Source organism: Magnetococcus sp. PR-3 (assembly GCF_036689865.1).
Classification (GTDB): Bacteria; Pseudomonadota; Magnetococcia; order Magnetococcales; family Magnetococcaceae; genus Magnetococcus.
The window spans coordinates 173,015-221,111 of sequence record NZ_JBAHUQ010000004.1 but is presented as its reverse complement, the minus strand read 5'-3'; the positions used below and the strand labels follow the sequence as shown (position 1 = coordinate 221,111).

The following is a 48,097-nucleotide window of genomic DNA, read 5'->3' as shown; positions in this document are numbered from 1 at the left end:
CGTCTAAATTTGGTTTTGACTAACTATAAATGGTGAGGCAAGTGCAACACAAAACAAACTCTTCTCTGTCTTACCAAACCTAATTTAATTTTTGATGTGGAGTATTCACGCCTGCGCAATTCAAAAAAGAAAACAACGGGCAAGCGAAGAACTGAGCAGTAGAAGATTTACTTCCCAAACTTTCTTTTATTCAGAATCTAGCAACTCTTCTGACTCAACTGATACTTTTTTAATTTGGTAACGCTTCACAGCTTTCCCAATGGCTTTCTCTGGGTCAAATAGGGCTAGGTTTACTCCATCACTTACAGAACTGCGATAAAGCACCCCATCATAACCCTCCTTTTTTATAAATTCACAAAGGTATTGACTAGGCAGATAATCAATAGCTGCACCTTGCGGTAAAACAGGACGTGTAAGCTCATCACCGAGCCTCTCTAAAAAAGGTAAGTCCGATCGCAACTGATCAATAGCACTGGACTCTGAAAGATAAAATGGAGAAACCAATTTTCGAGGCTTTTGTAGATCAACCACCTTGATTTTTGGAATTTCAAAACTAGCTATACAGATATTATCTCCGGTATGAGGACGTATCTCTGAAGTAGCTGTTTCAGTAGTTGATCCAAGGTAAAGGTAAGGTATTCCTGCTGGGTTAGCCCTCCCATTCGTAGCCTTCCGTTGAGGAGGAGGGCCCATTTTGTCCAAAGAAAAACACTGTTCGTGTTCTGCTAAAACTCTAGCTCTATGCCAGCTTCCTGGTGAAACTTCCTGAACAACATGCACAATAAGCTGCGCTAATCGATCAGTATCAATTTTACTCTTATCGTCGAGAAACCAACGATTTCCATGCATCAATTCATCACGTAACGTTTCCCATTGGACCAATGTTTGACTGTCATATTTTGAAGATGGAGAAAACCTCTTCCGAACGATATCATCATCATCAAGAATTTCTGCAAGCAACATTTGAGCATTAGCCATATCCATTTTTGGATGTGTAAACAATCCCCAGTCACTCTTCATCCACTCAGCAAGTAATATCCCATTTTGATCTTTTTCATAAGCACCCAGAAAAATTTCAAATTCTGGGCAAAGTTCGCTTGGCTCAATCAGATCAACATTATCTGAGCCACAAAAATCACACTTGCCTTTTCTATTGCTACGGGATGGTATTATCTCTGATTGAAGACCATGATCACCAATACACTTAGGACAGCAATAACGTTGAAGCATTTCAGGCTCCATGAAGATATTGAGCCAATGTTTCGATATGATGCTTCATGGATAGTTTTTTCACATACCCAAGACCTGGGAAGTGTTCTCTACTATGTAGCTTTCTAAATTCTTTAATGGTTTCGGTTTCGTATAAATGAGAATCTCCTGAGTCAAGCTTTTCAATCAGCTTGTTCAGTGCTTGCACGAATTTTCCTGCTGGGTCTGTTGGAGTGTCTTTTGTTGTTGAAACAAAATGATAAACAAACATTTCATTGTCCCTATTTGGATCAATGAAAGTTAAGTGTATTGCAATAGCGTAAGCCGGGCCTCCACCTTCAGCAAAATGATCACCAACAATCAAAAAATCCCCGAAGCCGTCCATTCCCATTTCAGTGTATGTGACATGCAAATCTGAGAACGTTTCACTCGGAGGGTAGTCAGCATTTCGCTGCCTCTCAAAGCCATCATGCAAAAGTACTCGAGTACCTTTGCTAAAATGCTTGCGGTATAGCATTTTAGCGTGATTATCAAAAAAAATGTGTTCTGACTCTGCCATATCATCACTGATATACTCTGCCAACTCACGAGGAGCTGGAAAGCCAGCATGTATAAATATTGGCTTAAGTTTTTTGCATCTATCTAACAGGTCAATAGCCTTAGATAAAACTGTTGTAGCTGAAAGCAAAATCCCCGCTGAGATTGAACCCTTCTCTGCATAAGGCTCTAGCAGAGTGATAATACTATTTCCACTACCTTGATGATCACCACAGCCTGGGTTCACGATTACAATAGCCTTGCCTTGTGCTTCACAAATTGCATCAAGCGCTTTTTCGAGCCCTTTGAATGACTCTTTAACAGGTTCAATTATTGGGGTAAAACCACAGCCAGCGAGGAGTTTCGCTTTTTCTCTAATTGTTATCAACTCGTACTGTTTACCGCGAAAGTAAGGGTAATACATTCAGGGTCAACTCCAGGTCAGCGCTGTTTTCAAGGGTGTGTCAACTGACTTAATCAATCTGCTATGATTCTTTCGACTCATACGTTTTGACAATGCAGCTGCATGCAATGATTCAGGCAGGTCTTTAATGAGTTCGCAAAGTGATGTTAAGGCTCTGTTCTTTTTCAGAACGGTGACCATTTGTCTATGCAACTCATTGCGGTCTAAGTCTACAAATAACTCTCTCAACTTTTCGTAGCGCTGGGTATTAGGGACATCAGGAACGTCAACACCCAAGCCCCTTAAAATATTGATAGCCTCAACTGCCCGAAGAGAAAGCAGAACTGTAGCTGGACATATTTTCTCAGTTTGCTCAATTGCATCTCTATATACTGAAATCTGATAACGTCGTGAAAGGCTAAGGACACCTACTCCGTCAGGAATACGCTCGACCACGTCATCCACATGACTTTCAGCTGTAATCACATTTACCGATGCAAAAACCTTCTGATAGTCTTCTATTTGCTTATTCAATCGAGACAGAGAATCCCTCTCAGATTTGATTTCATAAACAGTTGCAGTTCCATTTAAGATGACAAGATCTGCCCTGCTGGAACCCACGCGAAACTCAGTCAACATGGAAGCTGTATTCAAGCTATGCTTCCCAAGCAAAACTTTTTTTGTTACTGCGGACCTGTAAATATACTCATCACGACAACCAAACTTCTTTAGCTCAGAAAAGGCTAACTCAAAAAGATCGCCAACACTTATTTCTTGATTACTATAATCCAAAAAATCCAGCTGGTCCAGCAAACGCACAAACATAGGAGATCGACCCTTTTCCGCTAATTCACGGAAAACGGCTGATGAAAATAAGCGCGTCAATGCAGATAGTTCTGATTGCTCTCTTTGCACGTCCCAACTTCCTTTTTTGAGCGAACTAACCCAGCCTAATTCTCTTCATATAGAGACAAAATGGCAAGCTTAATCCATACTTTCTGCGAGATAGGAGAGACAATTCATCAATGACATCAGGAAATGACAGAGCACAAATCACGTTGATTAGGAAGTACACAGCATTGTATTTTTCCATCTCATTGAAAATGCGCATGGTACACAGCTTTTGAGGCTCTGGTAAGTACAGAGCTTTTAGAGAATTTGAGGGGAAAGAGAGAAAAAAAGCCCTGAAAACTTTCCGAACAGAGCAATAACAGGAACATCTAAAAAAACGTCAAAGTCATGATTTATTTACAGGAAAAACACAACAAAAAAAGCCCGAGTCCATTGGACTCGGGCTTTGATTGGTGAAGCGTTCCACACCAAAATCAAAAATTCTCTACTGACGAAACTTCATTTACGATTACGATGCGTGGTCCACTCGCAAGTGAAAGAATGCGTGTTTCAGCATAAGCATGGGTGATTGAGCAAAACGCATCCCATTGAAATCAAAAATTCTTTGGAGTTTGAGAGGTACCATATCTAGACATTTCTCATATCCATGGCTTCTACCCCCATACTTTAACCTGATTGAATTTCATTGGCCTATATAGCCAACATCCTGTAGAATTTCGTCAGATAAGGTACTGATTAGAAAGCTTGGGTAAAATGCACAAGTTCTATGAATTTTTCGCTGGTGGTGGCATGGCCCTTGCCGGGCTTGGTCCAAAATGGGAGTGCCTGTTCGCCAACGATATTGATGCAAAAAAAGCCGCCTCCTACGCCCAGAATTGGGGTGTAGAACATTTGTACGTTGGCGACATCAAACAACTTAGATCAGACAGGCTCCCCGATCAGGCTGACTTAGCTTGGGCGTCATTCCCCTGCCAGGATCTCTCCTTGGCGGGTAATGGAGGCGGCTTGAACGCGGAGCGATCCGGTACTTTTTGGCCTTTCTGGTCCCTGATAAATGATCTTGCCCAGGAACAACGCCCACCAACGCTAATTGTCCTGGAAAACGTCTGTGGAGCCATTACCTCGCATGGCGGTAAAGACTTCCAGGCTATTGGCGAAGCATTAACACGTGTAGGTTATCGATATGGTGCTCTTGTTATGGACGCCTCTAAATTTCTCCCCCAGTCGCGGCCTCGCCTATTTATCATAGCAATTCGCAATGAGTCAGATACTTTACAGCTCTTCACTCGACAGGAACCCGACCCAATCTGGCATACCTCCTCTTTGATAAAAAGTGTGGAGGCGCTACCTACATCTCTTAAGTCGTCTTGGGTCTGGTGGAGCCTACCAAAACCGTCGAAGGTTACACATACTCTATCTAGTATTCTTGAATTGGAGCCCAAAGGGGTCTCGTGGCATACACCGCAAGAGACCAAACGACTATTGGAACTTATGGCTCCCACCCATCGCGATAAAGTTGCTCAAATGGCAGCGGCAGGCCAACCCATGGTACGCACAGTTTACAAGCGGACCCGGCGCAATGAACAAGGCGAACGTCAACAGCGCGCCGAAGTGCGCTCTGATGAGATAGCAGGTTGCCTCAGAACCCCCACGGGTGGCTCCAGTCGCCAGACGGTTCTCATCGTAGATGGGAATAATTTCCGCTCCCGATTATTATCTCCCCGAGAAACAGCCCGTTTGATGGGATTGCCGGACTCCTATATACTTCCCGAACGATATAATGATGCTTATCATCTTACCGGAGACGGCGTAGCCGTTCCCGTGGTACGTCATCTGGCTAAGAATCTGCTTGAGCCCATTCTTGATCACGTCAAGTCCGCCTCACTGGAAGCGGCCTAATGTCATTAAACAAAGCGCTCACCACTTTCTATAAGACAAAGAAATTTCAAAACAAAGGTCCGTTAAGTGTTGCCTTGGTCATCACACAACATGCCAAAAAAATGGGGCTTCCTCTTGATCCAAACAGTTTAATCACAGATGGAGGCGGCCAAGTGCTAGGTTTGGGGAAAGGAGCAGTTCAAGCTGTCCTCAAGCGTCATGGAATTGATCGTGTTCTTGCTAAAGAAGGGGGACGGACCAGTCGCGGCAGTTTGAATAAAATGCGCGACTATACTGCATTTCTTAACCAGCTTCATCAAGAAGCCGCGCCAGTTGATCTGGATACTATTGAGGCCTTTTGGGTCGAGCGAGTACGAGAGTTTTTTGCCGGTAAACCTTTCAAAATAAAACTCGACTCATCACGCAGCCTTAGATCCGTGGTGAGAGACGTCATTAGCCAAGCCATTGCACGCCAGAAAGATGCTAATGGCACCTACTACGCAGGTGCCGTCATGCAACACTTAGTGGGAGCCAAGCTTGATTGTTTCTTGGGTATCGGCTGTTTTGACCACAACGGGTTTTCGACATCAGACGAGCAATCGGGCCGAGCTGGCGACTTTCTCATTGAGGATGTTGCAATCCATGTGACCACATCTCCCGGAGAAGCCGTCATAGCCCGATGTAAGGATAATCTGGATGAAGGACTCCGCCCCATCCTGGTAACGCTTCAAAAAGGGGTCCAGGTGGCAGAAGGACTTGCTGAGAACGCATCTCTTCATGATCGAATCGATATCTTCGAGATGGAGCAGTTCATCGCGCTTAATCTTTACGAATTAGGCAGATTCAAATCTGATCACCAGAAAATAGCCGTCACAGATGTGGTTAATCGTTATAACGCCATTGTGAGTGAATGGGAAACAGATCCCAGTCTTCAGATAGAATTCGCAACCGGAAGACAAAAAACCTAAAGCCGGTAGCTGAATCATCTATGCCATCAAAAAAACGTAATTCCAAACCCGAGATCACCGTTTGCCGTCTGGTTCATTGAATAGGCTATCAGTATCACCTTAATGAGATAGACCTTATGGGAATCCATAAAGTCAAAAGCTGTTTACCTTCATGGCCTTATTAAAAGTACACAGCCATTGTACTTTTACATCCCATTGAAAACACACATGGTACACAGCTTTTGAGGCCCTGCGAAGTACAGAGCTTTTAGAGAATTTGAGGGGAAAGAGAGAAAAATAGCCCTGAAAACTTTCCGAGCAGTATGATTTCAGAATCGCCTCAATAAGCGGTAAAATCATGATTTCTTTACATGAAAAACCCAACAAAAAAGCCCGAGTCCAATGGACTCGGGCTTTAAATGGTGAGGTGTGCAGGAGTCGAACCTGCGACCCAGTGATTAAAAGTCACTTGCTCTACCAACTGAGCTAACACCCCTCATTTGCTCAGAAGCTGAACAACCATGCTTCCGAGGCCCTGAAATTTAACAAAACCGAGAGCGCTTTCCAAGCAAAAAATTCACACAATGTACTTTTTTCTGCCTAACACCTGCCATAATCCATGTAAAGGACTGTATATAAAAAGAAAACAGGGCAGAAAAAGAGGACTCTTTCTACCCTGTCAGCACGCTTATCCTGAAGTTTTAATCCCGCTCGTCGATCCACATCATCTGAATCGTCTCCAGAATCTTTTCATTACAGTGATCTTTTTCATCATCAAAACCTGGAAGCGCCATAACCCACTCCTGCAGATCCGTAAAGCGCACTGTCAGCGGATCAATGTCTGGCTTACCATCGGCCAGCTCAATGGCAATATCATTGACGTCTGTCCACTTCATCTCCGCCTCCTACTTTTTTTTGTCCACGTTGATGTTGCGGTTATATTCTGGAATGGTAACAACCAACCCATCGAGATCTTCACTCATGATAATTTGACACCCCAACCGGCTATAAGGGGTTAGACCAAAAGCCTTATCCAGCATGTCATCTTCATCATCCGTTGCTTCTTCAATTTTATCAAACCACGCTTCATCCACAATCACATGACATGTGGAGCAGGCCAAGGACCCCTCACAGGCACACTCCAAGGGAATATGATTATCATGTGCGACATCCATCAAGGATTGCCCCGACGCAACATCCAGCGTCTCGTTGATGGGTAAAAAAGTAACCTTGGGCATCGCCCTCTCCTTACATATCTTAACGCCCAACTGGGCGGCAGTATTCATTTTCCAAGGGGTTTTATACCTCACCCACTCAGCTTGACTCAAAGGTCTCCAGGCTTTGCCCAGCCATGACCGCACGCACCCCACGGTCCATACGACGTTGCGCAAAAAAGGTGGTGGCCTTATCCAACGCCTCAATACCTTTATTGATCGCTGTGGCATCCGCTCCCTCAGCAATGCCTGCCAGGGTTTGCACAGCCTCTTTGATCTGCGCCAGCTCGGCTTCGTTCAACAGATCACCATCTTTTTCCAGAGCGGCATCCAGTGCATTAAAGACACGATCCACCTCCACCCGCGCCTCACCCAGACGGCGGGCTTCCATATCAGCCTCGCCATGGCTTAACGCATCACGCAGCATGCCTTCAATCTCATTATCGGACAAACCATAGGCCGGTTTAACCTCGACGGTCTGCTTGGTTCCCGTAGTCTCCTCTTCAGCAGATACCGTCAGTAGCCCATCAGCATCGACCTGGTAGGTTACGCGAATACGGGCTGCACCTGCCACCATGGGAGGAATACCCCGCAGTTCAAACTTGGCCAGAGAACGGTTTTGCTCCGCCATCTCACGCTCACCTTGAAGAACCTGAATAACCATGGCGGTCTGGTTGTCCTTAAAGGTGGTAAATTCTTGGGCTCTTGCCGTAGGTGTGGGGCTGTTTCTGGGAATAATTTTTTCCATCAACCCACCCATCGTCTCAACCCCTAAGGATAAGGGGGTGACATCCAACAAGAGCAGATCATCACCACGGCGGTTACCCGCCAGCAGGTCTGCCTGTAACGCTGCACCCAATGCCACAACCTTATCAGGATCCAAATCACTCAATGGCTGCCGCTTAAACAGGCTTTCAACATAAGCACGCACTTTGGGTACACGGGTCGAGCCACCCACCAGCACCACCCCTTCCAACTCACCTGGCTTGATACCAGCATCTTTAAGGGCTCGGCGACACGGCAGACCGGTGCGTTTAACCAGCGCTTCAATGCTGGCTTCAAACTCATCTTTACTTAAGGTACGGGTATAGTCCCCAATAACAACCTCAACATGTGAGGCATTGGTTAATGATTCCTTAGCCAGACGGGCAGAGTGCATAACCTGCTGCTGCTGTTCCGATGTCGGATCATCAATGCCCATCTCTTGCAAGAACAGCTCACCCAAGGCATGGTCAAAATCATCGCCACCCAGGGCTGAATCTCCCCCTGTGGCCATGACCTGAAAGACCCCTTTGGTCAGCTTAAGAATAGAGACATCAAAGGTCCCACCGCCTAAGTCATAGACCGCATACATCCCCTCTTTACCCGCTTCTAGCCCATAAGCCAGCGCGGCTGCGGTTGGTTCATTAACCAACCGCATCACTTCCAGGCCGGCCAGCTTACCGGCATCTTTGGTGGCTTGGCGCTGGGCATCATCAAAATAGGCTGGAACGGTAATAACCGCACCGTAGAGATCGCCCCCCAACGCGGTTTCTGCCTGCCCTTTAAGATGCCTTAAGACCTCTGCCGAGACCTCAACCGGGGAGACCTTGCCCAGGCCGGTATCAATCCGCACCATCCCCCCTTCGCCAGATTCTAAGCGATAAGGAGTACGCTTACCTTCCCCTTGCACATCTTCCAACCCACGCCCCATAAAACGCTTGGCGGAGATAATGGTGGCGTGCGGGGAGGTAATGGCTTTTTCGCGGGCCTGCTGCCCCACCAAAGGGGCCTGATCTTCACGATAATGCACCACAGATGGGATGGAAAATTTGCCATCGGGCATAGGGATGCAACCAGGTTTATTATCTTGATCAATGGCAGCTACCAGAGAGTAGGTCGTGCCTAGATCAATGCCCACCACCCGACGCATATCTTCAGGCCGAGCTTCATGAGGCTTGGCCGATTGTCCCGGCTCTGCAATATCCAGTAGAACTACCATGATGATCCTTACATAACTGCATTGTCTAAAGAGTAAAAAGAGACTGGATATTCTCCAGCACCTGCCCTGCTCTACCTATTTTTAAAGTGGCCCCTGCCCCAGGCGCCTCCCCTTTTGAACGGTGGGGAGATTTTTCTATCAGCCGTGGGTTTAACCAACCTTTGAAGAAAACACCGGTTTGAATGATCGCCTGTTAAAAAAGCCGCTCTTCAAAGCGATCGACCTCTTCCAAAAACTTGGTGTGGTAGCGCAACCGGTCAATGTGGCGGGCAATGACAACCATCCAGTCAGCATCACCATCCTGTTTGGCAAAGGCGCTGGTTAGATCTGAGATTTCATCACCCGCCAAACGGCCGACCTCATCCTTTAACGCTTCTAGCCGATCCCAGACGTCATCCGCTTCATCATCTAAATCTTCCAACTGCTCACGAAGCTCCATCACCTCCATAAGAAACATGGGGTCTTGGCTGCCCCCACTCTCGGTGGTTGCTTCACCACCCAGTACATCCAACAGATAGATGGCCCGCTGCAGAGGGCTTTTTAAGATCTGCTGAGCTTCATTTAAACGGGTCGCATACTCCATGGCAAAGCGCCGAGCTGTATCCGCCTGTACCGCAAACTTATCGGGGTGAAATTGCTGCTGAAGCCGCAGACATGCAGCTTCCAACGCCTGCAAATCGACCTCATAACCTTGCGGAAGCCCCAGAAACTCAAATAGATTCTCATTCGGCTTTGGCGGCTGAATGGCCGCACACGTTGGACAAAAAGCAGTTCCATCAACAGGCCCTTTGCAAGACCAACAGGCATGCGCAGACATAAGCTAACCTTTTACCAAAAACCACGGAAAAGGGGTGTGAAGAGAGACCTCACACCCCCTTGATCCCATACAAACCGAAATCAGACCTTAAAGGACTCACCACACCCACAACGACTGGTCTCTTTGGGGTTGGTAAAGGTAAAACCGGACTTAAAGTTCTCGGTCACATAGTCCATTTGGGTCCCACCCATATAGAGCAAGGATTTGCTGTCTACCACCACCCGTACACCGTGGGCTTCGTAAACACTATCCCCCTCTTCCACATCATCCGCATACTCCAGCTTATAGCTAAAACCGGAACAGCCAGATGTACCGACACCAATTCGAACGGCGGCCTCAGGAGTACCACGGCCATCCAACATTTTTTGAACTTGGGCCGCGGCTTTTTCAGTAATGGATACGCCTTGGGGTTGCTCACTCATGATCAGCCCTCCTTATTGTCCTGCTTGTCACGATAATCCTTAACCGCTGCTTTAATGGCATCTTCTGCCAAAACAGAGCAGTGTACCTTAACGGGAGGAAGAGCCAACTCTTCTGCCACATCTTTGTTCTTGATGGTTAGAGCCTCATCAATGGTTTTACCCTTGATCCACTCTGTGACCAGAGAGGAGGAAGCGATCGCAGAGCCGCAGCCAAAGGTTTTAAACTTGGCATCCTCAATCACCCCTTCATCATCCACCTTAATCTGCAGCTTCATGACGTCGCCGCAGGAGGGTGCACCCACCATACCGGTCCCCACATCTTCCGCATTTTTATCCATGCTGCCCACATTGCGGGGTTTTTCGTAATGGTCCAGCACCTTCTCGTTATATGCCATGATGTTCTCTCCAGTATGTTCAAAGCCTATACAAGGCTGTTCTATTAAGTGTGATCCCGCAAACGTGCCTAGGTTCGCCCTATCCCAGGGCCTATGTACCCAGACCTAACCGATCTGCGGATCAGTGATCGGCCCACTTGATGGTGGAAAGGTCCACACCATCCTGTACCATCTCCCACAAGGGAGACATCTCACGCAGTTTATCCACCGCACCACTCACAATGTCGATAACAGCATCGACCTCTTGCTCCGTGGTAAAGCGGCCAAGACCAAAACGGATAGAGGTGTGGGCCATTTCATCATTCAAGCCAAGAGCACGCAGAACATAGCTAGGCTCTAAAGAGGCTGAGGTACAGGCAGAACCCGACGAGACCGCCACATCTTTAATGGCCATCATCATAGACTCCCCCTCAACATACTCAAAAGAGATGTTCAGGTTACCTGCGACCCGATGATCCAATGATCCATTGGTTTTTACATGGGTCATTTTGGCTTCCAGGGTGGTACGCAGTTTTTCACGCAGCTTCAAAACCCGAGCCTCTTCTACCGCCATCTCTTCGGTGGCCAGACGACACGCCTCACCCAAACCCACAATCAGAGGGGTCGAGAGCGTCCCGGAGCGCATACCCCGCTCATGCCCACCACCATGGATGATGGCATTGACCCGAACACGTGGACGGCGACGAACATACAGTGCCCCAATGCCCTTAGGCCCATAAATTTTGTGGCCAGAGATCGAGAGCAGGTCAATGTTCATCTCATTCACATCCAGGGGCATTTTGCCTACACCCTGGGCAGCATCGCAGTGAAAGAAGATCTTTTTAGCCCGACACATGGCACCAATTTGAGCCAGAGGCTGGATGACACCAATCTCATTATTGACCGCCATAATAGAGACAATAATGGTCTTATCGGTCATGGCCGCTTCCAGCTCCGCCATATCGACCAAACCATCCTCTTTAACCGGCAGGTAGGTGATCTCAAAGCCTTCTTGCTCCAGGTACCGACAGGTATCCAGTACAGCTTTGTGCTCCGTCACCGGCGTGATGATGTGGTTACCCTTATCTTTATAAAACTTCGCCACACCAGCGATGGCCAAATTGTCAGACTCCGTCGCCCCAGAGGTGAAAATAATCTCACGGGGGTCGGCGCCAATACTGGTGGCAACCTGTTTGCGGGCATTTTCTACCGCGTCATCGGCTTCCCAACCATAGGGGTGGGAGCGAGAGGCCGGGTTACCAAATTTTTCGACAAACCACGGGGTCATAGCCTCAAACACACGAGGATCCATGGGGGTTGTGGCTTGATAATCCATATAGATGGGCTTGCTCATCGGTACATCCTTACAATCCAAAACCGCAGCTTTTATGCACATACGGTTGGTTATGATTTTGCGTTGATGGCGTTGATACGCCCCACACAGGGGTCCATCCCCTGCTCCCACCGGGAGACTCCCCGGCTGATTAAACCAACATACCCGCCATACTCTTGAGTTGACTGACGCTGCGAACCAGCATCTGGGTAAAGCGGTTGATCTCATCTTGCTGACTACCGGCACCTAACGTAACCCGTATGGCACCTTTGGCTGCATCTTCATCCACCCCCATAGCCTTGAGCACATGGGAAGGTTCGGTACGGCCAGAACTACAAGCACTACCACTGCTCACAGCAAAACCAGCCAGATCCAGCTGCATCACCAAGGTCTCCCCATCAATACCAGGAAACCCCATCAAGCTGGTGTTGGCCAAACGTTCAGCCTGAGCACCATAAACCACCATCTCGGGTAGCTGCTCTATGAGCATGTGCTCCATATTGTCCCGCAGAGATTGCAAGCGCTCAGCCTGGGGTACCATCTCACGCATCGCCAGTTCCGCCGCATGCCCTAAGCCAACAATACCTGTCAGGTTCTCTGTCCCTGAGCGGCGTCCCCGCTCCTGTCCACCACCAAGCAGTTGTGGCTGAGGGGCGAGCGCCGCATCCATCACTAAGGCACCGACTCCTTTGGGTCCACCGAACTTATGTGCGGACAGGCTTACCAAATCCATAGGGGTCGTGGCCATATCCAGGGCATATTTACCAACCCACTGCACAGCATCGGTATGAAACAACACACCTTGGGCCTTACAAAGCGCGGCCATATCAACCACCGGCAGCATGACCCCTGTCTCATTATTGGCCGCCATAACTGAGACCAACCGAGTGTCGCGCCTTAACGCGGCTTGCAATTGGGCGGTATGGATAGAGCCCTGTTCATCCGGTTGCAGTCTTGTCACCTGCATACCACGTGCTTCAAGTACATCCACCACCCGACCAACAGCCGGATGTTCCATGGCTGTGGTGATCACATGGCCGGAAAAATCAAACTTAGCCGCCATACCCAGCAGCGCTAGATTACTGGCCTCTGTACCACCACTGGTAAAATGTACCTGACTAAAATGTACGTTCAGTAGTTGAGCAACCTGCCTGCGGGCACGGTCCAAACCTTCTCGCGCAGCCCGTCCGGGCCCATGTACGGAGGAAGGGTTACCAGCCTTTTCAGTAAAGTACGGGAGCATTGCTTCCAGCACTTCAGGGCGGGTTGGTGTTGTGGCGTTGTAATCCAAATAAACGCTCAACGTGAACCCCGCATCACCATTTCGGAGGATTCCACTTCATCTTGAGCCAACAAGGCCAAGGCTGATCCATCCTGAACCAGCTGGGCCAGAGAGACTGACTCCAAATAGTGGTAGATATGCTCACCCAGTCGCGCCCAAAGGTCGTGGGTAATACAGCGGGTATCTCGCCGACACCCTTCCTTGCCTTTATCTTTGCATGAGGTCGCCTGTATCGGTTCATCCACCGCCCGAATAATGGCGGCCACAGATATCTTTTCCGGGGTCATCTCCAAACGATACCCCCCACCAGGACCTCGGATACTTCCAACCAACCCACCACGCCGCAACTTGGCAAACAGCTGCTCCAGGTAGGAAAGAGAGATCTCCTGCCGGTTTGAAATTTCTGCCAGCGCTACTGGCCCCTCTTCGGTGTGTTGGGCCAAATCTAACATGGCCGTCACCGCATATCGTCCCCGCGTAGTTAAACGCATACCCCCCCCCTCAAGCCCGCTTTTTTGCTGGCTGCTGATCAACATCCTGAGCTTCCATCGCCTTCTTTTCATCTTCTAAGACATGAAGACGGCGCTCCATTTGATGCATCTGCTCCAGAACACAGGTTACGGCTTTAGCAACAGGATCTGGCATTTGCCCATCCACACCGTAGGAGGGAAAAGCGTGTGTTTGATCGGCCGAAGCCTCTTTTTTTGCCCGCACTTCCCGACCTGGAATACCCACCACCGTGGTATTGACCGGCACATCCTTAACCACCACAGCATTGGAACCAACACGGGCACCTTCATGCAACGTAATAGGCCCCAATACTTTGGCCCCGGCGCCAACCACCACCCCCTCTTTCAAGGTTGGATGGCGTTTGCCCTTATTCCAGGTTGTTCCACCCAATGTGACACCATGGTAGAGGGTGCAGTTATCATGGATCTCACATGTTTCACCAATGACAACACCCATGCCATGATCGATAAAAAAGCCTTTTCCAATTCTAGCCCCGGGATGAATTTCAATCCCTGTCAGGACCCGTCCCACGTGGGAGACAAAGCGCGCAGCCAGCTTAAAGTTCCACTGCCACAGCTTGTGGGAGAAACGATAAGCGATCATGGCATGCACGCCCGGATAGCATAGAATAATCTCCAGCACATTACGGGCAGCCGGGTCTCGATCAAAAATAACGGCTATATCATCACGTATGGTTTTGAACATGGACCACCCGGTTTATGCAGTAGTTGATAAAAACAGTCAACTTTACAATCGTAGCAACACCTAATCCAGCACAGTTGCGGTACCCATTCTAAATACCCTACTAGCTTTGTCAACTATTTTATTAAGGGACGCTAATATTGATATTGAATGGGCAGGATTCTTCTAAAACATGGTGTTGCACCCTACTCAATTGAGATCCACAAAGATAGTGCGCAACCTTTTACCCCCACCTTCACACCGATTTTATGAACAGCTTTGCACAAATTAAGCAGTTGCAATCCCACCTCTGGCCGTTCTAAGGTGGTTAACAAGATGTCTGAAGGTGCTCTTAATATGTTTGACCTCAGACAACACTGGCCGGTTTCAATCCGGCATGACAATCTTGATCGCGACGTCAGGATTGGGCCGACACCCAAGCCACCCCACACGGCGAAGGCAACGGCTAATGATGAAGTTGAGAGGAGAAGCGCCATGGCCAGCAAAGGCCCCATTGACCAGATCCTCAACGGAACCTCCACCTCCAACCCTTTTAACATGGAGCCTAAAGCCCCTGTTATGGAGCGTGAAGAACCCTCACCGGATGCTATGGCAGGCGGAGCCATGCATAACGGACGTGTTAGTGAGTATCCCTGGATTGGTCCCTTTGGCTTACTCGGCTTTCCCAAGTCTGAGCAGGAAGAAGGCTCTACCCATAAGCAGATCATAACCAAGGCCAAGAGTGCGCGGAAACGCAGCTCTGAGAGCATGGAACCCATGACCCTGGTACGTAACCACGAGGTAGATCAAATTCTTTGATCCTACTTTTGTCACCATAAAAAAAGGGGAAGGCGTAACAGCCCTCCCCTTTTTTTATCGCCAACCCCCACCAGACCCACCCCCCCACAAACACGCCTACCCACCACCTAACCAAACCCCTAACAGAAACACCACCACAAGGCCCCTCAACCGCACCGCAACGCACCACCAAGAGAGAAACCCTAAATCCTCCAGAAAACAAGCCCACCCACGGCACACGCCCCTTAAAACGGAAGCACAACAACCGGCCAAAGTAAAAAATAGATGTCGTAAAGCTAAAAAGATTGAAATCAGGATTAAGGCAGCGACGAACCAGCAAGCCAACATCCGCAGACCCGCACACAGCACAACAGGCTGCATGAAGCCAAACACCCAGAGAAAGAGCGCGGAATAGACGAATATAAAGAGGAAGAGACAACAAACCGCTAAACAGAGTGTAAGCAGACCACCTACTACAGCGAACACCCACTGCAGCGCCAGACTAAAAAGGAGGGGATGCCAACACTCTAGCAAAGCGCCAGGTGAGAGACGCTCTTTGCAGCACACCAAAATTGAGACATAAAAAAACCGCCCCAGAAGGGCGGTCTTTTTGTCAAACTATCTTGCGGCGTTGCTTAGAGAGCAACAACGTTCTCGCAAGCAGCCCCTTTTTGGCCGGCCACGACGGTGAATTCCACCTTCTGACCTTCGCTCAGGGACTTGAAGCCTGTGGCGTTGATGGCTGAATGGTGAACAAAGGCGTCGCCTTTACCATTTTCGCGCTCTACAAAGCCAAAGCCTTTAGTGTCGTTGAACCATTTTACGGTACCGGTTTCGCGTTCTGACATGATGATACTCCTTCACAAACTTTCCATAGGGTCTTGGCGCAATGATGAAGCGTTTACCGCCAGTGATCCAAAGCTGCGACGGACGTTACATCTGAGAACTTAATGATCCAAAAGATCCTAAGCTAACAGCGAAACCCGTGTGCAGTTAATCGCGTGGGTAATGTGCTAACAAAACAGCATCCAAACTAATTGGGACCTAATAATAGAGAGCTTACCGAAAAAGACAACCCAAAACTTTTCGATATCGAAAAAAGCAAGTTTCATCACCACCCTTAGCAACACAACCTACTGTAATAGCAGACTATTGAACAACATATAAATTAGCATATATTACACAAAAATCACCGTATTATCTCACCAGATCACCTAACTACCCACAAAATTCTACCCCCTTTGGTTAGAGATAAAATCATTAAAAAAGGCTGCCCTTGTGTAAAAAAGGACAGCCTCTTCATTTTTTGCGTTAAAAATGGTGTGGGTTTAGATCACCACCACATTTTCACACGCTACCCCTTTTTGACCATCTACCACGGAAAATTCAACTTTTTGACCTTCTTGCAGAGAACGGAAGCCCGTTGCACTGATGGCAGAGTGATGAACAAATGCATCACCTTTACCGCCATCACGTTCAATAAAGCCAAAACCCTTGGTGTCGTTAAACCATTTCACCGTACCGGTTTCACGTTCAGCCATCAATCATACCCCTACATTAACCGTTAGCAAATCATCTGGTGCTATCGATGAGGCCATGCCAGCGGAGATCCTACACTGCAAGCTCAAGTCATCCATCCCCCCACTCAAATGAAGTGAAGGTACTAAAGAACAAACGCCAAAAACAGGCAGTCAATCAGCGTGGAACAAGATCTTCAAAACAGCATCCAAATATCCTTAAAACCAGTTAGACACAGCCTTTCATGGATTTCAACAAAAAAAACACCCCGCCCTACGGATCCCAGCCAAGAAGAAACCAGCAGACAAAAAGAGAGGGGACTGGCCAAAGCCAACCCCCTCTCTATTCATCCCATGTAGCACCCACCCTCTAGTGCGGACCACTTCACCTGTACAGAGGCGTTACAACGCTTTAGAAGCGCTGATAGTCCGCATCATCATCCCCACGGTCATCCAAGCGGATTTCCACCCCTTCAGATGGCACTGCGGCCACAGGCTCTGCTTTAGGTGCTGCCGCTTTTGGTCTTGGTGCCGCACTAATTTGCTTGGGGGCTGCCCGGCCCACCGCACGGCTAGCCACCTGCTGGCCTGGCGAAACCTGCCCGCCGGGCATTCTGAAAAAGCCTACGGTATCTAACAATTGATTAGCCTGGCCCGTTAACTCAACAGCGTTGGCAGACATCTCTTCTGCGGTACCGGCATTTTGCTGAATAACCACATCCAACTGTTGGATCGCCCGGTTGATCTGATCCACACCCTGGTTTTGCTCCATAGAAGCAGAGGTGATCTCAGAAACAAGCTCTGCGGTTCTTTGAATATCCGGAACAAGCTTATTGATAATGGTGCCTGCCCGCTCAGAGACCTCGACAGAAGAAGAGGATAGTTGAGAAATTTCACTGGCAGCCGTCTGGGAGCGTTCCGCCAGTTTACGTACCTCTGCAGCCACCACAGCAAAACCTTTACCATGCTCACCAGCCCGTGCGGCCTCAATGGCGGCATTAAGGGCCAGAAGGTTGGTTTGGCGGGCGATCTCTTCAATGATCGAGATTTTATCCGCAATCTCTTTCATAGCGGTAACAGCTTGCTCAACCGCGGCACCCCCCTCTCGGGCATCTTGTGAAGCTTGCTCAGCAATGGCTTGGGTCTGCTGCGCATTTTCTGAGTTCTGTGCAATATTACTGGCCATCTGCTCCATGGCGGAGGAGGTCTCTTCCACGCTGGCTGCGGCCTCAGAAGCACCTTGGGAGAGAGTATCTGAGGAGGCGGACATCTCCTGGCTACCATTGCCAACATTATCCGATGCACCCTGAACCTGCCCAACAATATGGCGAAGCCGCTCGACCATATTCTTAACAGCCAGGAAGATACCCGCGGCCTCACCGGCTTGATCCAGACGAATGGTTAGATCACCCTCGGCAACCCGGCGGGTCAGCTCGGCAATCTCAGGTGGCTCACCGCCCACTTGACGCAGGACGTTGCGGCTAATGTACCAAGCGATGGCAATACTAACTAAAACCGCAATAAGAATAGCCAAATAGATGGTATTAAACGTATTGGAGACCGTGGCCTCATTCGTCGCTTTACGTTTACCCATCAAAGCGGCTTCTTCTGACTGAAACTCCCCCATAATGCCACGGAATTTATCAAAATAGACCTTACCCCGTGCCTCAGCCACCAGATCTGCCATGTCATCCATGGTTTTGGCACTACCTATGCGGCGGCGTAGTGCAATGGTCGGTTCAGTCACCTCTTTTTTCCAGGTGGTAATGGTCTGTTGCATCTCTGTAAGCAAACCAACCTGGGCCGGGTTATCACTGACGGTTTGCTTCATGGAAGCCACCAGGGTCATAAACTGATCGCCACCCTTTGTGTAAGGGGCCAGAAAATCCTCTTTACCTGCCAGCAAGTAACCACGCATACCTGTCTCCATATCCACAGCGGAGGCCAGGATATGATTGGCTTGCGAGATTACTTTATAGGTATGGGTTACCCATGCTTCATTCTCTTGCATGGTCTTAAGCTTTTCAGCAATCTGCGTACGGATCGCCACCGCCTCATTTTGCCGCTTTTCCATCAAGCCACGTTCAATCTCTCTAAACTCGGCCATGGTGCCACGGAAGGCATCAAAAAAAGCTTTACCCTTTTTCTTTGAAACATAGGCATCAACTTGTGCCAGCGTTGCCCCACCTGAACGAACCTGCTTGCGCAGCTCCAAAACCGGCTTGACCACCTGATTGTTCCAATCTGTGATCAACTGTTGCGCTTTTCTTAACCGGGCAACTTGAGGCGGGTTGTCACTCACAGTCTGCTGTAAGGACTGTATATCTTTATCAAATCCCGTTTGGCCAGCATGGTACGGCTCCAGAAAATCCTCTTCACCCGCGACCAGAAAACCACGCATACCGGTTTCCATATCCACCGCATGGGCCACAATGGTAGCCGACTGAGCTAAAACCGCATGGGTATGGGAAACCCACTTGGAGGTTTGATTAACCTTTTCAATATTGGCGTTAACTGCACTTTGTGCCTTGGCAAAATCAGCACGCCTTTTCTCCAACAAGGTCATCTCCCGTTGAATAAAGGTCCCAATCTGCCCACGGAACTTATCAAAGAAGACCTTGCCACGGGCCTCTCCCACCAGCTTGGCCATATCATTCATGGTCTCAGCATCACCAATTTGGCGTCGCAGGCCAATGGTGGGCTCAGTCACATCTTTTTGCCAAGCTTTCAGGGTACTCTCTACCTCACGTAAACGTCCAACTTGAGTGGGGTTATCATTCACCACCTGCTGCAGCTTACGGATCTCTGCATAGGTACTTGTTTCACCTGTTTTATAAGGATCTAAAAAGACTTCTTTACCGGCCAGCAAGTAGCCACGCATACCGGTCTCCATATCCACAGCTGAGGAGACGATTGTCGAAGACTCAGAGAGCACATTATAGGTATGTTCCACCCACTTGTTGGTTTGTGAAATCTTATTGATACTGGTAATGGCCACAAGCCCCAGTACCAGCAATAAAAGAACCGGCACCGCCATACCTACCAGAATTTTCCCACGCAACCCGAGATTCATGATTTCACCCTTCTAAACCGTTGATGCCACACCACCAAACCCCATCCCTCATCCCAAATCTAATGGGAGCCCCTTTTTAACAAAGGGTAACCAATCTACAATCTAGAATACTCATTCCTGCAAAAGCTGCAATCAAAAGACTACATATTAGGTATAAAAGCACATAAAACAGCGATTGATATACCACAATCACATCATACTGATATTCTAATAATTAGATTCATCCCATGTAATGCTTAATTTTGGCCAAAGTAAAACCAACCTTCAATATTATCAAGCCATCCGATCCTCTAACAACACGCCGCCATTCATACAGAGTCTACTGACCATGAAGGGATCTTACTTAACACACGTTAACAAGATGTTTTTACTCAAGCTTATTTTATAAAAAGGGCATGACCAACCTACACGACAAACCACTTATATCAAAAGAACAAAACAGCGTGCACTGAGTTTCAATCTATTTCTCTTAAAATACGAGAACAATCACCCACAGCTTCAAAGCGAGTATGACCTTAACAAGATCACCAATCATACGACTCTAACGCTCAAGTCTCTTCCCCCGCCCAACAACAACAGTCTGTTATTTGTAATGTAAATCTAAAAAGGCTGTGGATATTATTTATTAACTGAACATTATATAAACTCTAGTTATTCATGAATTCATCGACTTTAGATCTTATAAAATTACATAAGACGAGCACTCATAATGTCCATTGTTCATCGCCAGCCCACCAGCCAAGACGTGCTCACAGCGAAGAGCCCCCTTGAACGATCAGAGCACACAAAAGCCCCATTGCTTAACACCCTGTAGATTGATGGGGGTCCAACGCGGGGATAGGCGTTGGTTTACCATCATCATCCAAAGCCACAAACTTAAAATGCGCTTGTGTTACTTTAACGCGTTCACCAATACGATCCCGACGTGCCCAGGCCTCCACCAAAATGGTCATAGAAGTACGCCCCACAGAGACAACCTGGGTATAGACACACAACACATCCCCAACTTGAACAGGCTGGATAAAGCTCATGGCATCCACCGCCACCGTTACAACCCGTCGCATGGCACGTTGCCCCGCACAAATACCTGCGGCCAGATCCATTTGGGACATGACCCACCCCCCAAAAATATCACCAGAAGGGTTGGTATCTGAAGGCATGGCCAAGGTGCGAATGGTAACTTCACTGGGTTTTTCAGCTGACATGATACAATCTCCGCTGGTCAATCTGATCCTTAGAACACATTAAAAAATACGACATGCTTTTTTCAGTATGACATTCAGACCCCAAACAAAAAAGCCGCTCCTATGCAAGGAACGGCTTTTGGATACAAACTGACGGTTTTTTACTTTTGCGAGAGCAAGCGTGAAGCTTGATCTAAGGTTTCTTCCGCCGTACGACGGTTGGCCTTACGGGTTTCACGGCGGATACGGTCGTAAATTTCTTCACGATGCACCTCCACATCCCGGGGCGCATCGATACCGATACGAACCTGGTTCCCCTTAATGCCCAGCAGGGTGATCTTAATATCATCCCCGATGTGCAGACTCTCTCCGACTCTCCGTGTCAAAATCAGCATAACCTACGTTCCTCTAGGTCTTGTATGTGTTGGGACCTGTGGCAGCAGGGCCCAAACGTACCGCATGGTGCGGTCTCGTTCCCCTTGGGGTTGACCCCCCAGGGATCGAAACGGGGGGGCTCTTCCTGAACCACCCCAAAAAGATGCTCAAAGCATCAAAAACTTATAACTGCTTAGACAAAAAGCTTGTTGCACCCGTAGAGGCCTGTTGGCGGGTACCACTACGATCATAGCTACCATTACCACCATGCAGAATATTCAAAATACTATCCGTGGCAGCTTGCACACCACGGAACGCAGCTTGATTCATGCGGTTGGCATGTTCCACGGCAAACAGTGTTGCACGCAGTCGGTTACGGGCTTTACGTAAGGGGCGCGCATCATCGGTATCCAGACGGCTGGTCAGCTGATCCCATTTGGCACCCCGAGCTGGCATACCCAGGTTTTGGGCCAAATTACCGGTGAAGTGTTGACGGCGAACTTCAATCACCCGCGCATCTTCCAATGCCTGGCCGATGGTGGCAGAAGTGTTCTCCATCTCTTCAATATCCCGACGGCTCAGGGCATCACGCTCCCGCTCAAACAGGCCCAGCACCTTCTGGAAATGTTCATTCAGTTCATCCATCACCCCAATAAGAGCACTGGTATGTTCTTGCATGGTCGCTTGCATGGCTAAAACTCCTGGTCAATGACGCAACAGAGGGTAAAAACCCTGCTGTCAAAGGTGTGCATCCATTGCACCCCTCTGGTGATTTTTCAAACGGTATGGCTGGCAGGCCTATACCGATCTTATAAAGACTGCTTACGCTCCATCAGCACCTGACGCAGCATTTTATCGGCTACATCCAAGCTGGAGACGTTATAGGTACCGGAAGCCAGTGCTTCTTTAATGGGCTGCACAAGCTCCATCCGTAGTTCAGGGGAACTTTGTACCGCTTCCCCAGCTTGACCGGCAATTCGCGCCCCTTCTGAAAGCGCAACATCATCACGGCCACGGCTGGAACCAGCTTTGGATGAGCGACCCTTGCCCACACTGCTCTCCGCACCAACCCGGTTATTACCGGTGATACGCTCCAGCTTACCTGAACCCAACCCTTTGATTCTCATGGGTGTCCACTCCATTGACGTTCCCCGTGCCCGCTCTGGGCGCTGGCACGATGCTGGCGCAAGGTGCCTTTATGAACAGATCTGGGATTTGATACCATCACAGATCCCATTCTCTTTAATATCGACTCACCGAAGGGAGTACCGTTTTATTTTGCATAACCCGCGCCAACTTATCGTTGACGGTTCTCCTGGGCTTGCATGGCAGCCTGTTGGGCTTTTAGCGCCTCTAAAGATGGATTGATCGCACCACCTGGGCGCCCACCTGGACGACGGGTTAGCTGCTCATAAATGGCCTCTTTTAGACCCAAGCCCCCGTTGCCTTTACTGGCCACGTCTGCATATTCCTGATCCAACATATCTCGGAAAATCTTTTCGCCATTACTTTTGCGCATTAAACCGCCATCACCAAAATCAGGCACCGTCTTGCGCATTGATCCCAGCAGCTGTTTGATAAACATCGCTTCAAAGTTGGCTGCTGCTTTACGCAGTGTTTTCTCTTCACGCGGTGAAAGCTGAACTTGGTTTTTGTTGCGATTGGCACCTGCAATAGCGGGGTTGTTGCTCCGGCCAGAGGTACTATGCCGTACCTGACCACCCGCCATTTGCTGCATCATGACACCTTGGGCATTGGTGGGAAGAAAACCGGTCATCACATGGTCTCCAGGTCAGCTTGCAAGGCACCTGATGCTTTGATCGCCTGTAGAATGGCAATCAAATCACGCGGGGTGACCCCCAGGTTATTCAGCCCTTTGACCAGATCGCCCAGGGTAACCCCCTCTTCCATCTCAATGAGACGGGCATCTTGCTCCGTGGCTTCAACATTCCGCTGGTTGACCACCGCTGTTTCACCACCTGCCAGCGCATTAGGCTGGCTCACCTGGGGTTCGTCGGTAATACGAATACTTAAAGAACCATGAGAGAGCGCAACGGTTGAAACCCGCACATTCTCCCCCATAACAATGGTTCCAGTACGCTCGTTCACCACCACACGGGCCCGGGTGTCTACTTCCACCTCAGCCGCTTCCAGGCGAGAGATAAACTCCACCACACGACCGCGATAAGAGGCCGGTACCTGAACTTTGACTGTACCGGAGTCCGTTGCGCGGGCCAAAGGCTCACCAAACAGACTATTGATGGCACGCACAACCCGATTGGCTGTGGTGAAATCATGATTATTTAAGGATAGTTGCAGATTATTTTCGCGGGCCAGATTAAACCGAACTTCCCGTTCAACCGTTGCCCCACCAGAGATACGTGCAACCGTGGGGTGGTTTTTCTGCACATTGCCCCCCCCACCACCGGCGGAGAAGCCCCCAACCGACACAGGCCCTTGGGCCACCGCATAAATACGGCCATCGGCTGCACGCAGAGGTGTCATCACCAACGTGCCGCCTTCCAGGCTTTTCGCATCCCCCAAAGAAGAGAGCGTTACATCCAACTTATTACCCTGACGGGCAAAAGGTGGAAGCGTTGCCGTAACCACGACAGCCGCCACGTTTTTGACTTTGGGCAGCGTATTCATACTAATACCCATACGCTGCAACATCTGTTGCATAGATTGCTGGGTAAAAGCAGCACTGGAGTCGCCGGTGCCATTTAAACCAACCAGCAAACCGTAGCCGTTCAAGGGGTTATCACGCACCCCTTCAATCGCCACGATATCTTTTAGCCGGGCCGCTTCGGCAGGCGCAGTGCTTAACATTGCCCCCATACCCATGGCCACCGACAGTGCCAGAACGGTAAATCGACCCAGTCGACCGGCCCCTCTGCGTTCAGCGCGCATCTTCATGATCTAGTCGCCTTCGCTACAAGTTACTCAAGACATTGACGCCCAATCCATGAGCGTGTATGGAACGATGCAATCAGAAGGCCAATTGGATAAAAGAAGAGAAGAAAGGCGTAGAAGAAAAAAAATCCCGGATCTCAGGGGAGAGACCCGGGTCAGACTGGACACTGACGAATCAACGCTAGCTTCACCATAAGCCAGCAACAACGGGAACTTGCTCGGCATCATCCAATGGGTCTGGGGCGGCCTATTGACCTTTCCCCAATCACCATTCTTTTGTTTAGATGATGCGGAAATTGGTAAAGAATCGGTTCAACCAACTGGGCTTTTGCTGATCATCCAGCGCACCGTCACCGGAGTAGTCGATGCGGGCGTCGGCAATTTGTGCCGAACTCACCGAGTTATTGTTGGCGATATCCTCAGGGCGAATAATCCCCGAGAGGATAATGAACTGGTTCTCATGGTTAACGGTAATATCCCGACGCCCCTCAATACGCAGATTGCCATTGGCCATAACTTCCGTCACTTGGCAGGTAATGGTCGCCGTAAATGTACTGTTACGAGAAGTGGTACCTTCACCGGTATGGTCATGATTACCGGTCATGGTGTTGCTATCCACAAACTTGGACAACCCACCGGATTGAAGGGCCGAGGTCAAACCAAACAGACCACCTAACGCCACTTCACTTTCTGCTTCACGCTTAAGCTCTGTTTTGGCACTCTTTTGCGCAGATGAGGTTTCTGCCACATTCACCGTGATCAAATCCCCCACAAAACGGGCTTTGGAGTCGGTAAATAAGGTATTGCGGCCGCCACTGTTCCAGAGGGATCCCTTATTGGGGTTCATCAACTCCGGGGGTTGAGCCTTAATGATCGCTTGCGGTGTTGCGGGGCGCTGGGTTGCACGGGTCATACCGCAACCTGAGAGAAGCGCCAGGGCCACAGCCCCCAAGATCATCGTTTGCACATTCTTACGCATGGAAACCACTCCTGTTTCATCTGGGCTTGTCGCAAGCCCCATCCAACTCCGTGGATTATAAACCTTCCGCTTGGACATGCCCCGGTGCCATCACACGGGCCAAGAAGCGTTTATTACTACTAAGATTACGTACGGTTATGGCATCCCCTACCCGGCCATCTTTTACTGCAACGCCGGTGGTTCGAATGGTCAACCCACCTGTTTTAAACAGCACCCGCACCCGCTCACCACGCTCAACCGCAATGGGTTCGGCAAACCAAGCAGCTTTTAAGGGAATGTCTGCACGCAGCGGACGAACCGCAGCCTTATTAACCACTTCCCGCACATCAGCCACATAGTTAAAGCCTTCACGGCTTACCAGCTTGGTCTTCCAGGCGATATCCCGCATGGAGACAACATCACCACGCTTCACGGGGCGCTTGAGCACAGCCACGGTCACGTTTTTACGAATCACCACGACAGCATCGACAACCGCCTGAGGGTTGCCGTCAACCAGTACCGTTACCGGTAGGGATTGACGACCAGGCCGGTCATCCAGGCTCAACGCATCCAACTGCAAATCCACATCGCCATCAGGCAGACGCAGGTTGCGCGGAAAGTAGAGGTTACGGCTTTCCAAAGAGGGGTGGTGCAGACGCAAAAGCTCCTGCAACTTCAACCCAGCCTCACGAGCCATCTCATAACGAGAGAGCACTTGGGCAGCTGCCACCTGGGACCATAACAGGCCCATGAGTAGTAGCATCAGGGTGATGGTGCGTTGGCTTTTCATCTGTCGCCTCCTCCTTCCTGGATTGGCTTTTACAACCACGGTCCCTGATACCGGGACCGTGGGTTACTCAGTTACCGTACTTATCGCTTCATGCTGGCAACTTTGCCCAGCATATCGTCTGCGGTCTGGACGGTTTTGGAGTTAATCTCGTAGGCCCGCTGGGAGGCGATCATATTGACCATTTCCTCAACCATATTGACGTTGGAGAGCTCCAAGTACTGCTGCTGTACTGTGCCTAAACCATCTTCACCCGCAGTACCCACAACCGGTGCACCGGATGCACCAGATTCGGTGTAGAGGTTACGGCCAATGGCATTCAAACCGGCTGGGTTAATAAACTGAGCCAACTGGATCTGACCAACCTCGGTCAGGTCAGCTTGATCAGGTGTCTTAACGGCCACGGTGCCATCTGGCCCCACCGCAACGTTGGTGGCGTTCTGGGGCAGTGTCAAACCTGGGTCCAACACATAACCGTCAGCTGTGACGATCTGGCCACTGTTATCGAGTTTAAAGGTTCCGTCCCGTGAGTAAGCGGTAGAACCATCGGGCATTTGGATCTGGAAAAAGCCCTTACCTTCAATAGCCATATCCAGTTCATTACCGGTCTGAACATAGTCACCTTGGGTGAACATTTTGCTCACAGAGACGGTTCGTACACCATGGCCCAGCTGAATACCCACTGGAACCTGATTACCGGATTGGGAGGTCGCGGCACCCGCTGCTCGCATGTTCTGATAGAGCAGATCCTGAAAATCAGCCCGTGAACGTTTAAAACCCGCGGTATTGGTGTTGGCCAAGTTGTTTGCAATCACATCAATATTGGTCTGCTGTGCTTGCATACCTGTGGCGGAGGTCCAGAGTGCGCGAATCATGGTGTCGACTCCTGTGAATCGTATCTTTTATGCTCGGCCTACAAGGCCAAACCCGTTGTCTTTATGAAACCTGGGGCTTAACCCTGTAGGCGACCGATGCGGTTAACCGCTTGATCATCCAGGTTATCCAGGTTTTGAATCATTTTAATATGCATCTCATAGGCCCGTTGTGCTTCGATCATCTGCGTCATGGCGCGGATGGGGTTGCTATTGGAGCCCTCTAAAAAACCCTGATGCAGCTGAGCTTGATTACCCTCAACCGGTATTTCCAACTCCTGGGGCGCCTTATACTGGTTCTGCCCCACTTTATCCAACTGGTTAGGTGGCAACATCACACGGGCAATGGATCCGACCTCTTCCCCATTACTGGTCACAAAACCATCGGCTGCGATCACCACCGGGCCGTCACCCACTACAACGGGTTCACCGCCAGGCCCCACCACTTGATATCCATCCTTACTAACCAGCTCACCCACACTGTTCACTTCAAAGGAACCATCACGGGTGTAGCGGCGTCCATCCGGGCCATTCAAGACAAAAAAGCCTTCACCCTCAATGGCTGCATGCAGAGGATTACCAGTTGCTTGCAAAGAGCCTTGTTCCAAATTTACCTCTGTTTCAAACGCAACCGGATAGGTCATGCGGTAAGCGTTAGAAGCAGGGTTGCTAAAAGGAAATGGCACATCACCAGGACCACGCAAACCCATAAAATCATCCGTGGGTAACGGATGCAGCTCAGGACCTGGAGAGGTCATAAAGGATTCAAAGGTGAGTTTCTCCCCTTTAAAGCCGGTGGTATTAACGTTTGCCAGATTATTGGCCAGTGTGGAAAGACGTAACTCTGTACGCCTTGCCCCGTTAACCGCTGCATAAACACCACTATCCATGTTCTGAAGCCCTCTTCCTTGGGTTTGCACCGTCAATGGTGCCGGTTGTCCCATTCAAAGCAACCGCTGTGCCACTATCGACACACACCTTTTATTGCTTTTATTTTCATCATCTTACAAAACAACAACCTGCCAAAACAGTGTTGCGTGCCCGGGGTATTTTTTTCCGCTCACCCACCCTAAATCTCTTGGCAGGTAAAAAGTGCCCAACCAGCAACCATTGCTCATGCCCCCTAAACGGGCTACAACTGCCGCAATGCTTGCGCACATACCTCATAGACCTGTGCACCCTATCCTCTGCCGCAAAAAATGGACCGAAATCATGTCCTCCAAAATTCCTGACCCCAAGCAACCTGCCTCACCAGCTGCCCAAGCCTTTAGCGCCTTGGAAAAACTGATGCAACAACTGCGTGCCCCGGATGGCTGTCCATGGGATCGGGATCAAAGCTTTAAAACCCTTCTACCCTATACAGTCGAAGAGGTTTATGAAGTACTACATGCTGTAGAGACCAACGATGATCAGGAGCTTAAAAAAGAGCTGGGCGACCTGCTTTTTCATATTGTCTTCTACAGCCAGATTGCCGCTGAAGAAAACCGCTTTACACTGGAGCAGGTGGTCAGTTCCGTCTTTGAAAAGATGGTCCACCGTCATCCTCATGTCTTTGGTGATGAGCATTTGGCCAGTGCGGATGATGTTGCCGCCAACTGGGAAGATCTAAAAAAGCGTGAACGTGAAGCCCGAGGGGAAGAGAGTACCGACCACTCTGTCTTTGCCGGTCTATCCAACAAACTGCCAGCTTTGCTATGGGCTAAGAAGGTACAGGACAAAATGGCCAAAGTCGGATTTGACTGGCCTGATACCGATGGCATTTTGGATAAAATCCGTGAAGAGATTGATGAGTTGGCTGAAGCTCGGGCAGAGGGTGACCGCGACGGTCAAAAGGAAGAGCTGGGTGATCTGTTATTTGCATTGGTTAATTTGGCGCGGCGCTTGGATATTGAACCAGAAACCGCACTAAGAGCAAGCACCCATAAGGTAGAGGGGCGGTTCCGGTACATTGAAGATCAACTACAGCACAAACAGCAATCTGTAGAACAGGCCGATCTTGACACTATGGAAGCCCTATGGCAGGAAGCCAAAAAATTAGGTCAATAACGCCCTTAAAAAGAGTCGCATTTTACATAAAAAATCACGCTCTATCACATGGTATTCTGGTTATATTTCACCTAGGATGAGCCTGCATCTAGAGATAAAAAGGTCGTTATTTAATATTTTGAACCACCCTAATTATGGAATTTTACCATGCACGCTTTAACTTCAACACAAGACTATGAGCTTGTTGTCACTGAGCAAGAGATCGCCATAACCCCTAAGGCACCACCCAATTTCAACACCAGCACCAACTATTTAGGTTTAGCCCACCAGATACCAGAACACCTTAAGGTGACCGTGGACTGCTCAAATTTTGGTTATATTGACAGTACAGGCATCGGCACTTTAATCATGTTCCGTCAGGAGCTTAAACAGAAGGCGTGTCCCATTACACTTCGCAACCTAGCCCCTGCCGTTAAACAAGTGTTCAAAGTCGCCAATATGCATATGCTGTTTCATATCGTGGATGAATCATCTTTAGAGCAGGAATGATGACAGAAGAACCAATAAGCAACCGCAAACGCGGTCATCTATGGTATGCCATAGCCATGGGGGTGGTACTCGCAAGTGGTGTAGGAGTGCTCCTGAACCAGCTTACTGTGATGCAACTCCTGCCCTTATGGGGGGTCGCTGCCATGATGTGGCTTGCAGGTTATAGCAAAGAGAAAAACAGCTGAAATCGATTGTAACTGTAGAATACCCACCCTCTGCCGCACCACAAACGCAGAACGGCAAAGGGTGTAAACGTCCAGCTCGACTAAACCCGATATTTACCAATCTGTTGACGCAGAGAGGTGGCAATGGAGTTTACACCGGAGGCTTTTTCATTAATTTGGTGTCCAATGACACTGATCTGACCAGAGGCTTGCTTGATCTCCTCAACCCGTGAAGCCAAGGCTTGTACCTCATCGACAGAACTGCCCATCTGCTCATTGGTCTTGTGGTTAGTCTCGGCAACATTGTTCACGTCGCCGGCCATTTGATCAATCCCCATGGAGGCTTGAGAAACGTTTCTGGTCACCTCTTCAATACCCAAAGAGATCTCACCCACATTCCGGTTAACCTCTTCAATACCTGAAGTAGATTCTGAAACGCGGCGCACAACCTCATTGGATTCACCAGAGACGGCATCCATGGTTTCTACCAACTGATCCAAAGCATCGGTCTGCCCTTCAATAGCAGCCAAAATCTCGCCATTGGCTTCATTAAGGGATCCGATGGCACCCGTCACATGGTTCATCACATCGCCGACGGTTTGGGTTTCATTTTGAATTTCTTCAATATGCTTGGAGATCATGCGGGTTGCGTCTGAGGTTTGACTGGCCAGCTCTTTAACCTCATTGGCCACCACGGCAAACCCTTTACCCGCCTCACCAGCGCCAGCCGCTTCAATGGCTGCATTCAACGCCAGCATATTGGTTTGGCCCGCAATATTATTAATAACAGAGACCACGTTGCCAATTTCCCGTGCTGCGGTGGTCAGATCAGAGACAACCACAGAACTACGCTCAGCCTCTTCTCTGGCTTGCTGGGCTTCACTGGATGCCGCGACACACTGCTGGCGGATCTCGGCCAGTGCTTTATCCATCATACTCACAGCACTGCCAGCCTCTGTTAAGCTATCCCCACTTCGTGCTGCAGCTTCACGAACATAGCTCATACCCGTGGTGGCTTGTTCAGAGGCAGCTGCGACGGCACTAAGGTTGGCACTGGCTTGCTCAGTTGCGGCCGATACCTGCACCATGTTGCTACTGGCTTCATCCGCAGAAATGGTGACGCTGCCCAAAGAACCTGAGACCTCTTTAGCCTGCTTACAGATCAGATTAAGATCACCATGGATACGGCCATAGCTATGGTCCATCTGAGTTGTTTGGGAAGACATCTGGTCAGCGCTTGCCGCGAGCCCAATGGAGACCGACTCCAGATCTGTGGCATTTCGATCCAGTTGCTGCGCACTCTCACCCAGCTGAGTAAACATCTCCTGCAACCCACCCACCATCCGGGAAAAAGCGCGTGAAAGGCGGCCTAACTCATTTCTACATTGGGGCAGTTCAATGCGTAGATCCCCCTCTGCAATTGAGTTGGCAACATTGATGAGCCCTTCTAAAGGAACAATAATACTACGCGCCAAAAACCAGGATAAAAGTAACAGTGCAACGGAAACCCCAGCAAGACCAAGGGAGAATGTCATCATGGCAGATAAGAAGAAGGCATCTACATCATCCAAATAGACACCACTACCGATCACCCAACCCCATGGTTTAAAGGCTTTAACGTAGGATATTTTATCTACAGGCTGATCAAAGTTGGGTTTAGGCCACTGATAGGGAACAAAACCGGGCTCTTTTTTAGCCTGAGTCACAAAGTCCTTAAAAAGAAAGATGCCGTTAGGATCTTTGGCACCGCTTAGATTTTTACCGTTAAGCTTGGGTTTGATGGGATGCGCAACCATCACCGCATCCATATCGTTAATCCAAAGATAGTTATTATCGTCAAAGCGGATGGCATTAACGGCATCGATGGATAACTTTTTTGCATGTGCCTGATCGAACTCTCCGCGCTGAGCTCGATCATAAAAACTGGCAACTTGAGCGTAAAGACTCTCAACCTGCCCTTGCACAATAGCCTTACGATCATCCAGCAACATGCTACGTTGAGATACAATGGCAAACAGACCCATAACAGTCATGGCCACCAGAGCAATACTGATGAGAAACCATAATCGGGCACGGATGGAGAATCGGCGTAAAAAAAGTTGGATCATTGTATGGGCTCAATGTTGGGACAAACCAGAACCTACCTTGACCAGTACTTAAGGCATCTATCTCATAAAGAAGAGATACCACTGACACAAAAAGTGGGCACAGGACGAGTTTTTAGAGTTTTCAGGCATGACATTCTATTCAAATATAAGCAGATATCAATGAAGAAATAGATATGTAACGTTTTGGAAGCATGCACCAAAACACATACAAACCCGGATAAACTTGATTTCTAATTACTTTTATTTTTCAGATCTAGTTAAGTTTTTGGTTTTTTATGTTCGTATAATTACATTCATTCATAAACAGCACTTATGCAGCCTATCCATCCACTTATATCTGTCGCAAAAAAAATGCATTCCCTCCTGCATAAATGACACCCAGAAGAGCAAAAACTAACCTAAGCACAAAAAAAGCACCCGCATAAGGGGTGCTTTTTTTTCTATGCTTAACCACAGAGTCCTAGCGGATAGCCTTATTGAGTGCTTGCATACCTTTGGAAAAACCTTTGAGGGGGAAAGGCATATTCACAGCCCTTTTGGTAAACATCAGTACGGTTATTTTGCCCTCAACACCTTTTTTAAAGGCTTGTTCAATTTTCTCATCCCACGGCATCACAACATGACAGCCATCGGGTAAACAGTGCGTAATGGGCAAGCGCCATTTCCAGGTTTTATTGGTATCAACCGTTAAATGGTTGGGGGCCATCAAGTGCACACCCAGGGGCATGGCCATTCTCATAATTCTTCGGCCATCTGGACGATGAATAATCGCAATGGCAAAAATACGCTTTTGCGTTTCAGGATCTTTACCAACAATTCTGAGCATGCATAATTTTTTTGCCGCTTTGTTCGTCTTTGCACACTCCAATTGCCAAGCACCAAATTTTTGCACCGCAGCGGGAGCAGAAGTGGCGGGTTTACTACCTGAACTGGCTGGCAGATCACTCATACGTTGAGCATGAAGTGAGGCTGGAGAAACCGCCATAGCCAACAGCATAAACAGGAAAAAATAGATAGGCATGGTAGACTCAACAAAAAAGTGGGACAGAAGCAGACCGATACTGAATGCTACTTTGGCATATCCCGCTACCTTTGTAGAGGGCTTGCGCACCCCGGCATACAAAAATCCGCAACGATAGATCTCACCGGAAGATCCTTAGACAGACAGAACCGCGCTCACCCACCAATCTCCCCACCTTTTTTATGGGTAACCGCCACCACGGAGGGACGCGCAGGCATGGTCTCTTTAAAATCGGGCCATCGCGTCACTGGATTTTCGTAGGTCACCCCGGAAGCTTCCCCCGGGTGTTGCACCGCTAAAAAAAGTGTCCGATCATCAGGCGTAAAAGCTGGGCCACACATTTCTGCCCCCATGGGGCAGCTAAAAAGGCGTTTGGGTAGGGCACGTCCCATCCCTTGCAAATCACAGGCAAAAAGACCATCCGCATGCCCTCTTTTTATCTGTGCGCCACCTTGATCGGTAGCGATCCACATACGTCCACGACGGTCGAAGGAAAAATTGTCTGGTCCTGCGAGCCAATTTCCAAACTGTTCTGTATAGGCATTATACGCACTCCCTGATTTTTCATCCAAAGGCCCCCCCATCAGCAGGATATTCCAGATATATCGATCGGCCCCATGGTCAGGACCTGCCGCCATTGGGGGGGTTAACTCAAGAATATGACCGTAAATATTGGGTGCCCTGGGATTAACGGCATCACTCTTTTGCCGCTTATAGTTGTTGCTTAACGCCACATAAAGACGCCCAGAGTAGGGATTAACCTGGACATCCTCTGGACGATCCAGCGGTGTGGCCCCCACCACACGTGCCGCACGACGGGTTTGTATAAGAACATCCGCCTGACTTTGAAACCCCTGGTCAGCCTCTAACCCCTGCTGACCATGCACCAAAGGAATCCAAGAGATAAAACCATCTTCCTCAAACTTAGCAACCGATAACGTCCCATGATCCAACACATCACGGTTTGCTTGACGACTGGTTGCATTCCAACGATCGCGGGTAACAAAGCGATAGAGAAACTCCCCCGCAGTATCATCTCCACTGTAGAGCGCCACACGCCCATCAGGTAGCACCGTACAGGTGGCCCCCTCATGCTTAAACCGGCCCAGGGCTGTGCGTTTAACAGGCCGTGCCGTTGGATCATAAGGGTCCACCTCAACCACCCATCCAAAGCGGTTGGGTTCATTGGGGGTTTGTTCAATATCAAAACGGGCATAGACTTCCGACCAACGGTGGGAGGAACGCCCTTGTATTCCCATGATGGTATAGCGCGATGGGTGATCCGTCATCTGGGGGTCTCCCCCAAAATAGTGGTTAATATTCTCCTCGCCCAATAACACCGTTCCCCATGGGGTTACACCACCTGCACAGTTATTCAGGGTTCCAATACAAAGCTGACCGGTTGGATCCTCTTGAGTTTGCAGATCGACATGACCAGCAGCCGGACCACTGATACGGATTTTTGTCTCAAGAGCTGTCAAACGCTGGTTGTAGCGACTACGTGTCACCACCTCCCATGGTTTACCGACCCCTTGGCGGCGGATCTCGACCACAGAGTGACCATGCGCGGCCATTTCAACATCGGCAACACGTTTAACATCCTCCGGAAGATCACTGTCACGGAGCTCCTCAGGGAACATCATTCGGCTTTTGGTGAATTCATGATTAACGCAAAGCAGGCCATGGTTGGCATTTTGACTACCCACCGGCAGCGGCATAAACGTGACAAAATCGTTGTTATAGCCAAATTGCTTTTTTTGTGCCTCTGCCGTTTGATTTTCAGGATCAAAGGGGGGGGCATCTGCCAAGACCGGATCTCCCCATCTCAGCAGGGTCTGCACCTCATAGCCATCGGCGACACGGTGAGTGTGCTGGATCTCATCATCCAAACGGCGGAAGTTAAAACTGGTTGGATCAATCTCGGGGAGCGCCTCTTCATCATCATCACAGGCCCATGCCACGCCAGGCAGGCTGCTCATGGCAACCACAGCCCCACCACCCATCAGCCCTTTTAAGGCATTTCGTCGACTTAAACGACCTTCGATTATATCGCTTAAGGGCTGTGAAGAGTTTTTTGGCATGGCTGCAGACCTCATAATACGTAATAGATCTTGCTACTCTACCCTACCTACCGTGAATGTTTCATGGCCTTTATGGCAAAATGCCCCACATATATGGAAAAATAGATGAAATGATTTGTGGAACGAACCCAACCATCAACGGTCCTATCAAACCATAGCAACCCTTGGCATGAGCTCAGATGATGCGTACTCAAAAACCGGTTAAGCAACTGCACCGAACGGTGAGCAAACTCTTTAACCAGGATCCTGACCCCGATCCTTTTACGTTACGACGCCTTCGTAAAGAAGCTGAGGAGTTACAGGGGGAGGATTCGGTCACAACATCACTGGTTTTAGCGCGTCTGGCCTGTATGGAGTGTCAACCCAGCGCCATGGAGACCTACTATAAACAGCTCATCAACCATAACCCCAACCACCCCCAGACCCACTTGGAGTACGCTCTCTCTTTGCGTAAGCTTGGTTATTATGCCGATGCCCGCAAGCGTTCTCTTAAGGCAATGGAGATTGACCCAGAACATCCCGGTATTGAGCAGCAGATCATGCGGGACTGCATACTCTGTGGTCATTTTTTAGAGGCCGGCGAGCATCTCAAAGCAGCGATCCGGGCCAGCAAGCCTATTTTTCGGGCTCAGTTTCATTTTTTAGAAGGGGTTCAAGAGCTCCTTAAGCAACATCAATGGACCGATGAGATGGTGTCAGCCATACCGCAACAAGCTGCAGATCTCTTACATGAACATCACCTCTACCCCACCGGTATTCTGCGCGCCCCTGCTGTACATATTGTCATAACAACAGATGGTGAGTATCAGGATACACCAAGCTCAAGCTCAGCTTGGCTACGCTGGCGTATTCATGTCAACACCACAGAAGAGCAGCTCCATAGCCTTAATCAAACCCTTAACCAGCGTATTGACCTGCTGGCAGGTTTACCGGAAGCCCCCCTCCAGCATATCGATTTACAACTGGCCCCTTGGCGTGATGAGGCCATTTATAACCACCCCTACGGCTTCTACATGTAAAACCTGCCAAAAAGGTGTCATTTTTTCCCCTTTTGCTTAAATGGTCAAAGAGCGCTTGTCAGGAAAACCTGCCAAAGAAGTTCTTCATACAGCTATATTTCATATACTTATAAATTCACCAGAAAACTTGGCATGCCTACTGCATTATGAAAGGTGCGTTATGGATCCCGGTACGGATGCATTGGTTGTTCGGCCCGAGACAACACTTTAAGCACTGAACACTTTGTACCATTGGTTTTGGAAGTTCGTGCGACTGATCTTCTCGTCACCGGGAACCCCATTAACGTAGCATCGCGATTGTCGCAGCCGGAGAGTTCTCTCCTGGCTGCTTTTTTTTGTTTCAAAATCCTCCATAACGGAACCACGTTGATACAAGCTTACTCCAAAGGAGGTCGCCCTTTGACCCACTGAGACAACTCTATTAGGGTATTTAAAAGGGGCTATCGCTATTCTCCGGAGATCTACACTATGGATTTGGAGCACCAGCTTATTATCACAGCCTGTGGGCGAGAACTGGTCCGTCGCCAGTGCGCTGACGATACACAGTTAAGCCGTGTTTTGGCACGAACGGGCGAAACCTCCCCCGATGCGCAAATATTACCTGAACTTGAAAAGCGCATGGCTGCCCTTGAACAGATCTTGGATAACGCCACCCCTGGCGCCATCTCCACACTCTGTCCTGAATTACTCTCACTCCTTAAGATTTATGAGGGCGATCTAACCGGCCACCATGATCGACATGTGCTTATACACTCGGCCTCTTGGCCGGACATGCAGTCGGTCAGGCTTATCGCAAAATGGTTACGAAACCATGGACAAAGTGTTGAAACCATGGCGATTGATGGCCTACGAGAAGGTCAAACAACTGCGCTACATGGGGCAATGGCCCATTTTACACGCTGGTGTGGCGACGTCTTAAGCAACTATAAAATTTACGAATTTCATATCATTTTCAATCCTGCCGGGGGTTCTCGCATCCTGGTCGGCATGCTGCAAACCCTTGCCCCATTCTATGCCCATGAAAGTGCGTATCTGCTCGAACCTGGACGCCACCTGGTGCGCTTACCCATGCCCAACGTGCAAGCCAAAGGGCAGCGTATGCTACAAAAACATCAGCATAGCTTTCGTCGACTGGCCATGGGGCTGGAGGTTCACCCGGAAAAATTGGACAAAATACCGAATGATATGATGATGGAAGGTTCAGATGGTCAAAACCACCTCTCCTTTTTTGGCGAGCTGCTGTGGGACCATAACCGAAGAGATCTTTATGGGGAGTCGATGCTAGAGCCCATTAGCGATCGAATTATCATTACCGAAAATTTCCGTGATGGTGCGGCTGAGCTCGAAAGAGATCGCCATATATTGCTCAATGAACGGCTGGACCAACTCTCCATTTTACTGGAGATTGGGGATAGCATGGATCGCACCATGGCTAGCGCCCTGAGTTTTCAAGCTTTAAAAGAGACATCTGGCGAGTCTACCCACCGTTGCCATGGTTGGGCAGACAAAGAGCTATGGCAGCTTTGGGGGCATTACGAAGGGAGCCGGTTTGTTCTGGATCATTTGGGGCCAGCAAACAAATAGCGCTGGATCAGGGCTCTAAATTGACGGAAACGGTGACATTATCCAGGCTGATGATAATTTTAAAACTGTCGAGTAGTTCACCATTAACGATGACCTGTTGAGGTGTTTGACTAACCTCAGCCCGCCCCGTCTCCAGCGCTACCTCCAACTCTAGCTCGGTAATGCCAAAGGCTTCAGCAATCTCTTCCATGGGGAGTTCAATACCCCAATCGTCATCATCATCCAGCAGATAGCCATCCTCATCGTGCATGACCAGTATCCTATACGGTAATCAACAGATAAGGGGGCCCATACATCGCCCCCTTTGTTATTGGACCCCTCATGAGCAAGAGAGATTCAATAAAAAACGGGTCTCTTTCCAGAGAAAGAGACCCGCCTATCCTACGCGCTCATGAGATCCAGGTCACGGATTCCTATCCGCACCAGAATCAACACACCACGCTTAATCAAAGTCTGGATTACGCCAACCCGGTGTTGCCAACTTGGGCGCATGGGGACGTAGGCGAGAGACATAGTCAGAAACCGCCTCTAAGTCACGCTGGCTGAAACGACGGATCTGCCGCACCATGTCCGGATTGGCATTACGGCGGTTACCGTCACGAATCCACTCCATCTGCCGCAACACATAGCGGTAGTGCTGTCCGTAGATCGCAGGGAAGAAATCTTTAGCAATCCCTTCACCATTCTGCCCATGGCAGCGTACACAGTTCTTTTTATAGACCATCTCACCATGGGCAAGATCTTTACCGGGTCCCATGCCATTGACCGGATTCATAGGCAGACGCGCAATGTATGCCGCGACATCTGCAATGGATTGTGGCCCACCGATTTCACTGGGGATAGCAAAGGGGTACATCGTGGGAACATCACGGTTTTCAGCACGGATATCCGCCAGCTGTTTCACCAGAACTGAAGGGTGCTGTCCAGCAATTTGAGGAAAAGTACCATCCTCTAACCCCCACCCTTCCGGCATATGACAGGCTGAGCAGACCTCATAAATCATCCGCCCGCGGTTAGGGTCACCTTTCAACTTCAGGGCCGCTTCTTTTTCACCGCCACTTGCATTCCATCCAGCCCAGGCAGGTACTGACACGACCAGGGCCAGCGCTGTTGCCAGCCCTAAAAATGCTTTTCGACCAATCATCACGCACAACCCTCCAAAACAATCAAAATGTTATGCAGTTAGGTTACGGATCTTAGGCCCGCTTACTGCTATAGTGAAACATGGAATATAAAAAATAATAGAGGATAAACCAGCAAAATCCCACTTTTCTTCATGACAAAGTGGCTTTTTAACCGAATATTTACAATCTTCATCATGCTTTAAAACGGGCTTGTTTGAAATAGGACCAAGCCTAACGAACAATCAGACCGAAACATTTCACGAAATCCCCCTCATTCACCACAGTCAAAGCCATCTCTTTTTAATCGGTTTCAGTTTTTTTTTCAATACAGATACCGAGAGATTCAAAAAATGAGGGGTTTCGAGGCAAAACGAGGGCAGTCATCTATTAAAAAAGCGAACCCTGTTCGCCCCCACGGGCCTGACGGAGTGCTTCTAGGGAGATGGGCTGTAGACATGCAGGTTCATTAAAGGCTGGCTGATTAACGCGGCGGGTGACGGGCTGTATAGCGAGGGCATAACGCTCACTGGCCCGATGCTGTCGTTCCATAAACTGCGCGGGTTCTGACAATTGGGGGTCCAGCCATGGAGCGACCATTTCCGTTGACAATAACAGAGGCATACGGTGGTGCAGCTGCACCATCTCACCTAAGGCGGGGGTGGTAATTAAGGCAAAGGTCTCAACCATATGGCCACGGGGGTCCGTCCAGTTTTCCCATAACCCGGCCAAAAAAAGAGGTTGCTGGCTTTGGTGCTGGATCAGCCAAGGCTGTCGATTATCCGACTCACCTTGCCACTCATAAAAGCCATCAACCGGCACCACACACCGACGTCGACGCAGTGCATGTCGATAGGTCGGTTTGAGATGAGCGGACTCCATACGGGCCTGGCTGGTACGCCAGCCCAACGAAGCATCCTTAGCCCACGCAGGTAACAGCCCCCACCGTAGAGAGATCATCTGTTGACCTTGCTCGCCCTGCCGGTAGGCCATGGCCCAACCACCTGGTGCAATGTTATAGCCCAGATGCAAAGGTTCATGCATCACTCCCCCCAGTTCATTCAACGTCTGTTGAGGGGCATCAATCTGAGCAAAACGTCCACACATGGGGTCGGTATATCCTAAGGTTTTTGAGAGGTGCAAGCGGCCAGATAACGTGCTTTTTTCAGCTTAAAACAAGCTCGGTTACAGGGCATATGTTCATAGACCATGGAGTAGTGCCCACGATCTTCTCGACCACAATAGGGGGTATTGCAGTGTTTCCACAAGAAAGCATCAATTTCATTCTTATTTAAAACTTCTCGCCACGCTTGACCTCGTGCCCCCACTTGCGTCCCAAACCAGTTGCACTCGGGACTATAAGGGGTGCCACCCTGGGCCAAACCCGGCACCAGCATGAGAATAAGCAGTAGTACAGACTTCATGCGTCCATCATCTAAGCTGGATAATATAGGCGACCAGATCTTTACGAAATCTGGAATGGTTCACATCACGATAAAAACTGGGGTGGCCGGTATTATTATTCCCCATAGCATTGCCAGGGATTACCTCTTCTGGTGTTCTCAAAAAGGTCTCTAACAGCCCTCGGTCCCATTGAAAAGGGTTTGCCTTAACATAATCTAAAAAGGCTTGGCTGTATTTATATCGGGGATAGGTACCAGGGGCACGGGTGGTTAACCCCCACAGAGGAGGTGCCTTACCTTTGCTTTGACGGGAAGTTACATCATGGCACATACCGCAATGGTTCATGGCCAAACGGTTTCCTACATTCAGATCATCACGTAGAAAAAACCACCAAAAACCACCGATGGCAAGCGCAAGAACTGTGATCGACAACAACCAGGACATCCAACGGGACACAATGATGCTCCATTGAGCTAAGCTGACCATAAAAAAACGGCCCGCCATTGGCGCGTCGTTTACCGATCTAAAATGCCGATTGCACAGCCGCCCACTCTATCAACACACTGGCGGCGTGCCTATCGGCCTACACTATGGTGCCTTATGCAAATGAAATGGGCAAATAGTATATACATATGCCCAGGATCATTTAGATAAGGTGCCTATAGGATTCGTTGCCTATAGGCGGCATCGCTATCGCAGCAACGGAGCGACCTCTCAAGGCCGCCATTCTTAAAGGGAGCTCTATTTCCGCCAACCGGCTCGTGGTGTCAACTACGGAAACCGGACTTGAGCGCCATGCGAACGTGAGGGCGGAATGACAGCTCGATTAAACGATCCATCCGTACCTCCGTCTTGTTATCCCAACCGATCATCAGCATGGTAGTGGGCAGTTTTTTCATCCATCCGGCTTGGTGGTTGTGATCTTTATCTAGAAGAAAAAGAACCTACAGCGCCATCGACTCCGGCTTTATCACGCACTTACACACTCTGTTGAACCGTTGAGGTGAATGAATGCCGGTTTAACACACCGGCCCTTAACTATTTAGAATGCAATTCCTAGGCCCAGGTTCCATAAATGCATCTCTTATCTATGGGAGACCATATAAACCCTGCAAGTTACACAACCCTTTTTTATGAGCCCCAACCTTAACTAATCCTCAGCCCCTCCCTCTACTTAGGGTGTTTTAGGGGGTTGGCTGGCCATAGGATCTATAGCCAGCTTATTTTCTAAGATAGAGCGCATCCATATGTTCAAACATCTCATGACGGGTATGGTGTAACTGCTGAAGTTGCTCATGCCACTGTTGCTTCTCAGCAGGCTTTTGGACTATTTCACTGGCCAACTGAACCATCTGCTCATGGCTCTGTTTAAGCAAGGGGAATGGGGCATGCCCCTGCAAAGGCTGCGCATGTGTTGAGGATAACCATGAACCCACCGCACACCCCTTGGGGTCAAAAGCCCCCACCTCATGCCGACCAGAGACCACCCCTTGCAGTTGTGTTAACCACTGCAGATGACCCCCCTTAAGTGCCTGCACATCAAAGTGGGCACCATCCAATTGCATATCCTGCTGCGCTTGGGTTAAGGCATTGCTGGTATTTTTCACAATCGCCACCAGATGCCTTAAATGTACAATACAGGCATGCATCTGCTCCAACCCAGTACCTACCCCAACCGCCTTGTTTTGCACGGACTCAATAAAGCTCTGATTTTTCTCAACCGATGCAAAAATAGCCTGAGCAGAGTTCTGAATATGGTTTAACTGCTCAGCACCTTGCTGGGTCACAGCAACCCCTTGTTCCACCGCCTGACCAATGGTAAGGGTGCCTTGGGCGGCTTCCCCAGCTGCACGCGCCACTTCTTGGGCAGCCAGTTCCAGTTCAGACATATTGCGTGCCACCTCTTTGGATCCATCATTGGCCTCATCCATGGCCAGTGAGACCCCTTCTATGGCGCCGGTCTGGTCCACCACAGAACTTAATATTTCTTCATTGGCTTCTGATATCAACATGACACGTTTGGAAATATCTTCTGCCGAATGAGCGGCTGTTTTGGACTGTTCCTGGATAACAGCCACCTTTTCAGCAATCAGTTTTGTTGCACGGGATGTCTCAGCAGCCAGTGATTTAACCTCATTGGCGACGACCGCAAAGCCCTTCCCGGCCTCACCAGCGCCAGCGGCCTCAATGGATGCGTTCAGTGCCAGCATATTGGTCTGTTGAGCAATCATGGTGATCATATCCACCACTTTATCAATCTCACGGCTGTTGTGATCCAACTGCTCCATCACTTTTAGCGTAGCCTGAGCTTGGTCTGACGCCCCTCGGGAAGCATCGCTGGCCCGCTGGGACTGCATCTCGACATCCGACAATCCCGAACGGATATTCCGTGTGGTTGTGGCCATGCTTTCAATGGCATCATTGACCAGTAATAAGGATTGGTTAACCCCAACCACATTGGCGGACATCTCTTCGGCCGCTGCGGCCATGGTCGAAATATTGGTGGAGGCCTGCTCCGTCGCTGATGAGATGGAATGAACCGTATGCAGCTGCTCCTCTGATGCGTGGGAGGCCTGTTCAATACGGCTTAGAATGCGCCCAACAGAAGCGTTAACCGACCGTCCCTCTTCCGCCAAGGCATGATTGGATACCAGCATATCCTCCGCCAACGTCTGTGCTTGGGAGGAATCATCCGCCAATGTGACACTGGCTTGATCCAGCTGCACCACCACGGCTTGCAGACTCTCCCCTTGCAGTTCACTGGCACTTACCGTACTGGCCAAACTGGCACTTAATGCGTTGATACCCTGCGCTGTTAAATCCAATTCATCCTGGTAACGTTCCGCTATGGGTAGTCTTTGACGGACATCCCCTTGGGTAATTTTATCCAGGGCACCATTAATGCGGTTTAATCGTTTAATTAAACGATCAACCACCACCCAAAACAGTAACCCAGCCAACACCATCAGCCCAATCATGATGGCACCCTGCTTATAGAACATTGCTCGTGACAAAGCATGAACAGCGGTAAGGTCCAACTGATAGATCACCACACCAACTGGCCGACCGGAGAAATCTTGAATGGGGTGATAGACAACACGGAATTCACCCTGATCATGGGACTGTTGCGCCTGTAAAGCCGCTTTCACCAAACCTGCATCAACCAGCTTTGGCTGGAAACGATGGGTACCCCCTGTAAAAATAAAATCCCCCATACGCACGGTGTTCTTTTGCAATTTGGTTGCAACCGTAAGCAGCTCAGGCACCATCACCACCCCAAACTGCTCTTCCGGCAGGTTTTTAGACAGCTTCACCAAACTCTTGAGAGGAACCAAACTTTCAACAGAACCCAAATGCTCCCCATTGCTGGCTATTACCGGAGCCAAGCCCCGCATCACAAAGCCCCCACGCCCAACCTCAATCCCCCATAACGGCTTTCTGTCTTGGTTGATATGTACAACCGTTTGACGAAAACCGGATAGATCATCAGCCCCTTTACCGTTCCAAACACGCACAAAAGAGTGTGCGGGGGGCCGGTGAAAATGGAGCCGGAACTGTTTTACCCCAGTCATCTGTTCCACCTGTTTTTGAATAGGCTTCATCAAGTGGATCAGTTGATCTTTGCCCCCTGCAAAATCACCCGAAGCAGCTTGACGATAAGCCTGCTCAACACCTGGAACTTTAGAAGCCATACTGGCTGCTGTTAACGCCTTACGGCTCATCCGCGCAATATTTTTTTCCAGGTCAGCCATTTTGTTATCAATAATTTGATCAACAAAGTGATCTGAGGTCTCCAATAGCGCCTGTTCGGCGACAAGGAACAACGTCACACTAACCACCAACAGAATCGCCAGTACTGGTGTCACAATTTTAACTTTGAGTTGCATCAACACCCCTCCTTAAAGCTTAAAAAACCTTAAGCAGGGTATTCTTATATACTAATATATACAATTCTAATCCGAGTTAAGTTGTGCTTAAATCAACATTAGTTAATATTTGTAACATTTCATTCAATTTCTGATCGAATTCAAAGCGCTACAAAAAAAAGCTCTACCCAATGAGGGTAGAGCTTTTCATCAAAACGGATCTTTGGGTAAAAAAACTATTCGCCGTGTAGCAGGTCTGAAGGTGCGGCCCCCCAGCGCAGTGGCAACTTAAAGAGCAGCAAAAAGGTGATAAAGAGCACAGCCGCATAGACCCCAGCTAAGGTTATGCCAATCTCCATCCAAGGCATGGGCAGACTCTCCAGCCCCAAACTGGGATTAAGCATCTCTCGGTAGTGCGCCAGCACATCCGTAAACTGTTTATCCAGGTAGATCCGCACTAATTCTACAGTCCCCCATAAAGCCAACCCTCCAGCAATAAGCATGGCCAAGGTCATCTGTAAATAGACCTTCATGTGGATCCCCATCCAGGTCATACCCCGGGTCATAAGCATGCCATAATGGTGCTTGCGGTGACCCAGCAGTGTACCAACCTGAGCCAATAATAAAGCCGCCAACAAAGACCCAACAACCAAGGCAAAGGCTGGCACCATGTGGGTTAAAACATCACTGAGTAGGTTAAACCTATTTAGCGCATCTTGATATTTAGGGTGAATATTAAAGGCCAGCTGGCCATCCCCAACCCGTAGCTCTTTTAAACCATCAATCAAAGCACTTAAGGATTTGGGTTCAACATAAATGTGGAGAGCTGCGAAGGCTGTTCCATACCCGGTCACATCCCAGGGCACAAATTGGGGTTCACGGTCCTGATAACGGCGGCTGGAACCTGGGCAGATGGTGCCACGCACAGTATCATCACGCGCCAATTTATGACATGGGATCCAGAGCTGATGGATACTGTCATGGGCCATGGCATCCCACGTTGCCTTACCATTGGTGGTTCGGTCTAACACAATGGTATCTGGGCGAGGACAGCGACTGTCGCTGATCATGGGCAAGCCCGTTAGCCCCGTCTCTTTGACCGCTTCTTGAATACACTGGGCATAAGCCGAAATACCGACCCGGTCAAAATCACCACCAAGCAGGGTTTTCAGATCACCTCGGGCATTCCCACCCTCCTGCAGCGGATCATATTTCAGATCAGGCAGGTGATAAGCCGCCATCAAGGCATGGTAGGTGGAAAGAGGAAAGAGATACGCCACCTCTTCCATCGCGGGAATATGGGCAATCCAACGCACACGGAACGGTAGAAAATGCTCTTGCTGGCCAACCTTAGCACGCATCCACAAAGTATTCAGAGAACCGGGCAGGTTCTCCCGGTCAATTCGTTCCGGAATGGTATGGCGCTTATCTTCAGGCAACTCCTGAAGCAGCTCTTCACGGTAGGCTCGATAGTCAAAGTGACGGGCAAACAACCGATCATTCAACACAATTTCTAGCGGCAACTGCTGCCAACGTTGAGGTTCCTGCGAACGCTGTTCAGCGGGTAAAGAGAGCTGCCATAATGGATCTTCCGGGTACACCCCCCACCCCACAAACTTGGGTTGGGTACTCCAGCTGTTGGTCCCTGGCAGGTTCAGACGGGGACGCCCGCCCTCCAAGCGACGGTAAGGGTGCACCTGCATATCCGGAAACTTAGCCCGCAAAGATTGCACATGGGCCAGCGTGTCACGTCCAATACCATCATGGTTCTGCCAATGCGACGTGACCCAAACCGGTACACCATAGGGACGCAGTGATCCCAACAAAGCGTCGGTCATACGGTCCAAAAAGCTGGTCCGGCTGGTGACCAAGAGCAGCGATAACGCCGTAACCAACGTCAACAGCAAAGTCAGCCAGGCAAAGTCCCGCCCCCCACCTTCACAGCCAAATCGGCCACAACGGTAGCTACGCCGAAAGGCCACAAAACCCAGGCGGAACCACACAGGGAACAGGCGAAAACGGCGTTTTGGCCGAGGGGGCAACGAACTGCGAGGTGGTTTAGCGCGACGAATTTCAGTAGGGGTGCCGTTATCCATCCAACAATTTCCCTGGATTAAGTTGAGCCCCTTCGTTGCGCTGTAAATGGCAACGTCCGTGGGAGACCACAATTCGGTGGGTAACACGGGGATCCATCGCATCAGAAAGATGGTGGGTCACCCAAATAAGAAGCCGGTCTCCCTGCCCCAACCACTGGTCAACCACCCCCATAACCTCTTTACGGGTGGCAGCATCCAGACTACCGGTTGGTTCATCCGCAAACAGTACCACTGGGTCATGAATCATGGCCTGCATCAACGCAACCCGCTGCAGCTGTCCACCGGAAAGCTCATTGGGGTAGCGATTCATAAACTTATCTAAGGAGTCTTCACCGCGAGAACGGCCTGAGGCTTGACCAGCCATGAGGATTTTATTAATCCCATCGGCCACTTTCTCCTCAATCTCCTTATTACTCCACTCTCCACGGAGCAGCAGAGGGGTCCGCAGGTTCTCCCTTACCGTTAAATAAGGGGTCAGTGTGGAGCGTTGATAAGCAAAACCAAAATAGCGCCGCCGAATTTCGGTTAAGTTGAGTGTTGAGTAACGCCCCACCAAACCTCGTTTTCCCCAAGCCGCTTGATGGCCATCCGGAAACGTCCAATGCACCACCCCACTGCGGGGTTTTTTCATGAAGGTCAAAAGGTAGAGCAGTGTACTTTTACCACTGCCACTACGCCCCAAAACAGGGAGACGACCACTGACGTTATTGGCATCCAACCCCAGGCCACCGACCTCTAACGAAAAGGTATTACCCCAACCGGTCGAACCTGGTTTCTCAATTTGAAAACCCCAACCCATGGATCTTGGTATCCTTACGGTAAATATTCCTGGGGAATCCAGTATCCGCGACGTCCACCATAGCTGTGGCCGTAGCGATAATCTTTATTGGGACCCAGCGCTTCAGAGCGAACCGAACCACTAATGCGCATAAGCGCACGCCCATTGTCCGTAGCATCGGGGCAACGGCGGTGGTCATAGCGGCCTGCATCAAACACGGGACGGTAGGTTTCTCGTTCAACAACCTCAAGCATCTGCTTGGATTTAATGGCCCACAACGCCAAATGACGCAGCTCACAAATCGGCACCGCAGGAATGGTCTTTTTATGACGGTCCAGGATCGGTTTGCCGTTGGCATCTACAACGATCTGAGTCCCTTTTTTATCCCGCATCACATGCTCGGCTGACAGCGCATTCACATTATAACTGAGCAGGGGAGAGTGCCAACGTACCGGCAAGCCACCCCGACGTTGGGCATATTCCGCAGGGGTCTCACCAGAGACATCAATGGGAGGGCGTCGGATCTCTTGCTGCAGACCTAAGATCAAGGCACTGATCAGTGCCTTACGCAGCTGGGGCTCAGGAAGTTCAAAGTACCCTTCAAAGCCACCCAGAATACGGATCCAGGATGAGAGCGAGCTTGAGGTAACCCAGAGCTCTTCAACCACCTTTTCATCCGCTTCGATATAGCCGATCAACGTGGTATCAAAAATACGGTTGTGGCACTGGTCACCCAGCTCACCACACGCCCCTTTTTCCAGGATGTGCCAGTAGACACCAGGAATATCTACCCGCTCCCGTTTGAGGCGATCAATGACCGTACCTAAAGCGGCCCCCCCACGGATGTCCAGAATGATCTCATCAATCAGGGCACTGCTGGAGAGTTTGGCGACCTGCGCCGTTAAACGCTGGACCAGCTTGGATTCCCCCATGCGGAAGAAGTGCTGATTAACCTGATTTTTCCCCATAGGCAGGCTTTCACCCAGAATCTGTTTGGATTGAGATTCAAAACGGCGGTACGCCCGGTTATAAGCGATGGGGTGTTTGGCCGTATCTGGGCGGCGGGGGGTTTGGATGAAGAAAGGCACCACATTGTTGGCCTTTTCACCGCTTGTGCTGCTCCCCCGCATAAGCTTAACCAGCTTATCCCGACTGACCACCTTCTTGTATTTATTCTTGGAGACAAGGCGGCCATTTTCCATGACAGCCATACGGGTTTTATACCCATTATCGCCAATGACAAACATCACTTTCAGATGATCATTACAGCTGCTCATGTCTGAACTAAGCGCCTGTGCCAGACCACCATAGAGGTTCTCTTCATAATCATCCGCGGTATCACCAGCCGTGGTACCCACCGTGCTGATGGCCCGCTGAAAGCGAACAAATTCCTGCTTCTGTTC

At 49.5% G+C, this 48,097-nt stretch carries 45 protein-coding genes and 1 tRNA gene (1 of these 46 only partly in view); 7 read left to right on the top strand and 39 right to left on the bottom strand.

The window, feature by feature from the left end; translation table 11 throughout:
• Window positions 1-186 precede the first annotated feature (186 nt).
• Genes V5T57_RS04980 through V5T57_RS04970 form a run of 3 tightly spaced genes read right to left on the bottom strand, consistent with a single transcriptional unit; the run spans window position 187 to window position 3,064 of the window.
• On the bottom strand, window positions 187-1,230 hold the full coding sequence (locus tag V5T57_RS04980; protein WP_332890061.1) for an RES family NAD+ phosphorylase: 1,044 nt from the start codon (window positions 1,228-1,230) through the stop codon (window positions 187-189).
• A gap of 1 nt (window position 1,231) precedes the next feature.
• On the bottom strand, window positions 1,232-2,170 hold the full coding sequence (locus V5T57_RS04975; protein WP_332890060.1) for a sce7725 family protein: 939 nt from the start codon (window positions 2,168-2,170) through the stop codon (window positions 1,232-1,234).
• A gap of 6 nt (window positions 2,171-2,176) precedes the next feature.
• Complete coding sequence (locus V5T57_RS04970) at window positions 2,177-3,064, bottom strand: sce7726 family protein (RefSeq protein WP_332890059.1); 888 nt, start codon at window positions 3,062-3,064, stop codon at window positions 2,177-2,179.
• Between the two features lie 690 nt (window positions 3,065-3,754).
• On the opposite strand from V5T57_RS04970, the gene V5T57_RS04965 reads away from it, so the two are divergent.
• Complete coding sequence (locus V5T57_RS04965) at window positions 3,755-4,900, top strand: DNA cytosine methyltransferase (protein WP_332890058.1); 1,146 nt, start codon at window positions 3,755-3,757, stop codon at window positions 4,898-4,900.
• Window positions 4,900-5,847 carry a DUF4928 family protein gene (locus V5T57_RS04960; RefSeq protein WP_332890057.1) on the top strand — a complete coding sequence of 316 codons (948 nt, stop codon included), beginning with the start codon at window positions 4,900-4,902 and terminating at the stop codon, window positions 5,845-5,847. Before V5T57_RS04965 ends, V5T57_RS04960 begins: the two co-directional genes overlap by 1 nt.
• A 399-nt stretch (window positions 5,848-6,246) precedes the next feature.
• Here the strand turns inward: V5T57_RS04960 and V5T57_RS04955 are convergent.
• The 11 genes from V5T57_RS04955 to cysE form a co-directional block, all read right to left on the bottom strand.
• Window positions 6,247-6,322: transfer RNA gene (locus V5T57_RS04955), tRNA-Lys, on the bottom strand.
• Between the two features lie 205 nt (window positions 6,323-6,527).
• Entirely contained in the window at window positions 6,528-6,722 is a 195-nt protein-coding gene (gene iscX, locus V5T57_RS04950; protein ID WP_332890056.1) for a Fe-S cluster assembly protein IscX, read from the bottom strand.
• 9 nt (window positions 6,723-6,731) lie between these two features.
• On the bottom strand, window positions 6,732-7,064 hold the full coding sequence (locus V5T57_RS04945; RefSeq protein ID WP_332890055.1) for a 2Fe-2S iron-sulfur cluster-binding protein: 333 nt from the start codon (window positions 7,062-7,064) through the stop codon (window positions 6,732-6,734).
• Window positions 7,065-7,140: 76 nt separating this feature from the next.
• Window positions 7,141-9,021 (bottom strand): Fe-S protein assembly chaperone HscA, encoded by a 1,881-nt coding sequence (gene hscA / locus V5T57_RS04940; protein WP_332890054.1) that lies wholly within the window; start codon window positions 9,019-9,021, stop codon window positions 7,141-7,143.
• A 193-nt stretch (window positions 9,022-9,214) separates the two neighbouring features.
• The gene (hscB, locus tag V5T57_RS04935) at window positions 9,215-9,838 is read right to left on the bottom strand and encodes a Fe-S protein assembly co-chaperone HscB (RefSeq protein WP_332890053.1); all 624 of its coding nucleotides are present in this window, start codon (window positions 9,836-9,838) and stop codon (window positions 9,215-9,217) included.
• Window positions 9,839-9,918: 80 nt separating this feature from the next.
• The gene (locus tag V5T57_RS04930) at window positions 9,919-10,260 is read right to left on the bottom strand and encodes a HesB/IscA family protein (RefSeq protein ID WP_332890052.1); all 342 of its coding nucleotides are present in this window, start codon (window positions 10,258-10,260) and stop codon (window positions 9,919-9,921) included.
• A gap of 2 nt (window positions 10,261-10,262) precedes the next feature.
• Window positions 10,263-10,655, bottom strand: a complete 393-nt coding sequence (iscU, locus tag V5T57_RS04925) for a Fe-S cluster assembly scaffold IscU (protein WP_332890051.1) — start codon at window positions 10,653-10,655, stop codon at window positions 10,263-10,265.
• Window positions 10,656-10,776: 121 nt separating this feature from the next.
• Window positions 10,777-11,988, bottom strand: coding sequence for an IscS subfamily cysteine desulfurase (locus V5T57_RS04920; RefSeq protein ID WP_332890050.1), 1,212 nt, complete (start codon window positions 11,986-11,988; stop codon window positions 10,777-10,779).
• Between the two features lie 130 nt (window positions 11,989-12,118).
• A complete protein-coding gene (locus V5T57_RS04915) occupies window positions 12,119-13,270 on the bottom strand; it encodes a cysteine desulfurase family protein (protein ID WP_332890049.1) in 1,152 nt (383 codons plus the stop codon).
• Window positions 13,267-13,740 (bottom strand): Fe-S cluster assembly transcriptional regulator IscR, encoded by a 474-nt coding sequence (gene iscR, locus V5T57_RS04910; RefSeq protein WP_332890048.1) that lies wholly within the window; start codon window positions 13,738-13,740, stop codon window positions 13,267-13,269. The genes V5T57_RS04915 and iscR overlap by 4 nt, the downstream gene beginning before the upstream one ends.
• Window positions 13,741-13,750: 10 nt before the next feature.
• Entirely contained in the window at window positions 13,751-14,464 is a 714-nt protein-coding gene (cysE, locus tag V5T57_RS04905; protein ID WP_332890047.1) for a serine O-acetyltransferase, read from the bottom strand.
• A 471-nt stretch (window positions 14,465-14,935) separates the two neighbouring features.
• On the opposite strand from cysE, the gene V5T57_RS04900 reads away from it, so the two are divergent.
• Window positions 14,936-15,259: a hypothetical protein gene (locus V5T57_RS04900; protein ID WP_332890046.1), complete on the top strand. Its 324-nt coding sequence runs from the start codon at window positions 14,936-14,938 to the stop codon at window positions 15,257-15,259.
• Between the two features lie 614 nt (window positions 15,260-15,873).
• On the opposite strand, the gene V5T57_RS04895 is transcribed toward V5T57_RS04900, so the two are convergent.
• From V5T57_RS04895 to flgF, 13 genes are all read right to left on the bottom strand, one after another.
• On the bottom strand, window positions 15,874-16,086 hold the full coding sequence (locus V5T57_RS04895) for a cold-shock protein (RefSeq protein ID WP_332890045.1): 213 nt from the start codon (window positions 16,084-16,086) through the stop codon (window positions 15,874-15,876).
• A gap of 480 nt (window positions 16,087-16,566) precedes the next feature.
• Complete coding sequence (locus V5T57_RS04890; protein ID WP_332890044.1) at window positions 16,567-16,779, bottom strand: cold-shock protein; 213 nt, start codon at window positions 16,777-16,779, stop codon at window positions 16,567-16,569.
• Window positions 16,780-17,167: 388 nt separating this feature from the next.
• Entirely contained in the window at window positions 17,168-19,828 is a 2,661-nt protein-coding gene (locus tag V5T57_RS04885) for a CHASE3 domain-containing protein (protein WP_332890043.1), read from the bottom strand.
• Window positions 19,829-20,628: 800 nt separating this feature from the next.
• Complete coding sequence (locus tag V5T57_RS04880) at window positions 20,629-21,033, bottom strand: acyl-CoA thioesterase (RefSeq protein ID WP_332890042.1); 405 nt, start codon at window positions 21,031-21,033, stop codon at window positions 20,629-20,631.
• Window positions 21,034-21,173: 140 nt separating this feature from the next.
• A complete protein-coding gene (gene csrA / locus V5T57_RS04875; RefSeq protein WP_011714646.1) occupies window positions 21,174-21,407 on the bottom strand; it encodes a carbon storage regulator CsrA in 234 nt (77 codons plus the stop codon).
• Between the two features lie 163 nt (window positions 21,408-21,570).
• Window positions 21,571-22,077, bottom strand: coding sequence for a flagellar protein FlgN (locus V5T57_RS04870; protein WP_332890040.1), 507 nt, complete (start codon window positions 22,075-22,077; stop codon window positions 21,571-21,573).
• Between the two features lie 119 nt (window positions 22,078-22,196).
• Window positions 22,197-22,514: a flagellar biosynthesis anti-sigma factor FlgM gene (flgM, locus tag V5T57_RS04865; protein WP_332890039.1), complete on the bottom strand. Its 318-nt coding sequence runs from the start codon at window positions 22,512-22,514 to the stop codon at window positions 22,197-22,199.
• Window positions 22,515-22,684: 170 nt separating this feature from the next.
• Entirely contained in the window at window positions 22,685-23,164 is a 480-nt protein-coding gene (locus tag V5T57_RS04860; RefSeq protein WP_332890038.1) for a rod-binding protein, read from the bottom strand.
• Window positions 23,164-24,303, bottom strand: a complete 1,140-nt coding sequence (locus V5T57_RS04855) for a flagellar basal body P-ring protein FlgI (RefSeq protein WP_332890037.1) — start codon at window positions 24,301-24,303, stop codon at window positions 23,164-23,166. The genes V5T57_RS04860 and V5T57_RS04855 overlap by 1 nt, the downstream gene beginning before the upstream one ends.
• Before the next feature lie 277 nt (window positions 24,304-24,580).
• The gene (locus tag V5T57_RS04850; RefSeq protein ID WP_332890036.1) at window positions 24,581-25,279 is read right to left on the bottom strand and encodes a flagellar basal body L-ring protein FlgH; all 699 of its coding nucleotides are present in this window, start codon (window positions 25,277-25,279) and stop codon (window positions 24,581-24,583) included.
• A 55-nt stretch (window positions 25,280-25,334) separates the two neighbouring features.
• On the bottom strand, window positions 25,335-26,048 hold the full coding sequence (gene flgA, locus V5T57_RS04845) for a flagellar basal body P-ring formation chaperone FlgA (RefSeq protein WP_332890035.1): 714 nt from the start codon (window positions 26,046-26,048) through the stop codon (window positions 25,335-25,337).
• Between the two features lie 80 nt (window positions 26,049-26,128).
• A complete protein-coding gene (flgG, locus tag V5T57_RS04840) occupies window positions 26,129-26,920 on the bottom strand; it encodes a flagellar basal-body rod protein FlgG (protein WP_332890034.1) in 792 nt (263 codons plus the stop codon).
• A gap of 77 nt (window positions 26,921-26,997) precedes the next feature.
• Window positions 26,998-27,807, bottom strand: coding sequence for a flagellar basal-body rod protein FlgF (flgF, locus tag V5T57_RS04835; RefSeq protein ID WP_332890033.1), 810 nt, complete (start codon window positions 27,805-27,807; stop codon window positions 26,998-27,000).
• Between the two features lie 322 nt (window positions 27,808-28,129).
• Between flgF and mazG the strand changes: the two genes are divergently transcribed.
• Both mazG and V5T57_RS04825 read left to right on the top strand, forming a co-directional pair.
• Window positions 28,130-28,963, top strand: a complete 834-nt coding sequence (gene mazG, locus V5T57_RS04830) for a nucleoside triphosphate pyrophosphohydrolase (RefSeq protein ID WP_332890032.1) — start codon at window positions 28,130-28,132, stop codon at window positions 28,961-28,963.
• A gap of 147 nt (window positions 28,964-29,110) precedes the next feature.
• Window positions 29,111-29,452 carry an STAS domain-containing protein gene (locus V5T57_RS04825; protein ID WP_332890031.1) on the top strand — a complete coding sequence of 114 codons (342 nt, stop codon included), beginning with the start codon at window positions 29,111-29,113 and terminating at the stop codon, window positions 29,450-29,452.
• 265 nt (window positions 29,453-29,717) lie between these two features.
• On the opposite strand, the gene V5T57_RS04820 is transcribed toward V5T57_RS04825, so the two are convergent.
• From V5T57_RS04820 to V5T57_RS04810, 3 genes are all read right to left on the bottom strand, one after another.
• Window positions 29,718-31,724 (bottom strand): methyl-accepting chemotaxis protein, encoded by a 2,007-nt coding sequence (locus V5T57_RS04820; protein ID WP_332890030.1) that lies wholly within the window; start codon window positions 31,722-31,724, stop codon window positions 29,718-29,720.
• Window positions 31,725-32,184: 460 nt separating this feature from the next.
• Window positions 32,185-32,745 carry an invasion associated locus B family protein gene (locus V5T57_RS04815; protein WP_332890029.1) on the bottom strand — a complete coding sequence of 187 codons (561 nt, stop codon included), beginning with the start codon at window positions 32,743-32,745 and terminating at the stop codon, window positions 32,185-32,187.
• A gap of 155 nt (window positions 32,746-32,900) precedes the next feature.
• A complete protein-coding gene (locus tag V5T57_RS04810) occupies window positions 32,901-34,826 on the bottom strand; it encodes a PhoX family protein (protein ID WP_332890028.1) in 1,926 nt (641 codons plus the stop codon).
• 179 nt (window positions 34,827-35,005) lie between these two features.
• On the opposite strand from V5T57_RS04810, the gene V5T57_RS04805 reads away from it, so the two are divergent.
• Both V5T57_RS04805 and V5T57_RS04800 read left to right on the top strand, forming a co-directional pair.
• Window positions 35,006-35,845 (top strand): tetratricopeptide repeat protein, encoded by an 840-nt coding sequence (locus V5T57_RS04805; RefSeq protein ID WP_332890027.1) that lies wholly within the window; start codon window positions 35,006-35,008, stop codon window positions 35,843-35,845.
• Window positions 35,846-36,313: 468 nt separating this feature from the next.
• Window positions 36,314-37,429, top strand: coding sequence for a hypothetical protein (locus tag V5T57_RS04800; RefSeq protein WP_332890026.1), 1,116 nt, complete (start codon window positions 36,314-36,316; stop codon window positions 37,427-37,429).
• Window positions 37,430-37,436: 7 nt separating this feature from the next.
• Here V5T57_RS04800 and V5T57_RS04795 read toward each other — a convergent pair whose 3' ends face one another.
• The 9 genes from V5T57_RS04795 to V5T57_RS04755 all read right to left on the bottom strand — a co-directional run.
• The gene (locus tag V5T57_RS04795) at window positions 37,437-37,679 is read right to left on the bottom strand and encodes a hypothetical protein (protein ID WP_332890025.1); all 243 of its coding nucleotides are present in this window, start codon (window positions 37,677-37,679) and stop codon (window positions 37,437-37,439) included.
• Window positions 37,680-37,871: 192 nt separating this feature from the next.
• A complete protein-coding gene (locus V5T57_RS04790; protein WP_332890064.1) occupies window positions 37,872-38,573 on the bottom strand; it encodes a c-type cytochrome in 702 nt (233 codons plus the stop codon).
• A 367-nt stretch (window positions 38,574-38,940) separates the two neighbouring features.
• A complete protein-coding gene (locus V5T57_RS04785; protein WP_332890024.1) occupies window positions 38,941-39,657 on the bottom strand; it encodes an SOS response-associated peptidase in 717 nt (238 codons plus the stop codon).
• A 14-nt stretch (window positions 39,658-39,671) separates the two neighbouring features.
• Window positions 39,672-39,974, bottom strand: coding sequence for a hypothetical protein (locus V5T57_RS04780; RefSeq protein ID WP_332890023.1), 303 nt, complete (start codon window positions 39,972-39,974; stop codon window positions 39,672-39,674).
• Window positions 39,975-39,981: 7 nt separating this feature from the next.
• A complete protein-coding gene (locus V5T57_RS04775; RefSeq protein ID WP_332890022.1) occupies window positions 39,982-40,410 on the bottom strand; it encodes a c-type cytochrome in 429 nt (142 codons plus the stop codon).
• Window positions 40,411-41,174: 764 nt separating this feature from the next.
• Complete coding sequence (locus tag V5T57_RS04770) at window positions 41,175-43,841, bottom strand: methyl-accepting chemotaxis protein (RefSeq protein ID WP_332890021.1); 2,667 nt, start codon at window positions 43,839-43,841, stop codon at window positions 41,175-41,177.
• 215 nt (window positions 43,842-44,056) lie between these two features.
• Window positions 44,057-45,916 carry a hypothetical protein gene (locus V5T57_RS04765; RefSeq protein WP_332890020.1) on the bottom strand — a complete coding sequence of 620 codons (1,860 nt, stop codon included), beginning with the start codon at window positions 45,914-45,916 and terminating at the stop codon, window positions 44,057-44,059.
• Window positions 45,909-46,715: an ABC transporter ATP-binding protein gene (locus V5T57_RS04760; RefSeq protein WP_332890019.1), complete on the bottom strand. Its 807-nt coding sequence runs from the start codon at window positions 46,713-46,715 to the stop codon at window positions 45,909-45,911. The genes V5T57_RS04765 and V5T57_RS04760 overlap by 8 nt, the downstream gene beginning before the upstream one ends.
• Window positions 46,716-46,729: 14 nt before the next feature.
• Window positions 46,730-48,097, bottom strand: partial view of a hypothetical protein gene (locus V5T57_RS04755; RefSeq protein ID WP_332890018.1) — the 3' portion only. The gene runs 1,284 nt beyond the window's last position; the window shows 1,368 of its 2,652 coding nt (coding positions 1,285-2,652); its start codon lies beyond the right edge, outside the window; the stop codon is at window positions 46,730-46,732.

What these genes read in the sequence shown, in the direction of transcription:
- V5T57_RS04980 (WP_332890061.1), bottom strand. Translation starts at nt 1,230, where the DNA reads ATGCTTCAACGTTATTGCTGTCCTAAGTGTATTGGTGATCATGGTCTT.
- V5T57_RS04975 (WP_332890060.1), bottom strand. Translation starts at nt 2,170, where the DNA reads ATGTATTACCCTTACTTTCGCGGTAAACAGTACGAGTTGATAACAATT.
- V5T57_RS04965 (WP_332890058.1), top strand. Translation starts at nt 3,755, where the DNA reads ATGCACAAGTTCTATGAATTTTTCGCTGGTGGTGGCATGGCCCTTGCC.
- V5T57_RS04960 (WP_332890057.1), top strand. Translation starts at nt 4,900, where the DNA reads ATGTCATTAAACAAAGCGCTCACCACTTTCTATAAGACAAAGAAATTT.
- iscX (WP_332890056.1), bottom strand. Translation starts at nt 6,722, where the DNA reads ATGAAGTGGACAGACGTCAATGATATTGCCATTGAGCTGGCCGATGGT.
- V5T57_RS04945 (WP_332890055.1), bottom strand. Translation starts at nt 7,064, where the DNA reads ATGCCCAAGGTTACTTTTTTACCCATCAACGAGACGCTGGATGTTGCG.
- hscA (WP_332890054.1), bottom strand. Translation starts at nt 9,021, where the DNA reads ATGGTAGTTCTACTGGATATTGCAGAGCCGGGACAATCGGCCAAGCCT.
- hscB (WP_332890053.1), bottom strand. Translation starts at nt 9,838, where the DNA reads ATGTCTGCGCATGCCTGTTGGTCTTGCAAAGGGCCTGTTGATGGAACT.
- V5T57_RS04930 (WP_332890052.1), bottom strand. Translation starts at nt 10,260, where the DNA reads ATGAGTGAGCAACCCCAAGGCGTATCCATTACTGAAAAAGCCGCGGCC.
- iscU (WP_332890051.1), bottom strand. Translation starts at nt 10,655, where the DNA reads ATGGCATATAACGAGAAGGTGCTGGACCATTACGAAAAACCCCGCAAT.
- V5T57_RS04920 (WP_332890050.1), bottom strand. Translation starts at nt 11,988, where the DNA reads ATGAGCAAGCCCATCTATATGGATTATCAAGCCACAACCCCCATGGAT.
- iscR (WP_332890048.1), bottom strand. Translation starts at nt 13,740, where the DNA reads ATGCGTTTAACTACGCGGGGACGATATGCGGTGACGGCCATGTTAGAT.
- cysE (WP_332890047.1), bottom strand. Translation starts at nt 14,464, where the DNA reads ATGTTCAAAACCATACGTGATGATATAGCCGTTATTTTTGATCGAGAC.
- V5T57_RS04900 (WP_332890046.1), top strand. Translation starts at nt 14,936, where the DNA reads ATGGCCAGCAAAGGCCCCATTGACCAGATCCTCAACGGAACCTCCACC.
- V5T57_RS04895 (WP_332890045.1), bottom strand. Translation starts at nt 16,086, where the DNA reads ATGTCAGAACGCGAAACCGGTACCGTAAAATGGTTCAACGACACTAAA.
- V5T57_RS04890 (WP_332890044.1), bottom strand. Translation starts at nt 16,779, where the DNA reads ATGGCTGAACGTGAAACCGGTACGGTGAAATGGTTTAACGACACCAAG.
- V5T57_RS04885 (WP_332890043.1), bottom strand. Translation starts at nt 19,828, where the DNA reads ATGAATCTCGGGTTGCGTGGGAAAATTCTGGTAGGTATGGCGGTGCCG.
- V5T57_RS04880 (WP_332890042.1), bottom strand. Translation starts at nt 21,033, where the DNA reads ATGTCAGCTGAAAAACCCAGTGAAGTTACCATTCGCACCTTGGCCATG.
- csrA (WP_011714646.1), bottom strand. Translation starts at nt 21,407, where the DNA reads ATGCTGATTTTGACACGGAGAGTCGGAGAGAGTCTGCACATCGGGGAT.
- V5T57_RS04870 (WP_332890040.1), bottom strand. Translation starts at nt 22,077, where the DNA reads ATGCAAGCGACCATGCAAGAACATACCAGTGCTCTTATTGGGGTGATG.
- flgM (WP_332890039.1), bottom strand. Translation starts at nt 22,514, where the DNA reads ATGAGAATCAAAGGGTTGGGTTCAGGTAAGCTGGAGCGTATCACCGGT.
- V5T57_RS04860 (WP_332890038.1), bottom strand. Translation starts at nt 23,164, where the DNA reads ATGACCGGTTTTCTTCCCACCAATGCCCAAGGTGTCATGATGCAGCAA.
- V5T57_RS04855 (WP_332890037.1), bottom strand. Translation starts at nt 24,303, where the DNA reads ATGAAGATGCGCGCTGAACGCAGAGGGGCCGGTCGACTGGGTCGATTT.
- V5T57_RS04850 (WP_332890036.1), bottom strand. Translation starts at nt 25,279, where the DNA reads ATGCGTAAGAATGTGCAAACGATGATCTTGGGGGCTGTGGCCCTGGCG.
- flgA (WP_332890035.1), bottom strand. Translation starts at nt 26,048, where the DNA reads ATGAAAAGCCAACGCACCATCACCCTGATGCTACTACTCATGGGCCTG.
- flgG (WP_332890034.1), bottom strand. Translation starts at nt 26,920, where the DNA reads ATGATTCGCGCACTCTGGACCTCCGCCACAGGTATGCAAGCACAGCAG.
- flgF (WP_332890033.1), bottom strand. Translation starts at nt 27,807, where the DNA reads ATGGATAGTGGTGTTTATGCAGCGGTTAACGGGGCAAGGCGTACAGAG.
- mazG (WP_332890032.1), top strand. Translation starts at nt 28,130, where the DNA reads ATGTCCTCCAAAATTCCTGACCCCAAGCAACCTGCCTCACCAGCTGCC.
- V5T57_RS04825 (WP_332890031.1), top strand. Translation starts at nt 29,111, where the DNA reads ATGCACGCTTTAACTTCAACACAAGACTATGAGCTTGTTGTCACTGAG.
- V5T57_RS04820 (WP_332890030.1), bottom strand. Translation starts at nt 31,724, where the DNA reads ATGATCCAACTTTTTTTACGCCGATTCTCCATCCGTGCCCGATTATGG.
- V5T57_RS04815 (WP_332890029.1), bottom strand. Translation starts at nt 32,745, where the DNA reads ATGCCTATCTATTTTTTCCTGTTTATGCTGTTGGCTATGGCGGTTTCT.
- V5T57_RS04810 (WP_332890028.1), bottom strand. Translation starts at nt 34,826, where the DNA reads ATGCCAAAAAACTCTTCACAGCCCTTAAGCGATATAATCGAAGGTCGT.
- V5T57_RS04805 (WP_332890027.1), top strand. Translation starts at nt 35,006, where the DNA reads ATGATGCGTACTCAAAAACCGGTTAAGCAACTGCACCGAACGGTGAGC.
- V5T57_RS04800 (WP_332890026.1), top strand. Translation starts at nt 36,314, where the DNA reads ATGGATTTGGAGCACCAGCTTATTATCACAGCCTGTGGGCGAGAACTG.
- V5T57_RS04795 (WP_332890025.1), bottom strand. Translation starts at nt 37,679, where the DNA reads ATGCACGATGAGGATGGCTATCTGCTGGATGATGATGACGATTGGGGT.
- V5T57_RS04790 (WP_332890064.1), bottom strand. Translation starts at nt 38,573, where the DNA reads ATGATTGGTCGAAAAGCATTTTTAGGGCTGGCAACAGCGCTGGCCCTG.
- V5T57_RS04785 (WP_332890024.1), bottom strand. Translation starts at nt 39,657, where the DNA reads ATGTGTGGACGTTTTGCTCAGATTGATGCCCCTCAACAGACGTTGAAT.
- V5T57_RS04780 (WP_332890023.1), bottom strand. Translation starts at nt 39,974, where the DNA reads ATGAAGTCTGTACTACTGCTTATTCTCATGCTGGTGCCGGGTTTGGCC.
- V5T57_RS04770 (WP_332890021.1), bottom strand. Translation starts at nt 43,841, where the DNA reads ATGCAACTCAAAGTTAAAATTGTGACACCAGTACTGGCGATTCTGTTG.
- V5T57_RS04765 (WP_332890020.1), bottom strand. Translation starts at nt 45,916, where the DNA reads ATGGATAACGGCACCCCTACTGAAATTCGTCGCGCTAAACCACCTCGC.
- V5T57_RS04760 (WP_332890019.1), bottom strand. Translation starts at nt 46,715, where the DNA reads ATGGGTTGGGGTTTTCAAATTGAGAAACCAGGTTCGACCGGTTGGGGT.